This is a genomic window from Ancylobacter aquaticus, assembly GCF_004339465.1.
Lineage (GTDB): Bacteria > Pseudomonadota > Alphaproteobacteria > Rhizobiales > Xanthobacteraceae > Ancylobacter > Ancylobacter aquaticus.
In genome coordinates, this window is record NZ_SMFY01000007.1 from 1 (window position 1) to 56,354 (window position 56,354).

Annotated in this window: 50 protein-coding genes, 1 tRNA gene and 1 pseudogene (1 of these 52 running past the window's edge); 24 read left to right on the forward strand and 28 right to left on the reverse strand. The window is 67.6% G+C overall.

The genetic code is table 11. The features are described 5' to 3' along the window. From EV667_RS21745 to EV667_RS21770, 6 genes and pseudogenes are all read right to left on the reverse strand, one after another. Positions 1–152, reverse strand: a pseudogene (locus EV667_RS21745) (NAD(P)(+) transhydrogenase (Re/Si-specific) subunit alpha); the annotation flags it as partial. Positions 153–160: 8 nt separating this feature from the next. Further along, complete coding sequence (locus tag EV667_RS21750; RefSeq protein WP_131837415.1) at positions 161–454, reverse strand: aa3-type cytochrome c oxidase subunit IV; 294 nt, start codon at positions 452–454, stop codon at positions 161–163. An 87-nt stretch (positions 455–541) separates the two neighbouring features. Then, positions 542–1,906, reverse strand: coding sequence for an ABC1 kinase family protein (locus EV667_RS21755; RefSeq protein WP_131837416.1), 1,365 nt, complete (start codon positions 1,904–1,906; stop codon positions 542–544). A gap of 75 nt (positions 1,907–1,981) precedes the next feature. Further along, positions 1,982–2,479: a DUF6790 family protein gene (locus EV667_RS21760; protein ID WP_131837417.1), complete on the reverse strand. Its 498-nt coding sequence runs from the start codon at positions 2,477–2,479 to the stop codon at positions 1,982–1,984. Positions 2,480–2,508: 29 nt separating this feature from the next. Then, entirely contained in the window at positions 2,509–3,447 is a 939-nt protein-coding gene (locus tag EV667_RS21765) for a heme-dependent oxidative N-demethylase family protein (protein WP_131837418.1), read from the reverse strand. Positions 3,448–3,716: 269 nt separating this feature from the next. Next, on the reverse strand, positions 3,717–4,742 hold the full coding sequence (locus tag EV667_RS21770; protein WP_245516321.1) for an MBL fold metallo-hydrolase: 1,026 nt from the start codon (positions 4,740–4,742) through the stop codon (positions 3,717–3,719). 87 nt (positions 4,743–4,829) lie between these two features. Between EV667_RS21770 and EV667_RS21775 the strand changes: the two genes are divergently transcribed. Then, on the forward strand, positions 4,830–5,708 hold the full coding sequence (locus tag EV667_RS21775) for a helix-turn-helix domain-containing protein (protein WP_131837419.1): 879 nt from the start codon (positions 4,830–4,832) through the stop codon (positions 5,706–5,708). A gap of 3 nt (positions 5,709–5,711) precedes the next feature. Here the strand turns inward: EV667_RS21775 and EV667_RS21780 are convergent, their stop codons facing one another. Beyond that, positions 5,712–7,556, reverse strand: a complete 1,845-nt coding sequence (locus tag EV667_RS21780; protein WP_131837420.1) for a M3 family oligoendopeptidase — start codon at positions 7,554–7,556, stop codon at positions 5,712–5,714. Between the two features lie 201 nt (positions 7,557–7,757). Here EV667_RS21780 and EV667_RS21785 point away from each other — a divergent pair, with 201 nt between their 5' ends. Next, the gene (locus EV667_RS21785; RefSeq protein WP_131837421.1) at positions 7,758–8,483 is read left to right on the forward strand and encodes a histidine phosphatase family protein; all 726 of its coding nucleotides are present in this window, start codon (positions 7,758–7,760) and stop codon (positions 8,481–8,483) included. A gap of 60 nt (positions 8,484–8,543) precedes the next feature. Here EV667_RS21785 and EV667_RS21790 read toward each other — a convergent pair whose 3' ends face one another. Further along, entirely contained in the window at positions 8,544–8,822 is a 279-nt protein-coding gene (locus EV667_RS21790) for a hypothetical protein (RefSeq protein WP_245516322.1), read from the reverse strand. 198 nt (positions 8,823–9,020) lie between these two features. On the opposite strand from EV667_RS21790, the gene EV667_RS21795 reads away from it, so the two are divergent. Beyond that, the gene (locus EV667_RS21795) at positions 9,021–9,269 is read left to right on the forward strand and encodes a hypothetical protein (RefSeq protein WP_131837422.1); all 249 of its coding nucleotides are present in this window, start codon (positions 9,021–9,023) and stop codon (positions 9,267–9,269) included. Positions 9,270–9,353: 84 nt separating this feature from the next. Here EV667_RS21795 and EV667_RS21800 read toward each other — a convergent pair. Both EV667_RS21800 and cpdR read right to left on the reverse strand, forming a co-directional pair. Then, positions 9,354–9,428: transfer RNA gene (locus tag EV667_RS21800), tRNA-Val, on the reverse strand. A gap of 135 nt (positions 9,429–9,563) precedes the next feature. Continuing rightward, positions 9,564–9,923 carry a cell cycle two-component system response regulator CpdR gene (cpdR, locus tag EV667_RS21805; protein WP_018387375.1) on the reverse strand — a complete coding sequence of 120 codons (360 nt, stop codon included), beginning with the start codon at positions 9,921–9,923 and terminating at the stop codon, positions 9,564–9,566. Positions 9,924–10,185: 262 nt separating this feature from the next. On the opposite strand from cpdR, the gene EV667_RS21810 reads away from it, so the two are divergent. Next, a complete protein-coding gene (locus EV667_RS21810; RefSeq protein ID WP_131837423.1) occupies positions 10,186–11,067 on the forward strand; it encodes an N-formylglutamate amidohydrolase in 882 nt (293 codons plus the stop codon). A 1,871-nt stretch (positions 11,068–12,938) separates the two neighbouring features. Continuing rightward, the gene (gene hisN, locus EV667_RS21815) at positions 12,939–13,724 is read left to right on the forward strand and encodes a histidinol-phosphatase (protein WP_131837424.1); all 786 of its coding nucleotides are present in this window, start codon (positions 12,939–12,941) and stop codon (positions 13,722–13,724) included. Between the two features lie 38 nt (positions 13,725–13,762). Here the strand turns inward: hisN and EV667_RS21820 are convergent, their stop codons facing one another. Continuing rightward, entirely contained in the window at positions 13,763–14,722 is a 960-nt protein-coding gene (locus EV667_RS21820) for an alpha/beta fold hydrolase (RefSeq protein WP_131837425.1), read from the reverse strand. A 92-nt stretch (positions 14,723–14,814) separates the two neighbouring features. Beyond that, a complete protein-coding gene (locus EV667_RS21825) occupies positions 14,815–15,198 on the reverse strand; it encodes a hypothetical protein (protein ID WP_131837426.1) in 384 nt (127 codons plus the stop codon). 257 nt (positions 15,199–15,455) lie between these two features. Between EV667_RS21825 and EV667_RS21830 the strand changes: the two genes are divergently transcribed. After that, the gene (locus tag EV667_RS21830) at positions 15,456–15,926 is read left to right on the forward strand and encodes an Hsp20 family protein (protein ID WP_131837427.1); all 471 of its coding nucleotides are present in this window, start codon (positions 15,456–15,458) and stop codon (positions 15,924–15,926) included. 206 nt (positions 15,927–16,132) lie between these two features. On the opposite strand, the gene EV667_RS21835 is transcribed toward EV667_RS21830, so the two are convergent. Continuing rightward, complete coding sequence (locus EV667_RS21835; RefSeq protein WP_131837428.1) at positions 16,133–17,116, reverse strand: hypothetical protein; 984 nt, start codon at positions 17,114–17,116, stop codon at positions 16,133–16,135. A 411-nt stretch (positions 17,117–17,527) separates the two neighbouring features. Here EV667_RS21835 and gltB point away from each other — a divergent pair, with 411 nt between their 5' ends. The 3 genes from gltB (at position 17,528) to EV667_RS21850 (ending at position 24,410) form a co-directional block, all read left to right on the forward strand. Beyond that, on the forward strand, positions 17,528–22,264 hold the full coding sequence (gene gltB / locus EV667_RS21840) for a glutamate synthase large subunit (protein ID WP_425359054.1): 4,737 nt from the start codon (positions 17,528–17,530) through the stop codon (positions 22,262–22,264). A 248-nt stretch (positions 22,265–22,512) separates the two neighbouring features. Further along, positions 22,513–23,937: a glutamate synthase subunit beta gene (locus EV667_RS21845; protein ID WP_131837429.1), complete on the forward strand. Its 1,425-nt coding sequence runs from the start codon at positions 22,513–22,515 to the stop codon at positions 23,935–23,937. 8 nt (positions 23,938–23,945) lie between these two features. Next, a complete protein-coding gene (locus EV667_RS21850; protein WP_131837430.1) occupies positions 23,946–24,410 on the forward strand; it encodes a bleomycin resistance protein in 465 nt (154 codons plus the stop codon). Between the two features lie 57 nt (positions 24,411–24,467). Here the strand turns inward: EV667_RS21850 and EV667_RS21855 are convergent, their stop codons facing one another. Both EV667_RS21855 and EV667_RS21860 read right to left on the reverse strand, forming a co-directional pair. After that, positions 24,468–25,814, reverse strand: coding sequence for an SGNH/GDSL hydrolase family protein (locus tag EV667_RS21855; RefSeq protein WP_131837431.1), 1,347 nt, complete (start codon positions 25,812–25,814; stop codon positions 24,468–24,470). A gap of 97 nt (positions 25,815–25,911) precedes the next feature. Then, entirely contained in the window at positions 25,912–27,291 is a 1,380-nt protein-coding gene (locus tag EV667_RS21860; RefSeq protein WP_131837432.1) for a lytic murein transglycosylase, read from the reverse strand. A gap of 246 nt (positions 27,292–27,537) precedes the next feature. On the opposite strand from EV667_RS21860, the gene EV667_RS21865 reads away from it, so the two are divergent. Next, the gene (locus EV667_RS21865; protein ID WP_131837433.1) at positions 27,538–28,428 is read left to right on the forward strand and encodes a UTP--glucose-1-phosphate uridylyltransferase; all 891 of its coding nucleotides are present in this window, start codon (positions 27,538–27,540) and stop codon (positions 28,426–28,428) included. Between the two features lie 93 nt (positions 28,429–28,521). Here EV667_RS21865 and EV667_RS21870 read toward each other — a convergent pair whose 3' ends face one another. The 4 genes from EV667_RS21870 to ubiG all read right to left on the reverse strand — a co-directional run bounded on the left by EV667_RS21870 (position 28,522) and on the right by ubiG (position 33,930). After that, positions 28,522–28,941 carry a DUF2267 domain-containing protein gene (locus EV667_RS21870; RefSeq protein WP_131837434.1) on the reverse strand — a complete coding sequence of 140 codons (420 nt, stop codon included), beginning with the start codon at positions 28,939–28,941 and terminating at the stop codon, positions 28,522–28,524. Positions 28,942–29,022: 81 nt separating this feature from the next. Continuing rightward, positions 29,023–31,641: an ATP-dependent chaperone ClpB gene (gene clpB, locus EV667_RS21875; protein WP_131837435.1), complete on the reverse strand. Its 2,619-nt coding sequence runs from the start codon at positions 31,639–31,641 to the stop codon at positions 29,023–29,025. Between the two features lie 176 nt (positions 31,642–31,817). Further along, the gene (locus EV667_RS21880; RefSeq protein WP_131837436.1) at positions 31,818–33,089 is read right to left on the reverse strand and encodes an MFS transporter; all 1,272 of its coding nucleotides are present in this window, start codon (positions 33,087–33,089) and stop codon (positions 31,818–31,820) included. A gap of 91 nt (positions 33,090–33,180) precedes the next feature. Next, positions 33,181–33,930, reverse strand: coding sequence for a bifunctional 2-polyprenyl-6-hydroxyphenol methylase/3-demethylubiquinol 3-O-methyltransferase UbiG (gene ubiG, locus EV667_RS21885; protein WP_131837437.1), 750 nt, complete (start codon positions 33,928–33,930; stop codon positions 33,181–33,183). 159 nt (positions 33,931–34,089) lie between these two features. Between ubiG and EV667_RS21890 the strand changes: the two genes are divergently transcribed. The 5 genes from EV667_RS21890 to EV667_RS21910 all read left to right on the forward strand — a co-directional run bounded on the left by EV667_RS21890 (position 34,090) and on the right by EV667_RS21910 (position 41,416). Then, complete coding sequence (locus EV667_RS21890; RefSeq protein WP_131837438.1) at positions 34,090–35,340, forward strand: aspartate kinase; 1,251 nt, start codon at positions 34,090–34,092, stop codon at positions 35,338–35,340. Between the two features lie 81 nt (positions 35,341–35,421). Then, positions 35,422–37,689 carry a phosphoenolpyruvate--protein phosphotransferase gene (gene ptsP, locus EV667_RS21895; protein WP_131837439.1) on the forward strand — a complete coding sequence of 756 codons (2,268 nt, stop codon included), beginning with the start codon at positions 35,422–35,424 and terminating at the stop codon, positions 37,687–37,689. Positions 37,690–37,699: 10 nt separating this feature from the next. Then, positions 37,700–38,797, forward strand: a complete 1,098-nt coding sequence (prfA, locus tag EV667_RS21900; protein WP_131837440.1) for a peptide chain release factor 1 — start codon at positions 37,700–37,702, stop codon at positions 38,795–38,797. Further along, complete coding sequence (gene prmC / locus EV667_RS21905; protein WP_131837441.1) at positions 38,794–39,645, forward strand: peptide chain release factor N(5)-glutamine methyltransferase; 852 nt, start codon at positions 38,794–38,796, stop codon at positions 39,643–39,645. The genes prfA and prmC overlap by 4 nt, the downstream gene beginning before the upstream one ends. Before the next feature lie 586 nt (positions 39,646–40,231). After that, positions 40,232–41,416: a DUF4167 domain-containing protein gene (locus tag EV667_RS21910; protein WP_131837442.1), complete on the forward strand. Its 1,185-nt coding sequence runs from the start codon at positions 40,232–40,234 to the stop codon at positions 41,414–41,416. A gap of 84 nt (positions 41,417–41,500) precedes the next feature. On the opposite strand, the gene EV667_RS21915 is transcribed toward EV667_RS21910, so the two are convergent. Continuing rightward, positions 41,501–42,334 (reverse strand): MOSC domain-containing protein, encoded by an 834-nt coding sequence (locus tag EV667_RS21915; protein ID WP_131837443.1) that lies wholly within the window; start codon positions 42,332–42,334, stop codon positions 41,501–41,503. 170 nt (positions 42,335–42,504) lie between these two features. Here EV667_RS21915 and thpR point away from each other — a divergent pair, with 170 nt between their 5' ends. The 5 genes from thpR to EV667_RS21940 all read left to right on the forward strand — a co-directional run bounded on the left by thpR (position 42,505) and on the right by EV667_RS21940 (position 45,671). After that, entirely contained in the window at positions 42,505–43,038 is a 534-nt protein-coding gene (thpR, locus tag EV667_RS21920; protein WP_131837444.1) for an RNA 2',3'-cyclic phosphodiesterase, read from the forward strand. A gap of 80 nt (positions 43,039–43,118) precedes the next feature. Continuing rightward, entirely contained in the window at positions 43,119–43,532 is a 414-nt protein-coding gene (locus EV667_RS21925; RefSeq protein WP_131837445.1) for a YkvA family protein, read from the forward strand. Positions 43,533–43,747: 215 nt separating this feature from the next. Next, positions 43,748–44,266: an invasion associated locus B family protein gene (locus EV667_RS21930; protein ID WP_245516323.1), complete on the forward strand. Its 519-nt coding sequence runs from the start codon at positions 43,748–43,750 to the stop codon at positions 44,264–44,266. Between the two features lie 193 nt (positions 44,267–44,459). After that, positions 44,460–45,233, forward strand: a complete 774-nt coding sequence (gloB, locus tag EV667_RS21935; RefSeq protein ID WP_131837447.1) for a hydroxyacylglutathione hydrolase — start codon at positions 44,460–44,462, stop codon at positions 45,231–45,233. A gap of 3 nt (positions 45,234–45,236) precedes the next feature. Further along, on the forward strand, positions 45,237–45,671 hold the full coding sequence (locus tag EV667_RS21940) for a cupin domain-containing protein (RefSeq protein WP_131837448.1): 435 nt from the start codon (positions 45,237–45,239) through the stop codon (positions 45,669–45,671). A 4-nt stretch (positions 45,672–45,675) separates the two neighbouring features. Here the strand turns inward: EV667_RS21940 and yddG are convergent, their stop codons facing one another. Continuing rightward, on the reverse strand, positions 45,676–46,575 hold the full coding sequence (gene yddG, locus EV667_RS21945; RefSeq protein WP_131837449.1) for an aromatic amino acid exporter YddG: 900 nt from the start codon (positions 46,573–46,575) through the stop codon (positions 45,676–45,678). Positions 46,576–46,716: 141 nt separating this feature from the next. On the opposite strand from yddG, the gene EV667_RS21950 reads away from it, so the two are divergent. Beyond that, a complete protein-coding gene (locus EV667_RS21950) occupies positions 46,717–46,962 on the forward strand; it encodes a PepSY domain-containing protein (RefSeq protein ID WP_131837450.1) in 246 nt (81 codons plus the stop codon). A 59-nt stretch (positions 46,963–47,021) separates the two neighbouring features. On the opposite strand, the gene phbB is transcribed toward EV667_RS21950, so the two are convergent. Together phbB and EV667_RS21960 are read right to left on the reverse strand one after the other, a co-directional pair. Continuing rightward, positions 47,022–47,747, reverse strand: coding sequence for an acetoacetyl-CoA reductase (gene phbB, locus EV667_RS21955; RefSeq protein WP_131837451.1), 726 nt, complete (start codon positions 47,745–47,747; stop codon positions 47,022–47,024). A gap of 134 nt (positions 47,748–47,881) precedes the next feature. After that, positions 47,882–49,060 carry an acetyl-CoA C-acetyltransferase gene (locus EV667_RS21960; protein WP_131837452.1) on the reverse strand — a complete coding sequence of 393 codons (1,179 nt, stop codon included), beginning with the start codon at positions 49,058–49,060 and terminating at the stop codon, positions 47,882–47,884. A 257-nt stretch (positions 49,061–49,317) separates the two neighbouring features. Between EV667_RS21960 and phaR the strand changes: the two genes are divergently transcribed. Next, the gene (phaR, locus tag EV667_RS21965) at positions 49,318–49,902 is read left to right on the forward strand and encodes a polyhydroxyalkanoate synthesis repressor PhaR (protein WP_131837486.1); all 585 of its coding nucleotides are present in this window, start codon (positions 49,318–49,320) and stop codon (positions 49,900–49,902) included. A 121-nt stretch (positions 49,903–50,023) separates the two neighbouring features. Here the strand turns inward: phaR and EV667_RS21970 are convergent, their stop codons facing one another. From EV667_RS21970 to EV667_RS21980, 3 genes are all read right to left on the reverse strand, one after another. Next, complete coding sequence (locus tag EV667_RS21970) at positions 50,024–51,241, reverse strand: alpha/beta hydrolase (protein ID WP_131837453.1); 1,218 nt, start codon at positions 51,239–51,241, stop codon at positions 50,024–50,026. Between the two features lie 237 nt (positions 51,242–51,478). Further along, a complete protein-coding gene (gene rpmF / locus EV667_RS21975; protein WP_018387408.1) occupies positions 51,479–51,664 on the reverse strand; it encodes a 50S ribosomal protein L32 in 186 nt (61 codons plus the stop codon). Between the two features lie 156 nt (positions 51,665–51,820). Then, positions 51,821–52,498 carry a transglycosylase domain-containing protein gene (locus EV667_RS21980; RefSeq protein WP_131837454.1) on the reverse strand — a complete coding sequence of 226 codons (678 nt, stop codon included), beginning with the start codon at positions 52,496–52,498 and terminating at the stop codon, positions 51,821–51,823. A gap of 161 nt (positions 52,499–52,659) precedes the next feature. On the opposite strand from EV667_RS21980, the gene EV667_RS21985 reads away from it, so the two are divergent. Together EV667_RS21985 and EV667_RS21990 are read left to right on the forward strand one after the other, a co-directional pair. Then, complete coding sequence (locus EV667_RS21985; protein ID WP_131837455.1) at positions 52,660–53,598, forward strand: polyprenyl synthetase family protein; 939 nt, start codon at positions 52,660–52,662, stop codon at positions 53,596–53,598. Between the two features lie 97 nt (positions 53,599–53,695). Continuing rightward, positions 53,696–53,971, forward strand: a complete 276-nt coding sequence (locus EV667_RS21990) for a hypothetical protein (protein WP_131837456.1) — start codon at positions 53,696–53,698, stop codon at positions 53,969–53,971. Between the two features lie 135 nt (positions 53,972–54,106). Here EV667_RS21990 and leuB read toward each other — a convergent pair whose 3' ends face one another. Beyond that, positions 54,107–55,216, reverse strand: a complete 1,110-nt coding sequence (gene leuB, locus EV667_RS21995; protein WP_131837457.1) for a 3-isopropylmalate dehydrogenase — start codon at positions 55,214–55,216, stop codon at positions 54,107–54,109. Between the two features lie 391 nt (positions 55,217–55,607). Further along, positions 55,608–56,354: the final stretch of a GMC family oxidoreductase gene (locus EV667_RS22000; RefSeq protein ID WP_131837458.1), read on the reverse strand. The gene runs 825 nt beyond the window's last position; 747 of the gene's 1,572 nt are visible here — the last part of the coding sequence; the start codon falls outside the window, past its right edge — the gene reads right to left on this strand; the stop codon is at positions 55,608–55,610.

Below are 56,354 nucleotides of genomic sequence, written 5' to 3' on the forward strand. Positions count from 1 at the left end.
TCATACTCCCCGTCGCCAATCCCCGACGCCACACCCGCGCCCGACGCAACAAATACCGTCGCACCCAAACCGATGTAGCGCTTTACCGTGTCGGCGGACGCGGCAACCCGTGGCTCCGAACCAGAGCTCTCTTTGACAATAGCGATACGCATGGGTGCTCTCAGGAAGTGATGATCAGGGCGAGCACGAGAACGCCGAGCAGGGCGAACAGCAGCTTGGGCTTGCCATCCTGCGAGGCGAGGCCGACGGCGCAGGCCGCGATCGAGGCCAGCGTGCCGACGGTGAAGATGCCCCAGTGCCCGTTGGCGCCGCCAATGGCGAAGGCCACCATGAAGCAGCACAGAGCCAGAGTGCTGACCAGGGTCATCTTGATGAAGAAGTGATATGTGCCATTGTGCTCGGCATAGTCGTTGCCGTCCGCCTTGGCGTATTCGGTCACCCCGTGATCGGCCATGTCGACCCCCTCCCAAAGAATAATGAGCGCGCGATGCTCCGCTTTAGCGGAAGACGCCGTTTCCGGCAACGGCACGCCCCGGCCGTGTCAGCCCAGACCGGCCTGTGCCAGCGCGGCGCCTTGACGCGCCGCCACCTCCTCGGTGGAGAAATCGGCGATGGCCTCCTCAAATAGGGCGTGGAAGTTCAGCTCCGCCCTGAGGTGCAGGAACACCCCGCCGAGACCGATGGCTGCCCGGTCCATGAAGACGAATTCGCGCGGCACCCGCACCGGCCCCTGCTCCTTCAGAGCGCGATGGACGGTGAAGGCCTCGCGCCGTCCATAGTCGCCCGGTGCCACGCCGTCGGCGATCGTGCGGACCCGGTCGTCGAGCAGCGGGCCATAGATGAAGCGCGCCCAGATGTTGAGCACGTCGATCAGCTCGCGTGTGAGACCGCGAAAGCCCCAGGTCTCATAGGCATGGACGATGCGCGCCGCATCGCCCGCCTGCAGACCGCGATAGAGATCGACCACGCCGCCGACGAAGCTCGGGGGGAAGATGCGGACGCAGCCATAGTCCAGCAGGTTGATCCCCGCCGGCGCGCCCGCCTCCTCGAACACGGTGTAATTGCCGAGATGCGGGTCGCCATGGATGACGCCGAAGCGCGAAAACGGCCGCCACCACGCCGCGAACATGGCGCGGGCGATGGCGTTTCGCTGTTCCAGCGAATGGTCGACGAAATCGAGCAGCCGGCGCCCCTCCAGCCAGTCGAGGGTGAGCAGGCGCCCGGTCGAAAGGTCCGCATGGACGCGCGGCACGCGCACCGCCGGCACGTCCGCCAGCATCCCGGCGTAGAGCGCGGCATGAGCGGCTTCGCGCACATAGTCCAGTTCCTCGCGCACCCGCTCGCCGATTTCCTCGGCGATTTCAGTGGTGTCGATGACCGGGTCCATGCGCCGGTGGATGGCGAGCAGCATGCCGAGCTGCTTGAGGTCGGCCTCCACCGCCGACTGCATGTCGGGATACTGCAACTTCACTGCAAGCGCGGCGCCATCCAGCGCGCGGGCGCGGTGGACCTGGCCGAGCGAGGCGGCCGCCGCCGGCTCCTTGTCGAAGGAGAGAAAGCGCGCGGCCCAGTCCGGGCCCAGCTCCGCCATCATCCGGCGCTTGACAAAGGCCCAGCCCATGGGCGGCGCCTGGTTCTGCAGGGTGGCGAGTTCCTTGGCGTACTCCGGCGGCAGTGCGTCGGGAATGGTCGCCATCAGCTGCGCGACCTTCATGATGGGTCCCTTCAGCCCGCCAAGAGCGGCTGCAAGCGCTGCTGCATTGCCCTGCTGCTGATCCATGCCGAACAGGCGCGTGCCGGCGATGCGCGCCGCCACACCGCCGACCCTCGTTCCGACGCGGGCATAGCGCAGTGCGCGGGCGGAGAGGCGATTGGCCTCGCGGTCGGGCGAATGGGAATCGGTCAAGGAAGCCTCATGCGTTGCCCCAACATCTAGAGCGCACCGGGCCGCGCGCAAACGGCTTGGCGCGTGGCCGCGCCATCACCTTTGCGGTACGGGACCGAGCACGCGCTGGATCAGCAGCAAGCCGAGCACGGCGAGCGGGGTGAGGAAGTCGGTGTAGAAGATCGGCCCGGCATTCCCACTCGCAAGGTTCCCCGTCTCCTCGATCTGGATGGCATGGACCATGCCGGCGCCGCCGAGGAAGCCGAGCGCCACGATGCCCACAGCCGCGCGAAAGCCCGGCGAGCCGAGAAAGGCGCCGACGACCCCGGCCACGCCGATGCCGAGATTGGCCATGCCGACCTCGGCCTGGAACGGGCTCGTCGCCCAGCCGATGGCGGCCGCCGACTGCTCGGCGAAGAACACATGGCCCATGAAGGCCCAGAGCCCCTGAAGACCTACGGGCAGAAGCAGGATGTAGCGCAGCAGCTCATCGGCCAGCACGGCGAGCGAGAACGGGCGAGACCCGCGCAGCGACATCAGCACCGCGACGACGATCGCAAGCGCCCAGACGATCAACGGAACCCAGAAAACCAACGCCCCCTCCCCCGCTCTGCCGGAACACTCTACTCCCCGGTGGCGATCCGCTCCAGCGCCGCCGCCACCGCGTCGCGATGTTCGGTCAACCCCTTATAGGCGAGCTGTTCCGCGTCGAGCCCGAGGATCTGCTCGCGCAGCGAGGCAGCGAGCGCGCTTCCTTCGGGGTGGCGGCGGAAGGCCAGGAACGGGTCGACATGGATGCGGATGGTGAACAGCATGTCGCCGCTTTCGGGCAGGCGCCGCAGCGTCTGCCGCTCCACGCGCACGAAGGCCTCGGGGGCGAGATGGGCCGGGTCGTCGAACCAGTGGCGCGGGCGCTCCTTCGATTCCGGGTGGTGGCGCTCGTCGTCGGGATAGATCGACCAGTTCACCCGCCACACCGGCTGCTCGACCTTCAGATTCTCGAAGATGCGGTTCATCACCCGGGCGAGCTTGCTCTCATAGCCCGGCACCGCCTCGTGCAGCTGGTCCAGCGACTGGCCGAACTTTTCGGCCAGCGACCAGGCGGAGGGAAAGCACAGCACGGCGGCGACGAGCCGATAGCCGCCCTCTCCCTTGCGCAGCAGCACGAGATCGTCGGAGACGAGAAGGCCGGCGATGACGAGCGGCGCCTCGCCGGTGTCGTCGAGGTCGAAGGTCCGGCCGGTGGCGAGCACCGTGAGGCGCCGGCCCTCCAGCAGGTACTGCTCGGGAAAGCGGGTCGTGACATGGGCGACGATCAGCTCCAGCACCTCGCGCTGGGCCTCGCGGGTCCCCGGTTCCTCGCGCACCACAACGTCGCGGCTGTCGCGGATCAGCGCCGCGCGCTCGGTCAATGTGGCCGCCAGCCGCGGGTCCGGCTCGATCCATTCGCCGAGATCGAGCGGCGCGAGCCCAACGGCGAACGCCTTGCGCGAGCCGTCATAGGGCGTGTGGGCGAAGGGGACGTCGTCGTGCGGGACGGGTGGCGGGGCGGCGACATTCATCGGAGCATGCTCGGCTGGAAGAGCGAGGGGCAAGGTGCCCGAACCCTCCCAGCTTAGAACGTGTGCACCGTTTTCGTCAGCCCAACTTTTCGCCAGTTAAGCGACGGTCAGGCGCCATCCCAGCCGAAGGCGAAGCCGCAGAGCCGGGATCGTAATCCCAACTCGGAAGCACGATCCCGGATCGGCCTTGGGCCGCCCGGGATGACGCATCGGTCGCGGGGATGCCTCCACCCCTCGGGCGTCTCCGGCATCCGGCGCGCCGCAGGCCTTTACTCGGCCAGTTGGTAGCTGACCGGCAGCCAGCGATAGCCCTCGCCCCGCCGCTCGACATAGCCGATCGAGGGGAAGGAGGTGTGATAGGCGGCCACCGCGAGGCGGTCGGTGGCGGCCATGTCGTAGATCTTGCGCCGCGTGGCAATTCCCGCCTGCTTGTCCTGGTCAAACAAAGCGTGCCAGTCGGGGTGCGCCAGCGAAGCCAATTCGTGATGGGCGCAATCGCCCCAGACCAGCAGGCGCTTGCCTTCGCTCTCGACGTGGAAAGCGAGATGGCCGGGCGTGTGGCCATGCGCGGCCACCGCGCGGATGCCCGGAACCACCTCGCCATCGGCCGCGACAAAACTCATGCGGGCGGCGAGCGGCATCACATGGGAACGGAACATGATGGCCGAGCCATATTCATTGCTCTCCTTCGGCGCGGCGAGCGGACGGTCGCTTTTCCAGAAATCGAACTCGGTCGCGCCGATGACATAGCGCGCCTTGGCAAAGGCCGGCTTGCCACCGCTCATCAACCCGCCGACATGGTCGGGATGCGCGTGGGTCAGAACCACCACATCCACCTGCTCGGGCGCATAGCCGGCCGCCGCCAGCGAGCGGGAGAGCCAGCCACCGGCGGGGGGCGGCACGAAGCCGTTCTCGCCATTGCCGGTGTCGAACAGCACGAGCTCGCGCCCGGTATTGACCAAGGTGGGCGAAAAGCCGGGGCGAAACCGCTTTTCCGGCAGGAGGTTCGCCTGCATCAGCGCCTCGACCTCGCTGGCCGGGCGGTCTTCGCCGACGATGGGCCACGGCCCGTCGATCATGGCGCTGGCGTCGAGCAGGCTGGTGAACTCGAAGGCCCCGAGCCGAAAGCGCTGGAAGGTCTGGGTCGACGAGCCGAGTTCCGGCGCCGCCGCATGGGCGGGAAGGCCTTGCAGCACTGCCGGGGCGGCGACCAGGCCGACGGCGGCCGCCAGAATTCCACGGCGGGACGGCGCCTCGTTCCGGCACAGGCCGGAGGGCGGGAAGAGCATTTTCATGGCGTTCCTCCGGGCCCGCTTCGCGGCGCGCCCTTTTGATGGTCAACTGCGCGCGGCGTCGTGAGCGCACGGTCGAAGAGGCTATCCATGGCACCGGCTGAGCGATTGTATGAACGTGCGGCCCCCGGCCCGGCAGGCGCGGCGCTGGGGCCGCTGTGGCATCTCGACGGCGAGCGCACCTGCTTTATCGGCCCGCTCACCTACAACGCGCCGCACCAGCACGGCGCGCCGGTTTTTCTCGTGGGGCTATACGGGCGGTTCGGCCTGCGGTTGGCCGGGGGCGCGTGGCACTGGGTCCGCACGGCGATGGTTCCGGCCGGGGTGGTGCACGAACTCGATATCGGCGGCGATCCCATCGGGGTTCTCTACATCGAGCCGACCTTGGAGGGTGCGCACGCGCTGGCCGCCCTCGCCTCCCGCGCCACCGAAACGGAGGGCGTGCTGGTCGCCGGCGGCGGCCACTTCACGCTGATGCGGGAGCTTTGGGAGGATGCGGGAAGCGTGGCCTGGGCGAGCGAGGCGCTCGACGAACTGATCGGCTTCGGGGCCCGCCGCGCCCGACAGCCGCTTGATCGGCGCATCGCGCGGGTGCTCGCCCGTTTGCGCGACGGCGCCGACGACACTCCCGGCGTTGCCGCCGCCTGTGCCGGGGTGGGGCTATCGCCCCATCATTTCCAGCACCTGTTCACCCGCGAGGCGGGCGTGCCCTACCGGCGCTACCGCGCCTGGGGGCGCATGCGGCGGGCCATTGCGGCGGTCGCACAGGGCAGCAGCCTCACCCATGCCGCCCACGAGGCCGGCTTCTGCGACCAGGCGCATTTCACCCATGATTTCCGCCGCACCTTCGGCGCCCCGCCCTCGTGGAGCCTGCAGGGCGTGCGGATGTCGGGAGACCCGGCGCGGCGGAAAGCCGCCGCGCAATTGTCGCAAAGCCCGGCGCGGCGGAAACCCGCCGCACCGGTGTGAGGCTCAGGCCTCCTCCATCGCCTCAAGCTCGGCGATCATGCGCTCGATGAGGCCGAGACCCGTCTGCCAGAAGGCGGGATCGCGGGCATCGAGGCCGAAGGGCTTCAGCAGTTCCGAATGATGCTTGGTGCCGCCGGCCGCCAGCATGGCGAGATAGCGCTCGGCAAAGCCCTCGCTGGCGTTCTCGTACACCGCGTAGAGCGAGTTCACCAGGCAGTCGCCGAAGGCATAGGCATAGACGTAGAAGGGCGAATGAATGAAGTGGCCGATATAGACCCAGTAGTTCTCATAACCCGGCCCAAGATGGATCGCCTCGCCCAGGCTTTCGGACTGAACCTCCATCCAGATGGCGCAAATCTTCTCCGCCGTCAGCTCGCCATTCTTGCGCTCGGTGTGGATGCGGCGCTCGAAGGTGTAGAAGGCGACCTGCCGCACCACCGTGTTGATCATGTCCTCGACCTTCGAGGCCAGCATCGCCTTGCGCGCCTGCGCATCCGGCGCCGCCGCCAGCAGCCGGCGGAAGGTCAGCATTTCGCCGAACACCGAGGCGGTCTCGGCCAGCGTCAGCGGGGTCGGCGCCATCAGCGCGCCATTCGGCGCCGCCAGCACCTGGTGCACGCCATGGCCCAGCTCATGGGCGAGCGTCATCACGTCGCGCGGCTTGCCCATATAGTTGAGCAGCACATAGGGATGAGCGGAGGGCACGGTGGGGTGGGCGAAGGCGCCCGTCGCCTTGCCCGGGCGCACGCCAGCGTCGATCCAGCTCTTGTCGAAGAAATCGCGGGCAATGTCGGCCATGCGCGGCGAGAAGGTGGAATAAGCGCCGAGCACCGTGTCGCGCGCCTCGTCCCAGCCGATGGGGCGCGTATCCACCTTGGGCAGCGGTGCGTTGCGGTCCCAGTATTCCAGCTTTTCCTTGCCGAACCACTTGGCCTTGAGCTTGTAGTAGCGGTGCGCCAGCCGGGGATAAGCCTCATGGACGGAGGACACCAGCGCATCCACCACTTCGCGTTCGACGCGGTTGGCCAGGTGCCGGGAATCGGCGATGTCCTCGAAGCCGCGCCAGCGGTCGGAGATTTCCTTGTCCTTGGCCAGCGTGTTGGTGATGAGGGTGAACAGGCGCAGATTGTCGCCGAACACCTTGCCGAGCGCCTGCGCGCCCATGCGGCGCTTCTCCTCCTCCGGCTCGGCGAAGAAGTTCAGCGTCTGCTCCAGCGGCAGTATCTCGCCGTCGACATCGAAGCGCAGCCCGGCGATGGTTTCGTCGAACAGCCGGTTCCAGGCGCCGCGCCCGGTGACGCCCTTCTCGTGGAAGAGCTGCTCGACGCGATCATCGAGCTGGTAAGGTTTCTCCGCCCGGACATCCTCGATCCAGGGCCGGTAATGGGCGAAAGCCGGCGCATCGAGGGCGGCCTCCATTTTCGCATCGTCCAGCCGGTTCAGTTCCAGCGTGAAGAACAGCAGGTGCGTGGAGGCATCGGTCAGCTTTTCCTGCACGTCGCCATAGAATTTCGCCCGCACCGGATCGGTGGTGTCGCCGGAATAGACCAATCCAGCGAAGGAATAGAGCCGGCCCAGAAGATCCTCGATCTTCTCGTAGCGCGCGACGATGGCCGCCATCTGCTCGCCGGCATCGTCCCCGTCGAGAACGGATGCGAGCTTGCCCTTGTGGTCTTCCTCGAACTGCGCCGAGCGGGCGGCCACCGCCTCCAGATCGGCCCGCAATTCGGGCGAGTCCATCGCCGGATAAAGATCCGAGAGGTCCCATTGCGGTAGATGGCCGAAGGTGGCGGCGGCAGGCTCGGGCGAGCGGGGCACGAGGGCGAAATGATCGGAACGGCGCTGCATGTTCACTCCGGCGGACTAGGGAGGCACGGTAAGCCTGTGCTGCACTGATATCGTGCGGGGATGCGCGCTATCAACCGCCTCCTGGCTGGATGGTTGCGCGAACGCCCCCACAACAAGGCGAGGCCGGGGGCTGGCGCCGCCTACCCCCTTGCCCGGACGGCCTTCGCGCCGCATGTTACCGTTTCAACGGGGAGAATGTGGATGTTTCCGCGCGCGCTGGCCGCCGCTCTCGCCGCGGCGATGATTGCCCTTGGTGTTTCCGTCGCGGAGGCGGCGCCCAAGCGGATCGTCATCGTGCGGCATGGCGAGAAGCACACGGCGCTCACCCTGTGCGGCCTCGGCAAGGAGCGGGCGAAGGCACTGGCGGCGCAGTATCTCAGCCCCACCAGCCCGATGAGCCTCATCAGGGACGATCCGCCGGCCGCTATTCTGGCCATGACGCTGCACACGGTGGAAACCGCGCGGCCCATCGCCCGTGCCTGGAACATGAAGCTGGTGGCGCCGCCTATCGGCTATGTTCCGATCCGCAACAACCGCTTCTTCAATTCCAAGCTGAACGTGGTGAACCGGGACGTGGCGCGCGACCTGCTGGAGAATCCGCGCTGGCACGGCAAAACAGTGGTGATGGTGTGGGAGCATTTCCACATCGCCAGCGCGGCGCTGGAGAAGGAATTCGCCGGCGAGGAGGTGACACTCCGCCAGTTGCTGCATCTCGATCGGGTGAAGGGCGTGAAAGGCGGCGTGCCCGACACCTGGCCGGACAGCAATTACAATTTCTTCTGGGTCCTCACCTATGACCGGCCGCAGGACTCCGTGCCGAGCCGGTTCGAGGTGGTGAGGCAGTATTTCGCCGAGCCCTTCGCCAATCTGCCGTCGAACGGCTGGGGCAAACCTGAACCCCTCCCCGCCAACAGCGGCTGCAGCTAAAAAAAAGCGCCCGTCAGGGCGCTTGAGGCTGGTCATTAAGGGGTCGGCACGTCTCGATGGTCAGTCGAAAGCGCGCTTCATGCGCTGCCACGGCGAATCGCGGCCTTCATAGAGCGGCCCGAAGAATGCGCGCTCCTTCGATTGGCCCTGGGTCTGGCGCACCTGCTGCTTGCGGACGCGGTCATGGTCGCGCACCTGCTTGCGGTCCACCGTATCGCCGAAGCGCGGCGTGTCGCGCGGGCCGGCCGAGGTGGCACTGGCGGGGGCTGCGGCGATCATAAGGCCAGCGGCAACCAGTGCAGCAACGCCGACCGAACTCTTCACTCGTGTCTTCGTCATGATGACCTCCCAAAAGTAATCTGCTGGCGAGATAACCTTGATGACGGGAAATAGTTTCATAGAAAAAATGGAGGTATGATGTGGCACACGCGACCGAGCTTTGCCGCGATCGCCTGATCCAACTTCGGCCGGGGCCAGCACATGATGCGGAACCATTGCCGCAACGGTCCGTTTTCCGCCGACAACCCGGGAAATTCCATGATTGCGCCCCTGTCACCAACCACGCCCCACGCGTTCGATCCGCCGCTGAGCCTGACGGTCAACGGCGACAGCGTGACTGTCGCCACGCTGGACGAGGCGCTGTCCTTCGCCGAGCGGCACCCACTTCCCGAGGGCGACTATGAGGGCATGATCCGCCGCCTTCAGGGTTCGCACAGCGCCGAGGCGATGACGGAGGCGGCGAACGCCTTTCGCTGGTGGGCGCAATCGAACGGGCTGACGCGCTGACGCCTACGAATGCCGCACCCCAACGCGCCCGAAGGACGGGTAGTTCGGTGATGGAAAGACGGCGATGATCGGCAGGGAACGGAATGGTGGGCGCGACAGGGATTGAACCTGTGACCCCCTCGATGTCAACGAGGTGCTCTCCCGCTGAGCTACGCGCCCATTCCGTGGTCTCTTGCGAGCGGGGCTCCCCTATAACCAGAACCCTGCACCCGCGCAAGCGGGGAATGACGGCTGTGGATGGCGCTGTCGATCAACACGCAATCGCGCCGCGCTTTCACGCGCCGCGCGGCGTCTCTACGCCGCCAGCATCTTGCCGACCTCGTTGACCAGATCGCGCAGATGGAAGGGCTTGGAGAGCACCTTCGCGTCTTTCGGCGCCTGGCTGCCGGCATTGAGCGCCACCGCCGCGAAGCCGGTGATGAACATCACCTTTATATCAGGGTCGAGATCGGTGGCGCGGCGGGCGAGTTCGATGCCGTCCATCTCCGGCATCACGATGTCGGTGAGGAGCAGTTCAAAGGGCTCTTCGCGCAGCCGGTCATAGGCGGAGCGGCCATTGTCGAAGTCAACGACCTCGTAGCCGGCGTTCTGCAGCGCTTTCACCAGAAAGCGGCGCATGTCGTTGTCGTCTTCGGCGAGCAGGATCTTGAGCATCCCGGGCATCCTGATTGTCTTGAGGCGGCGAGATCGGCGTCGGGCAGGCCGACGCGCGCATGCCCGCCGCATGCACATTCTCCTTGGGTACTCCAGCGCCCCTTAGCACATCGTGAACGCCGCCCCCTTCCCGCACCGGCGGCCTCTCGCGGACGTGTTCACAAAAACCGCCGCGCTCGCGCCACCGCCGCATTCCGCCTTGCGGGGCGTCATGTTAGAGACGTTGAGGCCCGCGCGCGGCGGTGCCGGAAGCGGATGAGGAATGATGGCCGTCATCGCCGATCTGATCGACCCCGCCTTCGAGATCGTGCAGCCAGCCTCGCTTCGCGCCCCGTTCCTGTTCAATTCGCCCCATAGCGGGGTGGTCTATCCCCGCGACTTCGTCAGCCAGTCGCGGCTCGAACTCCCGGTGCTGCGCCGCTCCGAGGACAGTTTCGTCGACGAGTTGTTCGCCCAGGTGACGCGCTTCGGCATGGGGTTCATGCGCGCGCATTTTCCGCGCTGCTATCTCGACGTGAATCGTGAACCCTATGAGCTCGACCCGCGCATGTTTGACGGGCGGCTGCCGGCCTATGCCAACACGCGCTCCATGCGGGTTGCCGGCGGGCTCGGTACCATTGCCCGCATCGTCGGCGAGGCGCAGGAGATCTATGGCCGCCGCATTCCGGTGGACGAGGCAATTGCGCGCATCGAATCGCTGTACAAGCCCTACCACCGCTCGCTGCGGCAGTTGATGGTGCAGATGCAGCGCAGCTTTGGCGTCGCTGTGCTGGTGGATTGCCACTCGATGCCTTCGGGCTGCCAGCGCGATGCACGCATCGACATCGTGCTGGGCGACCGCTACGGCACGAGCTGCGCCGGGATCATCCCCGATACGATCGAAGCGGAACTACGCCGGCGCGGCTATTCGGTGGTGCGCAACAAGCCCTATGCCGGCGGCTTCATCACCGAGCATTACGGCAACCCGGCCTCCGGAATGCACGCCGTGCAGATCGAGATCAACCGCGCCCTCTACATGCGCGAGGCGACGTATCAACCCTCCGAAAATTTCGAAATCGTGCAGAATGACCTGCTGGAGGTGGCGCTGGCGCTCGCCGAGGTGCCCCATCTGGAGCTGGCACCGCTGCGGACCGCTGCTGAATAAACTATATTTATCAATTACTTAAGTGTCCGTGACCAAATTTTTGATGGGGTGATGTAAAAAACCTCAGGAAGAGCCTTGCATTTTAAACATGCGAGCTATACCAATTCTGCACGCTCGGTTCCGGGGCGAAATTCCACTACCGATGGATCGGTCAAAGCTGCCTGAAAGGCGGAGGGAATTCCAGTCTGCAAGGATTGGCGGGCTCTTTCGGGAGCTCACGGAACCGCAACGGGATGACCGCAAGATGGCAAAGCCACGGCAGGCATCTTCGTCCGGCGCAAAAGAAAGAGGCCGCTTACGCAGCGCGCAAGCGGCCCAAGTCTAGGGAGGAAACGCCCAAGGAGGGCTGTACGCAGCGACGCCAATCGCTGGGTACGAGTGCAAGATGTAGGTGCATTGCGGATTAATCAAGGCACCCATCGGCGGTTTCTGGCATACCAAATACGGTAGCGGGCTCGGTGTGGTATTATTGCCGCATTCGACGGTATAAAAATACTTTTCAGGAGTGCGGGTCGCCCTGACGGGCGTTGACGGGCCGACCGGGGGGTCGCGGCGCGTCAGCGCCCGCTTCCGTTAGGCTCGCCGTAGCCCGCCGCGCGAGCACGCCTCCATGCGGGCGCGCTTCAGATCGGCGTTCATATCCGGCGCTCAAAGCCGCCGCTCTCCAAAGCCCGCGAACCTGCCCCACGCTGGCCCGCCCAAATCGGCGTGCTCCAGACGGGGCTCTCCAAGCCGCGCGCTCAAAGCCACGCGCTCAAAATCCGGCGTTCCAAACCGGCATGCCGCCCCGCCGTTCCCCCTTTTGGACACAGCCGCACGCACCGGCGCGGACCCTCCCGGAGGGTTGCCTGCCCTTTCCAGGGCCGGGCCGCTTTGCCGGCAAACGCTCCCGGCTCTCCGTCTCTGGTTTCGGCCGGGATGACGGGGCCGTCGAGGGCATTCCAAACGCCCTCCCGCCCGTGCTGGCCCGCAGGCGCCTCGCTGGCGCATTCCGGTGTGGCATGCCTGACGCGTTACCGCACCGCGCGCTCTCCCAGATCAGGGGTTCCCACTGCGGACCGCACAGACGCGCGCTGGCGCCTCGTCAATGGGCGCAGGATATCAGCCGGTTGGCCTCCGGCACTGGAAGGCAGCGACGAGAGGCGCAAGAGAACGGCTTGGCCCAAAAGAAAGAGGCCGCTTACGCAGTGCGCAAGCGGCCCAAGTCTAGGGAGGAAACGCCCAAGAAGGGCGGCGACAGCGTGACGCCAATCACGCCGCCGCAACGCAATAACCATAAGCTCCCGGCGTTCGCCTGACAACCGCCAAGCGAAAGAAACGAAACTGCCAATTGGTCGCAGGCGTTCAAATGATGACAATCGCGCGTCCTACGCGCGTCCAGCCCACCGTGCCGCTGAACCGCTGGCATGGCCGGGACTAAGCGCGGGAGATATTCGTAATCCCGCGCACCGGCACGGCTGCGCGGCCGGGCGCAGACAAGGCGCCGGCGACGAAAACTGTTAAATTTCAAGAGGTTGCTGAAAAAGAAAGGGGCCGCTCACGTTGCCGGAGCGGCCCAAGTCTAGGGAGGAAACGCCCAAGGAGGGCGGCGGTAAGGCGACGCCAATCGCTCTACCGCGCTGCAATAATATGGCAGGTTCACTTCTCCGGCGCAACGACTGAATTGCCCATTTCTTGACCATGCCGGAATGGCAGCCATGCGTGGAACGCGGGGCATTTTTGACGAGCGCCCCTCATTTGGCGCGGGCCCGCCTTGCCGCAACGGCACCGGCCCCTCGTTGCTGGATGATTGCCGTGCCCGCCGCCTGTCGCTAGGAGTGGAAGCGGCGGGCGGCGGGCGCCGGCATGTGCAAGCGACAGGGGCAGGGCCGATGGGTGCGGTGGACTTCGAGATTTTCGTCGACGAACTCGCCACCGTGTCCGGCCAGGCCATCCTTCCCTTCTTCCGCACCGCGCTGGGTGTCGAGGACAAGAGCCGCGGCGCGGTGTTCGATCCGGTGACGGCCGCCGACCGCGCGGCCGAGCAGGCAATGCGCGCCCTCATCCGCCGCACCTTTCCCAGCCATGGCGTGCGCGGCGAAGAATTTCCCGACGAGGGCATCGATGCCGACTATGTCTGGGTGCTCGACCCGATCGACGGCACCAAATCGTTCATCAGCGGCATGCCGGCCTGGGGAACGTTGATCGGCCTGTGCCGGCAGGGCCAGCCGGTCTACGGCATGATGCACCAGCCCTTCATCCGCGAGCGCTTCACCGGCGACGGCCAGCAGGCGCGCTATCGCGGGCCGGCGGGCGACCGGCGGCTCACCGTGCGCCATTGCGGCGGCCTCGGTGAGGCGGTGATGATGACCACCAGTCCGCTGCTGATGGAAGAGGACAACCGCGCCCTCTATACGCAGGTGGAGAAGCGCGTGCGCCTGCCGCGCTATGGCGGCGACTGCTACGCCTATTGCATGCTCGCCGCCGGCCATGTCGATCTCGTCATCGAGACCAATCTGAACGATTTCGACATATTGCCCCTCACCCCCATCGTGCAGGGCGCCGGCGGCATCGTCACCAATTGGGAAGGCGGCACGGATCTCACCAGCGGGCGCGTCGTCGCCTCGGGCGATCGCCGGGTGCATGACGAGGCGCTGAGCGTGCTCAACCGGGGCTGACCGCCCCACCGCCGGATCAGATTACGCCCCTCAGGCGATCACGCTGCCGCGCTGCCGGGGATGAAGGCGTCGAAGGCGGCCAGCAGCGGCTCGCGGAACAGGTCGCGCTCCTGCAGCAATTCGTGGCGGGCGCCCGGAATGATGATGTGTGCGCCGGCAATGAGCCGCGTCCCGAGATGCTCGATGCTCGGCGTGCAGACGATCTTGTCCGCGCCGGCGCCCACCATCAGCAGCGGCTGGCGGATCGCACGCGCCGAAGCCGGATCGGCCAGCGTCTCCATCAGATCGAAGGCGGCCTTCACCCAGCCGATGGTCGGGGGGCCGACATCGAGCTGCGGCTGCTCCATGGAAATCGTCAGGTTGCGGGCGAAGCGGACCTCGTCGGAGGTCAGGCGATTGCCGTCGAAATGCACCTCGTGCATCGGCCGCACCCGGCGGGTCGGCACATAGGCTCGCGACAGGCCGACGAAAGACAGCGTGCGCGCCAGCCGCCGGGCGGCTACGTCGTGCTTGAGCAGCGAGAGGTCGAGCATAGGTGCGACGAGAAACATGCGCTCGAAGAACGACCCGCCACGTCGCGCATGGTCGAGCAGGATCGCCGCGCCCATCGAATGGGCAAGGGCGAAACAGGGGCCCGGCATGTCCGGCAGCACGGCCTCTTTCAGCAGCGCCTCGATATCCAGCTGGTAGTCGGCGAAGTCCCTTACATGTCCCTTCATCGGGTTTGACAACAGCCGCTGCGAGCCGCCCTGCCCGCGCCAGTCGAGCGCGGCCACCGCGAAGCCCCGCTCCAGCAGGTCGCGCACCGTCTCGAAATATTTCTCGATCTTTTCCGTCCGGCCGGGAAAGACGCAGACCGTGCCGTAGCCGCCGCCCCTCTCCGGATTCCAGCGCGCAAAGCGCAGCCGGACCCCGTCGGACGTGGTGACGAAGCCGCAAACCGCACCTTCCGGCACGGGGTTGTCCCGGGTGCTGTAGAGAATGGGGTCGGACTGCATGTGGCCGCGCGCTGGTTTCGCCCCTGCGGCTTATAGCGGAGCCCGCCCGCGCGGCAAGCGCGCAATACGGCGCAAGGGCGCAAACGCCGCCTTCAATAACGCTTGTCGCCGAAGCCGATCACCTTCATGCCGCTGATGGCGCCGGACGCCCCGTCCACCACCACCTGCACGCGCTCGCCGCGCGGCCCGTTGGCTTCAAGCAGGATGGTAGCGCCGCGCCGGCGGATCACCGAAATGTTCGAGAAGCCCCGCCCCCGGAGCATCCGCACCGCCGCGTCGGCGTCGACCGGCCCGCTCGCCCGCCCGCGCGCCGGTGGCGCGTCATAAGGCGCGTAGGGGCCGGGGCTCGGCGCATACGGGCCCGGCGGGGGACGGTAATTCTGGGCGAGCGCCTGCATCCCCCCCGGCACAGGGGGGGGAAGCGTTCCGAGCAGCAGTCCCACTGCGACGATCAGCACCGTCGATGCCCGCGCCATCACTCCACACCGTCCCTCGAATTGGCGAGTATCGAACCTCAAACCCTTAAGAACCCGGCACTGAATGTCGCCCGAGCGGGCCGTTCATCCGCCGTTCATCGGGCGCCAAGGCGCCGCCCGAGATTTGCCTCGCCGGCCCTTGCGCGCCGAAAAGCCCTTCCTATCTCGAATTGGTACCGGCCAGAAGGCGGTACGTGAACCGGGTCCGGCTCCCTCGAGAGGACCCTTCTGCATGTCGCTTTACGTGAGGATATGCCATGCGTACGTTTGATCTTACCCCCCTGCACCGTTCGACCGTCGGCTTCGATCGCCTGTTCTCGCTGCTCGATCAGGTCGGCAATGTCGACACAGGCGCGACTTACCCCCCCTACAATATCGAGCGCACGGGCGAGACTGCCTATCGCATCACCGTCGCCGTCGCCGGCTTCACCGAGGACGACCTGTCCATCGAGGTGAAGGAAAACGGCCTGTCCATCCGGGGCGATCGCAAGGCCGATGCCGGCAAGAACGCCGATGTGCTCTATCAGGGAATCGCTGCCCGCGCCTTCGAGCGCCGCTTCCAGCTCGCCGACCATGTCGAGGTGCGCGGCGCCAGCCTTGCCAACGGCCTGCTGCATGTGGAGCTGGTGCGCGAAATACCCGAGGCGATGAAGCCCCGCACCATCCCGATTTCGTCCGGCGGCACCGCCCCGCGCGTGATCGAGGCGCGGACCAGCGCGGCGGCGTGAGGCGTCGTCCCGAGGCGGGTGGATTGACCGCCCCCGCTTCGGGCACGGCCCCGACGAGGGCCTACCGGCCGGGTGAGGACCCCTCCCCCTTCTTCCATCCCGGCCTCAGCTGAACGCAAAACGGGCGCCCCGGCGGACCACCGGGGCGCCCGTTTCGATTCGGGACCGAATTCCTCGCTTGCCGTTGCGGCCTTCGCCGGCCGTGCCTATTCCTCGGCCGGCTCCGGCTTGGCCGGGGCGCCGCGCGCATAGACGGAGGCGGTGCCGGCGGGCGTGGTGCTGCCGGTGCCGACGCCGGTTCCCGTTCCGCTGCTCTCCGTCGCGGCAGCGGCGGGCGGGGGAGCGGCCGGCGGCTCAGCGGCGCTGGCATCGGCCCCGCTTCCGGGCGTCGGCATCGCGCTCGGCGGGACGGCGGTTCCGGGGATGATCCGCACCGCTCCTGTTGCCTCCGGCGCGGCCGGTGCCGATTCGTCCGTCCCGTCGGCGGGGGTAGAAGCGGCGGAGGTGGGCGCTTCCCCGGTCTCCGACTCGGCGGGAGAAGCTTCCGGCGGTGAAATGTCCGGCGAGGAAGCCGCCGGCGCGGCGGCGCCCAGCGCTTCCGCCGACGGCTCCGGCGCGGGAATGGCGGCGAGTTCCGGCGGGCGGGCCGGCGGCAGCGGCGCGATCGCCGGCAGCGCCTGACGGGTGGAGGGGGTACGCGGCGTGGCGGCCGATGCCTGGCCAATCGGGTGCATGGCGATCACCTGGCCATTATAGGCATCGATCCGCACGCGCATGCGGGCGCCCGAGCGGGCGGTGGCGTCGACCATATAAGTGGGTCCGTCGACACGCGCCCGGCCGATGCCTGTCATGCCCATGGAGCGCAGCAGCGGGCCGATATCGGCAGCGGGAAAGCGCCCCGGCGCGCGATAGTTCGACGGGGGCGGGTAATAGGCGGGAGGCGGCTCGTAATAGGCGGGCGGAGGCGGGTAATAGGCCGGCGGCGGCTCGTAATAGCGCTCGACATAGACCCCGCCATAGGGGCGGAGGAAAACCTGTGCCTGCGCCGGCAGGCTGGCGAGGGCGCACAGCCCGGCCAGCACCGGCGCGGCGACCGAGGTGAGCCGCGGTCGCACACGAACGTTCGGCACGCGAGCGTTCGGCGCCCGGGCGGTCGGCGCGGAGGCTGTCGGCGTGCTGGGCATCGGCATGGACATCTCCGAAGAGGTTTTAAACCGCCCCCAAGGGAAGCCTCAAATACGGCGTGGGAAAGACCCTTCGCGCGCCGGCTGGACCGGCGCGGTTGCGACCGAGCGGCGCAACGGCGTTGCGCGCGAGGCCCGGGCGCCTTACCGTTCCTTGCGCACGACGCCCGCCCTTCGCAAGAAGCGTGAAAAATCGCGTCGGTCTTGGCGCGCGCGGCGCTTGTGCCCGGACGCCAATTCTGGCATCTTCGCGGTTGATAGGGCAGTCATGCTGTCCTATAATTCGGATGCGCCTGCCCTTCCGGGGCGTGGCACGAAGGATGCTAGCGTCGTTCGGTGAGCGAACACGCCTTGCGGGGGAGCGCCCGGCGAGGTCCATACGTGTCGGCGCCGGGCGTTAGGACGACCCTTGAGGGAGTGACGGGAATGACAAAGGAAATGGGCGGCCATGCCGCGCGCGCGATTGGCCAGGCTTCGGCTCGCCCGGCCACGACGGACCGCGCCACTACATCCATTTCCCATATCGACCCGGGCCTGCCCGTGGCGCAGGGGCTCTATGACCCGCGCAACGAAAAGGATTCCTGCGGCGTCGGCTTCATCGCCGACATCAAGGGCCGCAAGTCGCACCAGATCGTGCAGGACGGCCTGAAGATCCTGCTGAACCTCGAGCACCGTGGCGCGGTGGGTGCCGATCCGCGCGCCGGCGACGGCGCCGGCATGCTGGTGCAGTTGCCGCACAGGTTCTTCGTCAAGGAAGCGGCCAAGCTCGGCTTCGAGCTGCCGGAGCCCGGCCATTACGCCGTCGGCCACGTTTTCATGCCGCACGACACCGAAGGGCACGAGATCATCCGCGCCACCATGGAACAGGTGGTGGCGGAAGAAGGCCAGGTGCTGCTGGGCTGGCGCGAGGTGCCGACTGACAATTCCTCGCTCGGCCACACCGTGCTGCCGACCGAGCCCAAGCACGTCCAGGTGTTCGTCGGTCGCGGCGAAGCGGTGGCCAGCGAGGACGATTTCGAGCGCCGGCTGTTCGTGCTGCGCAAGGTGATCTCCAACGCCATTTATTCCGCCAAGGACCCGCGCACGGCGGGCTATTACGTCGTGTCGCTGTCCTGCCGCACGCTCGTCTACAAGGGCATGTTCAACGCCGACCAGCTCGGCGCCTATTATGGCGACCTGCATGACGAGGATTTCGAGAGCGCGGTGGCCCTCGTCCACCAGCGCTTCTCGACCAACACCTTCCCGGCCTGGTCGCTCGCCCATCCCTACCGGATGGTCGCTCATAACGGCGAGATCAACACGCTGCGCGGCAATGTGAACTGGATGGCGGCCCGCCAGGCCTCCGTCGACAGCGAGCTGTTCGGCAACGACATCTCGAAGCTGTGGCCGATTTCCTATGAGGGCCAGTCGGACACGGCGTGCTTCGACAACGCGCTCGAATTCCTCATCCAGGGCGGCTACGAGCTGCCGCACGCCGCGATGATGCTGGTGCCCGAGGCCTGGGCCGGCAACCCGCTGATGAACGAGGAACGCCGCGCCTTCTACGAGTACCACGCCGCCATGATGGAGCCGTGGGACGGGCCGGCCGCCATCGTCGCCACCGACGGGCGCCAGATCGTCGCCATGCTCGACCGCAACGGCCTGCGGCCGGCGCGCTACATGGTGACGACCGACGACAAGATCGTGCTCGCCTCGGAAATGGGCGTGCTCACCTTCCCCGAAAGCGAGATCATCACCAAGTGGCGCCTGCAGCCGGGCCGCATGCTGCTGGTCGACCTGGAGGAAGGCCGGCTGGTGCCGGACGAGGAGATCAAGACCGCCCTCGCCCAGGCGCATCCCTACAAGGAGTGGCTGCAGCGCACCCAACTGGTGCTGGAGGAACTGCGCTCGGTGGAAGCACGCGAGGTCCGCACCGACGTGTCGCTGCTCGATCGCCAGCAGGCCTTCGGCTACACCCAGGAAGACCTCAAGATGCTCATGGCGCCGATGGCGACCACGGGCCAGGAGGCGGTCGGCTCCATGGGCTCGGACACACCCATCTCGCCGCTGTCGAAGAAGTCGAAGCCGCTCTTCACCTATTTCAAGCAGAACTTCGCGCAGGTGACGAACCCGCCGATCGACCCGATCCGGGAAGAGCTGGTGATGAGCCTCGTCTCGTTCATCGGGCCGCGGCCGAACATCTTCGACCTTGAAGGCAATTCCCGCCGCAAGCGGCTGGAAGTGCGCCAGCCGATCCTCACCAATGAGGATCTGGAGAAGATCCGCTCCATCGGCTTCATGGAAGAGCGCTTCGACACCCGCACGCTCGACATGACCTACCCCTCCGACAAGGGCGCGGCGGGCATGGGCGATGCCGTCGAGCGGCTGTGCGAGCGCGCCGAGGCGGCGGTGCATGGCGGCTACAACATCATCATCCTCTCCGACCGCCTGGTCGGGCCGGACCGCATCCCGATCCCGTCGCTGCTGGCGACGGCCTCCGTGCACCATCACCTCATCCGCAAGGGCCTGCGCACCTCCGTCGGCCTCGTGGTGGAGACCGGCGAAGCGCGCGAGGTGCACCATTTCGCCTGCCTCGCCGGCTATGGCGCCGAGGCGATCAACCCCTATCTCGCCTTCGAGACGATGATCGACATGCGCGTCGACATCCCCGAGGAGGTGTCCGAGGACGAGATCGTCAAGCGCTTCATCAAGTCGATCGACAAGGGCCTGCTCAAGGTCATGTCGAAGATGGGCATCTCGACCTATCAGTCCTATTGCGGCGCGCAGATCTTCGACGCCGTCGGCCTCAACCAGGAGGTCGTCGACCGCTATTTCTCCGGCACCGCCTCCTCCATCGGCGGCATCGGCCTCACGGAAATCTCCGAGGAAACCGCGATGCGCCATCGCGACGCCTTCGGCGACGCGCCGATCTATCGCACCGCGCTGGATGTCGGCGGCGACTACGCCTACCGCCTGCGCGGCGAGGAGCATGCCTGGGACCCCGAAACGGTCGCCGTGCTGCAGCACGCGGTGCGCGGCAATGCGCAGGACAAGTACCGCCACTTCGCCAATCTGGTGAACGACGCCGGCGCCAAGACGCTCAACATCCGCTCGCTGTTCCGCATCCGCGAGGCCGAGGAATTCGGTCGCGCGCCGGTGCCCCTCGATGAGGTCGAGCCGGTGGCCGACATCGTCAAGCGCTTCGTCACCGGCGCCATGTCGTTCGGCTCCATCTCGCGCGAGGCGCACACCACGCTCGCTATCGCGATGAACCGCATCGGCGGCAAGTCCAACACCGGCGAGGGCGGCGAGGAAGCCACCCGCTTCAAGCCGCTGCCCAATGGCGACAGCATGCGTTCGGCGATCAAGCAGGTCGCCTCGGGCCGCTTCGGCGTCACCGCGGACTACCTCGTCAACGCCGACATGATCCAGCTGAAGATGGCGCAGGGTGCCAAGCCCGGCGAAGGCGGACAGCTGCCCGGCCACAAGGTCGACGCGGTGATCGCCAAGGTGCGCCACTCCACCCCCGGCGTTGGCCTCATCTCGCCGCCGCCACACCATGACATCTACTCGATCGAGGATCTGGCGCAGCTGATCTACGACGTGAAGAACGTCAACCCGGAAGCCGATGTTTCGGTCAAGCTGGTCTCCGAGGTCGGCGTGGGCACGGTCGCGGCCGGCGTCGCCAAGGCGCGCGCCGACCACATCACCATTTCCGGCTTTGAAGGCGGCACCGGCGCCTCTCCCCTCACCGCGCTGAAGCATGCCGGCTCGCCCTGGGAGATCGGACTTGCCGAAGCGCACCAGACGCTGGTGCTTAACAATCTGCGCGGGCGCATCGCGCTGCAGGTCGATGGCGGCCTGCGCACCGGGCGCGACGTGGTGATCGGCGCCCTGCTCGGCGCCGATGACTTCGCCTTCTCGACCGCGCCGTTGATCGCGGCCGGCTGCATCATGATGCGCAAATGCCACCTCAACACCTGCCCGGTCGGCGTCGCGACGCAGGACCCGGTGCTGCGCAAGCGCTTCAAGGGCACGCCCGAGCACGTCATCAATTACTTCTTCTTCGTCGCCGAGGAAGTGCGCGAGCTGATGGCTGCCATGGGCATACGCAACTTCAACGAGCTGATCGGCCGCTCCGACTGGCTCGACCAGCGCGAGGCGATCGAGCACTGGAAGGCCAAGGGGCTCGATTTCAGCCGCATCTTCGCCAAGCCCGAGGTCGGACCGGAGGTCTCGATCTACCATACCGAGCGGCAGAACCACCCGATCCAGCACGTGCTCGACCGCACCTTGATCGCGCAGGCAATGCCGGCGCTGGAGAGCGGCGAGAAGGTGGAGATCCACAGCCAGATCAAGAGCATCAACCGCTCCGTCGGCGCCATGCTCTCGGGCGAGGTGGCCAAGCGCTATGGCGATACCGGCCTGCCGGAAGACACCATCGACATCCATCTGACCGGCACCGCCGGGCAGTCCTTCGGCGCCTTCCTCGCCACCGGCATCTCGATGACGCTGGTGGGCGAGGCTAATGACTATGTCGGCAAGGGCCTTTCCGGCGGGCGCATCGTGGTGCAGCCGGCCAAGGACTGCGCCGTCGTGCCGGAGGAGTCGATCATCGTCGGCAACACCGTGATGTACGGCGCCACCTCCGGCGAGTGCTACTTCCACGGCGTCGCCGGCGAGCGCTTCGCGGTCCGCAACTCCGGCGCCATCGCGGTGGTCGAGGGCACGGGCGACCATGGCTGCGAGTACATGACCGGCGGCATCGTCGTCGTCATCGGCCAGACCGGGCGCAACTTCGCGGCCGGCATGTCCGGCGGCGTCGCCTATGTGCTGGACGAGGACAACAGCTTCAAGAAGCGCTGCAACCTCTCCATGGTCGACCTGGAGCCGGTGGAAGAGGAAGAGGACCTTCTGGAGCGCCTGCACCACCATGGTGGCGACCTCGAGTTCAAGGGCCGCATCGACATCATGGCGGATATGGGCCACCACGACGAGGAGCGGCTGCACCAGCTCATCGCCAAGCACCTGCACTACACGGGTTCGCATCGGGCGCAGACCATCCTCGACAACTGGGCGAGCTATCGCGGCAAGTTCGTCAAGGTGATGCCCGTCGAGTATCAGCGGGCGCTGCGCGAAATGGAGAAAATGCGCGGCTTGCAGGCGGCCGAATAGCCGCCTCCGCACCGATCGCGCGTTGTCTCGGCCACACCCGCAGGGCGCCGCGCCGGGATCGCTCTCCGAAGGAGGACGATCCCGGCACCGGCCTCACGGCAGTTCCGGGATGACGGCCGGAGGTGTCGAAACCAGCAGCTTGGCGCGGCGCTCTGCCGCGCCGCCATTTTCCAACTGGCATGTTTGATGTATCTGGCACCGGAGGTGGAATGCCTCCAAGGTGGCGGTGCTCCGCGAAAGAGGGCGCAATGGGCAAGGTTACGGGCTTTCTGGAAATCGATCGGCGCGAGGCGAAGTATCAGCCGGCGTCCGACCGCATTCGTCACTTCCGCGAATTCACCCTGCCCCTGCCGGACGCCGAGGTCGCCAACCAGGCCTCGCGCTGCATGGATTGCGGCGTGCCGTTCTGCCATGGGCCCAATGGCTGCCCGATCCACAACCAGATCCCGGACTGGAACGACCTCGTCTATCACGGCAATTGGGAAGAGGCGGCGCGCAACCTCCACTCGACCAACAACTTCCCCGAATTCACAGGCCGCATCTGCCCGGCGCCGTGCGAGGAAGCCTGCACGCTTAACCTCGAAGACGTGCCCGTCGCCATCAAGACCGTCGAGCAGGCCATTGCCGACCGGGCGTGGAAGGCCGGCTGGGTCAAGCCGGAGCCCGCCGCGCACAAGACAGGACGCAAGGTCGCGGTGGTCGGCTCCGGCCCCGCGGGCATGGCGGCGGCCCAGCAACTCGCCCGCGCGGGGCATGAGGTGCATGTCTATGAGCGCGAGCCCAAGGCCGGCGGCCTGCTGCGCTACGGCATCCCCGACTTCAAGATGGAAAAGCACTATATCGACCGCCGCGTCGCCCAGATGGAAGGCGAAGGCGTCACCTTCCACTACGGCGTAAATGTTGGCGTCACCACGCCGCTCGACGAATTGCTGGAAGGCCATGACGCGGTGCTGATGTGCGGCGGCTCGGAATCCCCGCGCGACCCCGCGTTGCCGGGCCAGGAGCTGGAAGGCGTGCATTACGCCATGCCCTATCTGGTGCAGCAGAACCGCCGGGTCAGCCATGAGGACGTCTCGCGCGAAAAGCCCCTGATTGCGGCCGGCAAGCATGTGGTGGTGATCGGCGGCGGCGACACCGCCTCCGACTGTGTCGGCACGGCGTTCCGCCAAGGCGCCCTGTCGGTTCACCAGCTCGACATCCGTCCCGTTCCCCCGCTGAAGGAGGACAAGCTGGCGGTGTGGCCCTACTGGCCGACCAAGTTCCGCACCTCTTCCTCGCAGGCCGAAGGCGCCGAACGGGAATTCGCCGCCGCCACGCTTGGCATCGAGGGCAAGAAGGGCCACGTCACCTCGGTGAAATGCGCCCGCGTCGACGCCAAGCGCCAGCCCATCCCCGGCACCGAGTTCCTGATCAAGGCGGACCTCGTCTTCATCGCCCTCGGCTTCATCCACCCGCTGCGCGCGGGCATGCTGGAGCAGGAGGGCCTCGCGATCGACAAGCGCGGCAATGTCGGCGCCACCGATCTCGACTACGCCACCACCGTGCCAAAGCTGTTCGCCGCCGGAGACATGCGGCGCGGTCAGTCGTTGGTGGTGTGGGCAATCCGCGAGGGCCGCCAGGCGGCGCAGTCGATCGACGTGTTCCTGATGGGCAGTTCCGTCCTGCCGCGGTGAGAAGCGAGATGGCGGACAGCCCTGCCGGCGGAGGCCCCTCCCCCGCGCCGGATTTCGTCTGGGCGCCGCTGGTGCCCGAACTGCTGGTGGCGAACCTCGCCGCCAGCCTTGTCTTCTGGTGTGATCTCTGCGGCTTCGAGATTGCCTATCGCCGGGACGAGGATGGCTTCGCCTACCTCGCGCGCGAGGGTGCGCAGCTGATGCTAGAAGAGCGGGGCGAGGGCCGCCAGTGGATCACCGGCCCCCTCGAACAGCCCTTTGGCCGGGGCATCAATTTCCAGATCACGGTAGGTGCGGTGGAGCCGATCCTCGATGCGCTCGCCGTCGCGGGCTGGCCGCTCCACATGGCACCGGAAGACAAATGGTATCGCGCCGGCGAGGATGAGGTGGGCGTGCGCCAGTTTCTCGTTCAGGATCCGGATGGCTATCTCATCCGCTTTTCGGCCAGCCTTGGCCGGCGGCCGCTCGGCTGATCCAGACACAGGGATTTTCCCGGCCCCCGCACCCGGCTTTTCATGTCCGCCGATGGTTCAGGGCGTCGACGTGCCGGGCAGCGGTGTCTGCGGCATGGGCGGCACAAGCGGCTCGTCCGGCTGGCCCGGTGGCCAGCGGAAATCGTCGGTGCGCCCGGCCACCGCCGGCGGCGCCGTGCCCTCGACCAGCATGCGAGCGGGCTCGGGCGTGGCATCCTCTTCCATCGGCGAGCGGCGGATATCGGTTGCCGACAGCACGCCCGGCGCGCCGGCGAGGGTGCGGGCATTTCCTGCCGGCGGGCCGCCGGTCAGCATGATGATGGAGGGGCGCGCATCCGCCGGGTCGGCCGCCGTCGCCGGCAGGTCCTTCCCCGTGAGGAGATCGTCGAGCTTCTGGTCGACGAAGAAGGCCAGCTTGCGCGCGCCCGCGCGGGTAAAGCCGACGCCGTCGGCAGTGCGCAGCCGGCGTCGCTGGCCGTCCACGGCGGGGCCCGACATCATGAACTTGCCGTTCTCGTCGACGAAGCCGTCGGTCACGTCGACGAAGATGAAGCCGCTGCGCTCGACCATCTCCTTCAGCAGGGCGTTGTAGCGCGTGATCTGCTCGTTGCGCACCGCGTCTTCCACGGGCGGCAGGCCCACCACCACCACGTTTCGGCGCTGCAGCTTCAGCGCCAGCAGGAAATCCTCGACGCGGCGGGAATAGAGGTCGCGCCAGCGCTCGTCGAAGAGTTCCGCCCGGGCCCCCGTCCCGTCGGTGATCGGCTCCAGATCGTGGCTGCCGGCGAGCACGACGATGACGTTGGCCTGCTCGCTGCCCGTCGGCAATTGCCGCGCGGCGGCGATGAGGTCGACCCCCCGTCCCGGGCCGAAGCCCGCATCGGCCTCGGAGCGGGCGACGACGGCAGCGGTCTCGCGGTCGGCGGCGAAGGCATCCGCCAAGCCTTGCGCCAGCGTGCCCGCCTGCTCATCACCGAATACCAGCACAACCTCCTTCACCTCGTCGGAAGCGGCGCGTGCCTCGCTGGACGAGGCGTGGACCTTGCCGCGCGGGTCAGCCGGCTGCTGCACCACCACGGGCGGCGGAGGCGCGAATTGCGGTTCGACCGGCCGCACGCGCCGGGGCCGGTTGTCGCGGCGGCCTCCGAACAGGTCCATCAGCGGCTGAAAGGGCGACCAGGCGCGACGCGGCTCGGCAGGCGGCGGGGCGGCGCGCTGCTGGGGACGCGCCTGCTGGCGCTGCTGCGGTCGCTGCTGCTGTGTGGGGCGCGCGGAGGGCTGGCCGACGTCGCCCGGCGGGCGGAACCAGTCGCCCTGCGCCTGCGCCAGCGAGCAGCCGGCGACAAGCACGCCGGCCACCGCCAGCGCCTTCAGTCCGAGCCGGTTGCCGAGCCGCCCGCGCATGAGCCGTTTCCCGATGCCTGTATCGATGCCGATACTCCCCCGCACGGGTGGACCATTATCGCGGCTGTTTCAAGACCCCCGCCCTCGCGGCGCGGTATCAGGAACCGCTGCGCAGGCTGTCCAGCACCTCGCCGCTGGCCAAGCCATCCGGCGCCAGCCCCGCCGCGACCTGATAGTCGCGCACCGCCGCCCGCGTCTGCGCGCCGAGGGCGCCGTCATGCGGGCCGACATCATAGCCGCGCGAAGCGAGGCGCTTCTGCAGTTCCGAGCGCTCGTTGCGCGACAGGGCGCGCTGGTCCGGCCAGGGCTGGACGAAGGGTCCGCCGCCGCGCAGGCGGTCCGCCAGATGGCCGATGGCCAGCGCATAGGCGTCGGCCGGGTTGTAGCTGAGAATGGCCTTGAAATTGTCGGTCATCAGGAAGGCCGGGCCCTTGGCGCCGGCGGGCAGCAGAAGATAAGCCATCTCACCGGCCGGGGGCATCGGCCGCCCGTCGGGGCGATGAATGCCCAGCGCCGCCCATTCGCGCATCGTCTTGCGCCGGTTCTTGTCGGCGAGCAGATAGTCGAAGCGGCGCGGCAACACGACCTCATAGCCCCAGCTGCGGCCCTGCTGCCAGCCGCCACGCTTCAGCTTGTTCGCGGTCGAGCCCATGGCGTCAGCCACCGAATCCACCACGTTGCGATGGCCGTCGCCGTCAAAGTCCACCGCATCGCGCTGGAAGGCGGTGGGCATGAACTGAGTGAGGCCGAAGGCGCCGGCCCACGAGCCGCGCAGATGGCTCTCGGGAATGTCGCCGCGGTCGACGATGCGCAGGGCGGCGACGAACTCGTCGCGGAAATAGGGCTTGCGGCGGCCGACGCAGGCGAGCGTGCCGGTGGCCTCGATCACCGGGTAGGAGCCCCTCGCGCTGCCGTAATTGGTCTCTATGCCCCAGATCGCCGCGACCACATAGCGGTCGACCCCGTAAGTGCGCTCCACCTGCTCAAACACTACCGCGTTCTGCGCCATCGCCTCGCGGCCCTTGCGGATGCGGGTCTCGGAGACCAGCATCTCGACATAGTCGCCGGCCGTGCGGGTGAATTCGGGCTGGGTCTGCAGCTTGTCCATGATGCCGATGTCGGGCTTCAGCCCCGCCGTATAGCGCCGGAAGCCGGCGGCGGAGACGCCCGCCGCGCGCGCCTTCGGCTCCAGCGCGGCGATGCAGCGGCTGAAATTCGCCTCGTCGCGGGCCAGCGCGGCGGGGGCCATGTCGGGATGGGTGGAAGGCGTGGCCGTCGCAACGGAGCGGGCCGCCGGACGGGCCTGCGGGCGCGCCTGGGCTGCCGTGCCCGGCGCGCTGGCATGGACGGCCGGCGGCGCGGAAAAGGCGCCGGTGATGTCGTCGGAGCCTGCGCATCCGGCAAGGCCGAAGCAGACGATGGCGACGCCGGCAATAAGGCCGGCATGCCCCCGGTCGGAGGCCGTGCGGTGAACCATGACGCAATCCTAACGCAGAAACCGGCGATGATTAGGCCAGCTTCATGGTTGCGGGGATGTTAACGTGGAGTCACTTTCCTCTGCGGCACCGGCGGGCCGCGTGAAAGTGACCGGCGCCGGAACCTATTCCGCCACCTCCGCATTAACCCGCCGGTGCATTCACACGAGCGAAGCGTTAAGTTCGTTTCGGTACGAGTTTCGCTCTTCGGCCTGAACCTGCGTCATCAAAAGCGGCATATTCCCCCGATGGTAAAACCTATTCGCAAAGCGATCCTGCCCGTCGCCGGCCTCGGCACGCGCTTCCTGCCCGCCACCAAGGCGGTGCCGAAGGAAATGCTCACCGTGGTGGATCGTCCCGTCGTGCAGCACGTGGTGGACGAGGCGCGCGCCGCCGGCATCGAGCACATCGTGTTCGTCACCGGCCGCAACAAGGGCGTGATCGAGGATCATTTCGACCGCCAATATGAGTTGGAAGACACGCTGCACGAGCGCGGCAAGATTCATTTGCTGGAGCGGCTGCGCGAGGAGACGATGGGTCCCGGCGCCACCAGCTTCACCCGTCAGCAGCTTCCGCTCGGCCTCGGCCACGCGGTGTGGTGCGCCCGCGACATCATCGGCAACGAGCCCTTCGCGCTGCTGCTGCCGGACATGCTGCACAAGCCGGCCAACGGCAAGGGCTGCCTCGGCCAGATGGCGGAAGCCTATAAGCGCACCGGCGGCGGCAACCATCTCGCGGTGTATGAAGTGCCGCCGGAGCAAACCGACCAATACGGAATTGTCGGCCTCGGCGACCAGATGGCCGATGGCGTGCACAAGATCGCCCGCATGGTGGAGAAGCCGAACAAGGACGTCGCCCCGTCCAATCTCGCCATTTCCGGTCGCTATATCCTCCAGCCGGAAATCTTCGACCTGCTCGCCACCCAGGAGCGCGGCGCCGGCAACGAGATCCAGTTGACCGACTCCATGCTGAAACTGGCGCAGAGCCAGGATTTCTACAGCGTCACCTTTGACGGCGCGATCTATGATTGCGGCTCGAAGCTCGGCTTCCTCATGGCCAATGTCGCCTACGCGCTGGACAACCCGGAAATCTCCGGCACCTTCCGCCCGGAGCTGGACGCGCTGCTCGCCAGGGGCTGAGGACGCCGCCGGAGGGATGCCGCTGCGCGTCCCGCCCCCGCGGAGGAGATCGAGCCCGGCGCATCCCCTGCGCCGGGCTTTTCCGTGCCCCTCTCAGGCGTGCCAGAACGCCGCCGCACCTTCCGGCAGCGTCGCCAGCACCCGATCGAAGGGCTCCTTGTCGACCTGCCGGCGCAGAGCGCGGGCCACATCCGTCAGGCAACTGCCAGGCGCAAAATTATGGTGCTGGCGGAGCGCCTGAACTTCCCGCGTCAGCGTCGCCCGATCGGCAAAGGGCAGGACAGGTTCCGCAAGGTCCCAGCGGGAGACGAAGATAGCGCGCAGGATCGGCGGCAGCACATCGGCGAAGGCCAGCGCCTGCTGCGGCATCAGCCGACGGCGAAAGGTGCGCAGCACCCCCTCGACCATCGTGTAGGTCTGGTTGCGGGTCGCCAGACCCGAGCCGTCGCGGGCATCGGCGAGGAACCGCTCGAAATCGTCGGAGGCGTGCTGCAGCTCCATCGGTATCGGCATCGCCCGCTCCCCTCCCCTCATGAAAGAAGGGCCCCGCGAGAGGGCCCTTCGGTCTTCATACGTAGCGGCGGGGCGTGCCGGTCAGGCCGCCTCTTCCGCCGTGCGGGCGCGGGTGTCGAACAGCAGTTCGTTCGCCCCGCGCTCGACCTTCACCGCGTCGCCATCCTTCACCGTGCCGGCGAGGATGCGGCCGGCCAGCGGGTCCTGCAGCAGCTTCTGCATCACCCGCTTGAGCGGGCGCGCGCCATAGGCCGGGTCGTAGCCCTTCTCGGCGAGGAAGTCCCGCGCCTCGGGGGTGATCTCCAGCGCGATCTTGCGCTCTTCCAGCAGCTTCTCCAGCCTCTTCGCCTGGATGTCGACGATCGTGCCCATCTGGTCGCGGCGCAGCCGGTGGAACAGGACGATCTCGTCGACGCGGTTGAGGAATTCCGGGCGGAAGTGCGAACGCACCACGCCCATCACCTCCTCGCGCACCGCCTCGCTGTCCTCGCCATCGGGCTGGTTCACCAGATATTCGGCCCCGAGATTCGAGGTCATGATGATCAGCGTGTTGCGGAAGTCGACCGTGCGGCCTTGCCCGTCCGTCAGCCGCCCGTCGTCGAGCACCTGAAGGAGGACGTTGAACACGTCGGGGTGCGCTTTCTCGATCTCGTCGAACAGCACGACCTGATAGGGCCGGCGCCGCACCGCCTCGGTGAGCGCGCCGCCCTCCTCATAGCCGACATAGCCCGGAGGGGCGCCGATCAGCCGGGAGACCGAGTGCTTCTCCATGTATTCCGACATGTCGAGGCGCACCAGCGCGGTGTCGTCGTCGAACAGGAACGACGCCAGCGCCTTGGTCAGCTCGGTCTTGCCGACGCCCGTGGGGCCGAGGAAGATGAACGAGCCAATCGGCCGGTTGGGGTCCTGCAAGCCCGCCCGCGCACGGCGCACCGCGGTCGAGACGGCCTCCACCGCCTCCTTCTGGCCCACCACGCGCGTGGAGAGCATGTCCTCCATGCGCAGCAGCTTGTCCTTCTCGCCTTCCAGCATCTTGTCGACGGGAACGCCGGTCCAGCGCGAGACGACGCCGGCGATATGGTCGGGCGTCACCGCCTCCTCCATCATCGTGCCGGCCTGCACCTCACCGGCGGAATCCTTCGCCTCGATGGTGGCGAGTTTTTTCTCCAGCGCCGGAATGGTGCCATAGGCGAGTTCGCCCGCCTTCTGGTACTCGCCGGAGCGCTGGGCGATGGCGAGGTCGGCGCGCGCCTTCTCAAGATCGCTCTTGATCTTCTGGGCGTCGCCGAGCTTCTCCTTCTCCGCCTTCCAGCGCGAGGTGATGGACGCCGACTGCTCCTCCAGATTGGCGAGTTCCTTCTCCAGCTTCTTCAGCCGGTCCTTGGAGCCGGAATCGCTCTCCTTCTTCAGCGCCTCCTGCTCGATGCGCAGGCGCACGATCTCGCGGTCGATATTATCCAGTTCCTCGGGCTTGGAATCGACCTGCATGCGCAGGCGCGAGGCCGCCTCGTCGACCAGGTCGATCGCCTTGTCGGGCAGGAACCGGTCGGTGATGTAGCGATTGGACAGCGTCGCCGCCGCCACCAGCGCGGAGTCCGTGATCCGCACGCCGTGGTGCAGCTCGTACTTCTCCTTGATGCCGCGCAGGATCGACACTGTGTCCTCAACCGTCGGCTCGGAGACGAAGACGGGCTGGAAGCGACGGGCGAGCGCCGCGTCCTTCTCCACATGCTTGCGGTACTCGTCGAGCGTGGTGGCGCCGACGCAGTGCAGCTCGCCGCGCGCCAGCGCCGGCTTCAAGAGGTTCGACGCATCCATCGCGCCATCGGTCTTGCCGGCCCCGACAAGCGTGTGCATCTCGTCGATGAACAGGATGATGCCGCCCTCGGCCGCCTCGACTTCGGAGAGCACGCTCTTCAGCCGCTCCTCGAACTCCCCGCGATACTTCGCGCCGGCGATGAGCGAACCCATGTCGAGCGCGAGCAGGCTCTTCTCCTTCAGGCTTTCGGGCACGTCGCCATCGACGATGCGGAGCGCGAGGCCCTCGACGATCGCCGTCTTGCCGACGCCGGGCTCGCCGATGAGCACCGGGTTGTTCTTGGTGCGGCGGGACAGGACCTGGATGGTACGGCGGATTTCCTCGTCGCGGCCGATCACCGGGTCGAGCTTGCCCTCGCGCGCCGCCTCGGTGAGGTCGCGGGCGTATTTCTTCAGCGCGTCATAGGCGTTCTCCGCCGTGGCGCTGTCGGCCGTGCGGCCCTTGCGCAGCGCCTCGATGGCGGTGTTGATCTTCTGGGGCGTCGCTCCGGCCTTGAGGAGGATCTTGCCCGCCTCGCTGTCCTTCTCGAGCGCGAGCGCCAGCAGCAGCCGCTCGACGGTGACATAGCCGTCGCCGGCCTTCTTGGCTGCCTGTTCGGCGGCCTCGAAAACGCGGGCCGTGCCCGGGGCGAGATAGACCTGCCCGGCGCCGGAACCCTGCACCTTGGGCAACTTCTTCAGCACCGCCTCGGTATCGCCCAGCACGATGCGGGGATCGCCGCCGCTGCGGGTGATCAGCCCGGCGCACAGGCCTTCCGGATCGTCGAGCAGCACTTTCAGCAGGTGCTCGGGGGTGAATTGCTGGTTGCCCTCGCGCAGGGCAAGCGACTGGGCGGACTGGACGAATCCGCGCGCGCGCTCGGTATAGATTTCAAAGTTCATTTCGCGTTGCCTCCTGGCCCCCCGCCCGCCCTCTGAGGCACGAACGGTGTTGTGGGACGACGGCGCCCGTATCCCGGCCACCGTGACGGACCCCGTTGTGGCGATCCATCGGTCTTCATGTAGTGTGGCGAAACGGCAACGGAAGGGCGTTGCGGAGGATCAAAAGCGGATTTTCCTCAGGCGGCTGCGGGCTTCACGTCCGGGGCGGTGCCGGGCCGGCCGGGTTCGGTTCCGCCCGGGCATCCGCCGATCACATAGGCGCCGGCCGCCAGCAGCGCCACAGCCCCCAGCACGAGGAAGGCGGAAGAATAGCCGAGCTGCTGCGCCACCATCCCGCCGAGCAGGGTGGACAGCGAGGCGCCGATGCCCTGCGCCGTCATCGCGAAGCCGAGGCCGAGATTGAAACGGCCCGAGCCGGCGAGGATGCGCGCCACGAGGCCGGGTGTCGCCACCCCCAGCAAGCCGGCGCCGACGCCATCCAGCATCTGCACCGGAATGAGCGCCCAGAACGCCCCGTAATGCACCGCCGCCGCCGCGACCACCCCGCGAATCGGCAGTGCCGCGAGGGCGAGCAGCAGCACGAGGCGATAGCCCCGCCGCGCCCCCAGCCAGGCGGCGACCAGCGCCATCGGGATCATCGTGCCCTGCGCCACCACCACCGTGGTCGCGGTCAGCGCGCTCGGGTCCGCTCCCGCCGTGGCCACCATGGCCTGACCGAAAAGCGGCAGCATGGCCGCATTGCCGAGATGGAACAGGCCGAAGGTGATCGCCGCCGTGACCAGCGCCGGCTCGCGCAGCAGGCGGCCGATGCTCTCGCGTGCCTTGCCCTCGCCGGCCGGCGAGGCAACCGCGCCGCGCGCCGCTTCATGGTCGATGGCGTCAGCCGGAATCGCCAGCACGGAGAGCGCGCCGAGAAGCGCCATCGCGCCCAGCAGCGCGAACACCGCCGGCAGCCCGAACCACCAGCCGAGCACCCCGGCCAGCACGGCGGCGAGGATGTTGCCGGCATGGTTGAAGGCCTCGTTTCGCCCCAGCTGGTGGTCGAAGCCGCCCGGCCCGACCAGGCCGAGGGTCAGCCCGGCAATGGCTGGCAGCAGGGCGGCGGCGGCGACGCCGTTCACCGCCTGCGCCAGCGCCACCGTCGCGAAGTGGGGAATGGCGAGGATCGTCAGCGACGCCGCAAGGATGGCCGCCGAGCCGATGACGATGATCGCCCGCTTGGCGCGGCTCGCATCCACCAGCGCGCCCATCGGCATGGTCGCGGCCATGCCCACGAGCCCGCCCAGGGTCATCACGAGGCCGATCTCGGCCGGCCCCCAGCCCTTTTCCTGAAGAAACACGCCGAGAAACGGCCCAAGCCCGTCGCGCACATCGGCGAGGAAAAGGTTCAGCGCGGCGAGCGCCGCGAGTGGCGAGAGCCACGCGACCGTGGAGGGCGAAGAGCGCATGAACGGGGTTCCCGGCGGTGATATCGCACCGATAAGTCGCCGCTGCCCGCCCGGTTCCGGTCCGCTCGCGCCATTTCGCCGCGGCGTGCCGTCAGGCGGCCGCGCGGCGCTCCGCCAGCATCATGTAGTTGACCGAAAGGTCGCCCGAGCGCCGCCATTCATCGGCCAGCGGATTGAACACCACGCCCTCGCGCGCGATCACATCGAGCCCCCCCGTCTCCAGCGCCGACTGGAGTTCCTCGGGGGTGACGAAGCGGTTCCAGTCATGGGTGCCGCGCGGCAGCCAGCCGAGCACATATTCGGCGCCGACGATGGCGAGGGCAAAGGAGCGCTTGGTGCGGTTCAGCGTCGCCGCCACCATGAGGCCGCCCGGCTTCACCATCTCCGCCGCGCGGGCGAGGAACAGGTCGACATCGGCGACATGCTCCACCACCTCCATCGCCATCACCACGTCGAAACGCTCGCCCTCATCCGCCAGCGCCTCGGCGGTGGTGGCACGGTAGTCTACGGGAAGGTCGCTCTCCTGCGCGTGCAGCGCGGCGATGCGCACATTCCGCTCGGCCGGATCAATGCCGACGACGCTGGCCCCCATGCGGGCCAGCGGCTCGCTGAGCAGGCCGCCGCCGCAACCAATATCGAGCAGGCGCAGCCCCTCCAGCGGGCGCATGGCGCGCGGGTCGCGGCCGAAATGGGCGATGATCTTCTCGCGCAGAAAAGCCAGCCGGACCGGGTTGAACTTGTGCAGAACCCGCATCTTGCCGCGCGGATTCCACCACTCGGCGGCGAGGGCGGCGAAGCGCTCGACTTCCCGGGGATCGACGGTGGTGGCGGTCGCGGTCATTGGCGCCTCATCTTCGCCCGGCGGTGCCGAGAGGGATTCCAAGCTCGCGCGGCGGCGTTGCGGGCGCGGCGCGAGGTGGATATGTATACGCGCCTTTTGGGCCGGAGCCCACCTTCCTCCCGCCCGGCCCCACAGAAGAACACGGTACGGTTTCCCGCAATGGCACGTCTGGTGATGAAGTTCGGCGGCACCTCGGTCGCCAACATTGAGCGCATTCGCATTGTTGCGCGGCATGTCAAACGGGAAGTGGAGGCCGGCCACCAGGTCGCCGTCGTCGTCTCGGCCATGTCCGGCAAGACCAACGAGCTGGTGGCCTGGTGCCGCGAAGCCGCCATGCTGCACGATGCGCGCGAATATGATTCCATCGTCGCCTCCGGCGAGCAGGTGACATCCGGCCTGCTGGCCATCGTGCTGCAGGACATGGGCATTCCGGCCCGCTCCTGGCTCGGCTGGCAGTTGCCCATCTCGACCGACGACGCCCATGGCGCCGCCCGTATCCTCGACGTGAATGGCGAGGAAATCGTCGCCCGCTTCGGCCAGGGCGAGGTGGCTGTTATCGCCGGCTTCCAGGGCATCCACCTGCCAAGCGGGCGGCTCACCACGCTCGGGCGCGGCGGCTCGGACACCAGCGCCGTGGCGATCGCCGCCGGCATCAAGGCGGATCGCTGCGACATCTACACCGACGTCGACGGCGTCTACACCACCGACCCGCGGATCGTGCCCAAGGCGCGCCGGCTGGAGAAGGTCGCTTTCGAGGAAATGCTGGAAATGGCGTCGCTCGGGGCCAAGGTGCTTCAGGTGCGCTCGGTCGAGCTTGCCATGGTACACAAGGTCCGCACCTTCGTGCGCTCCAGCTTCACCGATCCGGACGCTCCGGAACTCAAGACCGCCGGCGACCCGCCCGGCACCCTGATTTGCGACGAGGAGGAAATCGTGGAGAGTGAAGTCGTCACCGGCATCGCCTTCGCCCGGGACGAAGCCCAGGTCAGCATCCGCCATGTGCCGGACCAGCCCGGCATCGCGGCAAACGTGTTCGTGCCGCTCGCGGAAGCGAACATCAATGTCGACATGATCGTCCAGAACATTTCGGCCGAGGGCTTCACCGACATCACCTTCACCGTGCCGACCGCCGATTTCGAGCGCGCCAAGGCGTCGCTCGCCGGCGTGCGCGACCAGATCGGCTTCCAGAGCATCGAGGGTGCGACGGATGTGGTGAAGGTGTCGATCATCGGCATCGGCATGCGCTCCCATGCCGGCGTCGCCGCCCGGGCCTTCAAGGCGCTTTCCGAGCGCGGGATCAACATCCGCGCCATCTCCACCTCCGAGATCAAGATCTCGGTGCTGATCGACGCCGCCTATACCGAGCTTGCCGTGCGAACGCTCCATTCGGTATACGGGCTCGACGCCTGACGTCAGGCGACGGCGCGGCGCGAGTCGCGCCGCCTTAAGTGACGCTCCGGGATAGCGGCTCCCGGAAACCGAGGACGGCCAATGCGTGGCGCGCTCGGCGGCCCGCGCGTGCTTTTGAGGCGTCTCCGCGAGGTCATGGCGGAGCCGGTGAGCGCGCAGGACCGCCTCGACAAGATCGTGGTGCTGATCGCGGCCAACATGGTGGCCGAGGTCTGCTCGGTCTATGTGCTGCGGGTCGACGGGACGCTCGAACTCTATGCCACCGAGGGCCTGAACCGCAGCGCCGTGCATCTGACGGTGATGCGGATCGACGAGGGCCTCGTCGGCACGGTCGCCCGCGAGGCCGAGCCGATCAGCCTGTCCAACGCGCAGGCGCACCCGGCCTTCTCCTACCGGCCGGAAACGGGCGAGGAAATCTACCACTCCTTCCTCGGCGTGCCGATCCTGCGCGCTGGCAACACGCTCGGCGTGCTGGTGGTGCAGAACCGCGCCCACCGCTCCTACACCGAGGAGGAGATCGAGGCGCTGCAGACCACGGCCATGGTGCTGGCCGAGATCATCGCCTCGGGCGAACTCACCGCCATGGCGCTGCCCGGCGCCGAGCCCGCCGCGCGCCGCCCGCTGCATCTCAAGGGCCTTGCCCTTTCGGAAGGCATCGGCCTCGGCCATGTGGTGCTGCACGAGCCGCGCATCGAAGTCACCAAGGTCATCGCCGACGACCTGCCGGCCGAGCTGAAGCGCCTCGACGGCGCGGTGGACACGCTGCGCGCCTCGATCGACACCATGCTGGCGGACGAGGGCGTTGCCCGTGTCGGCGAGCACCGCGAAATCCTCGAAGCCTACCGCATGTTCGCCCATGATCGCGGCTGGATTAACCGCATGCGCGAGGCCGTAATGACCGGCCTCACCGCCGAGGGCGCAGTGGAGCGGGTGCAGTCCGACACCCGCGCCCGCATGCTGCGCATGACCGATCCCTATCTGCGCGAGCGGATGCACGATCTGGACGATCTGGCCAACCGCCTGCTGCGCCAGCTGACCGGCCGCACCGCCGGCTCCGACCATGACCGGCTTCCCGACAACGCCATCATCGTCGCCCGCAACATGAGCCCGGCGGCGCTGCTGGACTATGACCGCACCCGCATCCGCGGCCTTGTGTTGGAAGAAGGCGCGGCGACCAGCCATCTGACCATCGTCGCCCGGGCGCTCGGCATTTCCGCCGTCGGGCACATGGAGAACGTGGTCGGCCAGGTCGATGCCGGCGACGCGGTGATTGTCGACGGCGTCAGCGGCGAGGTGCATATCCGCCCGCCGGCCGATGTCGAGAACGCCTATGCCGACAAGGTGCGCTTCCGGGCCAAGCGGCTGGAGCGCTACGCCGCCCTGCGCGACGTGCCGACCGTCACCAAGGACGGCACGCCGATCGAGCTGCATCTCAATGCCGGCCTGCTGGTCGACCTGCCGCATATCGAGGACACCGGCGCCACCGGCATCGGCCTGTTCCGCACCGAACTCCAGTTCATGATCGCCTCTGCCTTCCCACGCACCAATGAGCAGCTCAAGCTGTATCGCTCGGTGCTCGACGCGGCAGGCGAGCGCCCCGTGGTGTTCCGAACGCTCGATATCGGCGGCGACAAGGTGCTGCCCTATATGCGGGCGATCGAGGAGGAAAACCCGGCGCTGGGCTGGCGCGCCATCCGCCTCGGGCTCGACCGGCCCGGCCTGCTGCGCAGCCAGATCCGCGCGCTGCTGCGGGCCGCCACCGGGCGCGAGCTGCGGCTCATCTTCCCGATGGTGTCGGCGGTGGAGGAATATGACCGCGCCCACCACATCGTCGAGCGCGAGTTGACCCATCTGCGCCGGCATGGCCACGGCCTGCCCGAGCGCGTGCTGGTGGGGGTGATGCTGGAAGTGCCGGCGCTGCTGTTCCAGCTCGACCTGTTGTTCAGCCGTGTGGACTTCGCCTCCGTCGGCTCGAACGACCTCGTGCAGTTCCTTTATGCCGCCGATCGCGGCAATTCGCGCGTCGCCGACCGCTTCGACCCGCTGGCCCCGGCGGCGCTGCGGGCGCTGAAGACGATCATCGACAAGGCCGCCGAATACGGCAAGCCGGTCACGCTCTGCGGCGAACTGGCCTCGCGGCCGCTGGAGGCGCTGGCGCTGGCCGCCATCGGCTACCGCCGGCTCTCCGTCTCCCCGGCCTCCTATGGCCCGGTGAAGGCGATGCTGCTCGAACTCGACCTTCCCGCCGCTACCGCCTTTGTCGAACCGTTCCTCGGCATTCGCGGCGAGGTGGCGTCGCTGCGCCCGCAGCTCGCCGCCTTCGCCGAGAAGGCCGGCCTGCCCCTGTGAGTGCCGCCGCGTGACCGCCCTGCCCGATGCCCGGCTCGACCAGCTTCTCGCGCGCCATGCGGAGATCGAGCACGCCCTCTCCGCCAGCCCGGAGGCGGAAACCTATGTCCGCCTGTCGCGCGAATTCGCCGACCTCTCGCCGCTGGTCGAGAGCGTGAAGGCGCTGCGCCGCGCCGAGCGCCAGCTGAAGGAGGCCCGCACCCTCGCCACGGAAGCCTCCGGCGACCGCGAGATGGCAGCCATGGCGCAGGAAGAGGCCGACACGCTGGAGGAAGAGGTGGAAAGCCTTTCCCACGCCGTGCGGCTCGCTTTGCTGCCCAAGGACGCGATGGACGAGCGCGGCGTCATTCTCGAAGTGCGCGCCGGCACGGGCGGCGACGAGGCGGCGCTGTTCGCCGGCGACCTTTTCCGCATGTATGAACGCTTCGCCGCCTTGAACGGTTGGTCGGTCGAGGTGCTGTCGATGACCGAGGGTGCGGCCGGCGGCTTCAAGGAAATCGTCGCTGGCCTGCACGGCAACGGCGCCTATGCCAAGCTGAAATTCGAATCCGGCGTCCACCGCGTGCAGCGCGTGCCGGACACTGAGGGGTCGGGACGCATCCACACCTCCGCCGCCACCGTGGCCGTGCTGCCGGAAGTGGAGGAGGTCGATGTCGACATCAACGAATCCGACCTCCGCATCGACGTGTTCCGGGCGTCGGGCGCCGGCGGGCAGCACGTCAACAAGACCGAAAGCGCGGTCCGCATCACCCATATTCCTACCGGAACCGTCGTCGCGGTGCAGGACGAACGCTCGCAGCACAAGAACAAGGCCCGCGCCATGGGAATGCTGCGCGCCAAGATCTACGAGGCCGAGCGCGAGAAGCGCGACAGCGCCCGTGCCAATGAGCGCAAGGTGCAGGTGGGCTCCGGCGACCGCTCCGAGCGCATCCGCACCTATAACTTCCCGCAGGCGCGCGTCACCGACCACCGCATCGGCCTCACGCTCCACAAGCTGCCGGAGATTCTCGCCGGCGATGCGCTGGGCGAACTGGTCGACGCGCTGACCACCGAATATCAGGCCGCGCTGCTCGCCGAGGCCGAAAGCGGCGGCTGGGGCGAGCGGTGACCACCCGCACCGCCCTGCTGCGCGCCTTTGCCGCAGCCTTTGCGGAGAAGGGCCTTGAGGCGCCCGAGCGCGAGGCGCGAGCGCTGCTTCGGGCGAGCCTCGGCCTCTCCGATCTCGACCTCGTGACGCGAGGCGAGCAGCCGGTAACGGAGGAGGATACGGCCCGGCTTCGCGCCCTTGCCGACCGCCGCGCCGCAGGCGAGCCGCTGGCCCGGCTGACGGGACGACGCGAGTTCTGGAGCCTCGATTTTACCCTCGCCCCCGAGACGCTGGTGCCGCGACCGGAGACGGAAACGCTGGTCGAAGCGGCCCTCGCGCTGTACCCCGACCGGCACGCACCGCTGCGGATTCTCGACCTCGGCACGGGCAGCGGCGCACTGCTCGCGGCGTTGCTGAGCGAGTATCCCGCCGCCTTCGGGATCGGCGTCGACCTGTCATTGGGGGCCGCCCGGCAGGCGCGCGAGAACCTTGCGGCGCTTGGATTTGCGGCGCGCTCACGGGTGCTGGTGGGGCACTGGGCGCAGGCCCTCGCCGGCGGCTTCGATCTCGTGGTCTCCAATCCGCCTTATATTCCCAGCACCGATATCCCCGCGCTTGAGCGGGACGTGCGCGACCACGACCCGCGCCTGGCGCTTGACGGCGGCTCTCAGGGGCTCGACGCCTACCGTGCCCTCAGCCTCGCCCTCCCCGGCCTGCTGGTGGCCGGCGGGTATGCCGTGCTCGAACTTGGAATCGGGCAGGAGCGGGATGTGGCCGCCCTGCTCGCCGCTGCCGGGCTGCCGGCCGATGGTCCGGCGCGGTGTGATCTCGCCGGGATCGCCCGTGCCATTGTCGCCCGCAAGCCCTGATATTGCGGGAAACGCCACAAAAAAGGGCTTGGAAGGCGTTACCGAACCGATTAGTGTCGATTGCAGGAATCGTCCTGAGACATCATCTGCCTTTTGGTGATTGGAACGCCGGTCGCTCTTCGATCCGAGTAGCCGTGCTCGTCACTGGCAGTGGCATTCAGGCCCTTGCGAAAGGCCTTGATGCAACCCGTTTCATAAGGGGCGAACGCTCCAAAAGTTTATCAGCGCGGCCTTGGTTGCGCGATGAAACATGGGGTCGGCCGCAGCGCAGAGTTTGCGCGCGCCGGGTCCGGGCCGGAGAAATGCGGTCAGGACGGATCGGCGTCGGCTTGGCCGGCGGCGAAGCATCTTCGAGATGCGCTCCCATGGAAGAAGCCCGATGGTCGAGGGCGACCTGCGGCGCGACTGGGACCCCAGGGTCCCGGCCTGCGGCAGCTTTTCCCGACTGACGGCGAGATTTCCCGCCGTGCCGTTGCCGAAGGCCTAGGCCGAGGAGCGGGACTGCGGACACCGTGTGATTGACCCGCCTGTATGGCACCGAACGGGGGTTCCCCGTCCGGCTTTGTGGGGCACAGAGACCAGCTCGATGCGAAATAGTAATCAGCAGAAGCGTACGCGCGGCCGCAACAACGGCAATCGGCGCAGCCAGAATCCGCTTACGCGCGTTTATGAGTCCAACGGCCCGGATGTGAAGGTGCGTGGCACGGCGCAGCACGTCGTGGAAAAGTATCAGCAGCTTGCCCGCGATGCGCAGGCAACGGGCGACTATGTGGCGGCGGAGAACTATCTCCAGCACGCCGAGCATTACTACCGCATCATCGCCGCCGCGCAGGCCCAGTTCGGCGTGCAGGGGCAGCCCTACCAGCGCTCCGACGATGATGAATTCGACGATGACATGGACGACGGCGGGGTGGACAACCAGCCCGTCTATCAGACCCGCGAACCGTTTGCCGGTCGCGACAATGGGCAGCGGGATAGCGGCCAGCGGGATAGCGGCCAGCGCGACGGAAACCAGCGCGACAACGGCCAGCGGGACAACGGCCAGCGGGACAACGGCCCGCGGGACGGCGGCCAGCGCGACGTCTACCGCGACCGCGACAACCGCCGCGACAATCGCGAGCGTGGACAGGACCGCGGCCCCGACCGTAACCAGGAGCGCGGTCCCGACCGCAGCCAGGAACGCGGTCCCGACCGCAACCAGGAGCGCGACCGCAGCGAGCGGCCTGAGCGTGACCGGCAGGATCGCAACGAGCAGCGCGCTGAGTCGCGCAGCGAGCCGCGGGAAGGCCGCTGGGCGCGCGAGAGCCGCCCCTATCGCGACAATCGCGCCCCCCGCGAAAGTGGCGACGCCGGCTACCGCGACCCCGCTCAGCAGCCACAGCCGCGCCTCGGGCCGGATGTGGAGGCCGAGATCGGCCTGCCCGCCTTCATCACCCAGAGCGGCGGCACCGCCCCTGTGACCCCTCCGGCCACGCGCAAGAACGAAGCACCGGCGGAAGCGCCGGAGCCCAAGGCTGCACCCGCGCTCGCGGCAACTGCCGTACCGGCCACCATCGCTGATACGGCACCGGCGGAAGCGCCCGCGGCCGCTGAGGCGCCGGCGCCGAAGACCCGCACGCGCGCTGCCAAGCCGGCAGCGGCCGTGGCGCCCGAGGAAGCTCCGGCCGACGATGCCGACGGCCGCGCCCCGCGCACGCGCCGTCGCCGCTACCGCCGCAGCGACACCGAAGGTGAAGGCTCCGAGCCCGCCCCGGCGGAAGTCGCGGAGTGATCGGTTCCCCCGCTCGCACATGAAAAAGGCCCGGCTTAGCCGGGCCTTTTTTGTTGATCGGCAGAAGAAGGCCGAATCCGGACCTCAGACGGTGATCCGCACCGAATCTCCATCGGCGATGAGCCCGCCCTGCTCGATTTCGGCAAAGATGCCGCAATCGGTGTGGCCAAAGGTCCGCATCAGCGTCCCTGGCACGTCCATGTCGCGCTTGGCCGTCTCCGGGTCGACATTGGTGGCGGCGCAGCGGAAGATGCGCTGGGTGATCTTGAGCCGCACCTGGTTGCCGACCTCGATCGTATGGCCGACGAGGTCGAACTCCTCCCAGGGCTCCATGCCGTCGAGATAGAGATTGCCGCGAAAGCGCAGCGGGTCCACCGGCTGGCCGATGATCTCGCCCAGTGCCCGGCAGCTCGCCAGATTGATCAGCGACACATAGCCCTCGGTGGTGTCGACGAAGCGGAATTCAGGCGGTGCCGCCAGCACGCGCGGCGCGCCGCGCAGCTCATAGCGGGAATAGCGCTGGAAGAACGCCTCGATCGCCTCCCGCCCTTCCGCCGTGTCGAGCTTGCCGCGCGCGGCTTCCTCACCGTCGAGGCGAATCACCAGTTCCGCCGTCGCGTCGTCGAAGCGGGCTTCGAGAGCGGCCAGGCGCTCGTTGCGCATGAGCATCAGGAACTTGATCTTGGGCTGGAAGGCCGGCGCTTCGGGGATGAAGCCGGAGGGGCCGTTCTCGATCGCGAAGAGCCGGTCGCCGGGAAAATATTTCCCTGCCACCAGATCGACCAGCTCAAGCCGCTCCGGCGTCAACCCCTTCACGGGATAACGATAGATCGACTGGATGCTGGCGAAGGCAAGCGACTTCGCCGCCTCAGCAGGGGTGGTGAAAAGTTCGGCGTCTTCAGTCGATTCGCTCATCATGCCTCACCATATCGGCTCCCGAGGTTCGCGTCAGCCGCAGCGATAGTCCGGGCCCATGGCGGCTATGCGGACGGCCCGTGTTTTGCCTGTCGTATTTTTGGCTTTTCCTCGGCCTGCGAATCCGTCTCAATGAGTGGCGGGTTCCCTTGCCGGCACCATAGGAGGGGGTCATGCCTCGGCTTTTCACCGCCCTCGAAATCCCGACCGACGTCGCCGAGCATCTGTCGATGCTGCGCGGCGGACTTCCCGGCGCACGCTGGATCAGCCCGGACTTCTATCACGTCACCCTGCGCTTCATCGGCGATGTCGACCATGCGGTCGCCCGCGACGCCGCCGCCGCGCTCGACGAGATCGAACGCTTCGGCTTCGACCTCACCCTTTCAGGCGTCGACCAGTTCGGCAACCATAAGCCGCATTCGATCTTCGTCGGGGTGAAGGCCAACCAGGCGCTGAACGAGCTTCATGCCGAGCATGAGCGGGCGATGAAACGCATCGGCCTGCCGCCGGAAGGGCGCAATTTCCGCCCGCATGTCACGCTCGCCCGGCTCCGCGATGCCGCCCCCCGTCAGGTAGCGGACTATCTCGCCCTGCGCGGCTATTTCCGCAGCGCCACCTTCCAGGTCTCACGCTTCGTCCTCTACTCCTCGCGCGATTCCGTGGGCGGCGGGCCCTATCGGGTGGAAGCCGCCTATCCGCTGATGTGATGGCGGCGATGTTGCGAAAGGCGGCAATGGCAACCATCTTTCGTAGGACGGGCCTCCCCGGTACCCGTCGGGAGAGCGAGATGATCCACCGTTCCGACCCTGCTTTCGACGCCGACGCCGTTGATGTGGATGGCAATGAGGCGGAGCACCGCGAGATCCCCGGCGCCAGCCCCGGGGATGAGGCGCGGGTGCGCGCCCGCTTCTGGCCGAAGCTGGCCGGCACCCTGTCGCGCATTCCCTTCGCCGAGGACGCGGCGGCGGCCTATTACTGCGCGCTGGACAGCCAGACGCCGACTCGGGTGCGCGCCCTTCTTTTCGGCTCCCTCGCCTATTTTCTGCTGCCCGCCGATGCGGTGCCGGACATCATCGTCGGCCTCGGGTTCACCGATGACGCGGCGGTGCTGGCGACGGCGCTGAACCTGCTGGCCAGCCATATCGGCGCCGATCACCGGGCGGCGGCGCGGGCGGCAATTGCGCGGCTGCGTACGCCCTGACGATGGTCGCGACGGTGTCTTCTGGAGACAATCCACCGCAGGACCGCGCCATGCCATCAATTCGCCGTCCCCCTTCAGCCATTTGAGCCGCAAAGCCCTCCTAACGACGCGCCAAGGGTTCACAGCCGCGAAGAGCGCGGATATCCCTGAGGCGGCCGATACGGAGAATCACGCGGAGCCGCCCCGGCGGCCCGAGGATACGGAGGATGCAGACCATGGCACGACGCACCGCGCGCGCCGTACTCGCCGGCCTGGCACTGGCACTGATCGGGATCGGCGGCGCCAGCGCACAGGGTGCGCCCAAGCTCGTTACCCAGTCGGGCGATTGGGGTGTCTATCTCGACACCAGCGGCAGCGGGAAGATCTGCTATGCGCTGTCGCAGCCCAAGACCCGCATGCCGGCTGAGCTCAAGCGCGATCCGGCCTATTTCTTCATCTCCACCCGTACCGCCGAGAATGTGAAGGGCGAGGTCAGCGTCGTCATGGGCTTCGCGCTGAAGGAAGGCACCGACGCCACCCTGACCATCGGGCCGGCCAGCTTCGACCTCTACACCCGCGGCACCGGCGCCTGGGTGCGCAATGTCGCGGAGGAGACACGGCTGGTGGACGCCCTGCGCAAGGGCCGCGACGTGGTGGTGAAAAGCACCTCGGCACGCGGTAATGTCACAACAGACACCTATTCTCTCAGCGGAATCTCGGCAGCCATCGACCGTGCCGCCCAGGAATGCCGCTGACGCGCCCCGCGAGCCTGCCAGAGCCTTTTCCGCGAAAGCTGACAGACTTTCGCGACGAGGAAACGCTCCAGCGTGTTGATTGCAGGGCACTTTCTCATCGGTCAGGTGATTTCGCCTGATCGAAAAGGGTCCTAGACTGACGGCGACGGCCTTCCGCCGCGCCGTTCCCCGAGCGCCAATCTTCGAGGTCATCATGCCCGCCGAACTGCGGCTCATCCCCTGCCTCGCCGACAATTACGCGGTGCTGCTGCGCGATCCGGTGACGGAGGCCACCGCCGTCATCGACGTGCCGGAAGTGGGGCCCGTGCTGGCCGCGCTGGAGCGCGAGGACTGGACGCTCACCCATATCCTCGTCACGCACCATCACACCGATCACATTGCCGGCGTGGAGGCGCTGAAGGAACGCTTCGGCGCCACCGTCATCGGCCCCAAGGCGGAGCGCGAGACCATTCCCGGGCTCGACTTCGCGGTAGTGGATGGCGATCCGGTCGCCGTGGGCGGGCTGGTGGGGCGGGTGATGGAAACGCCCGGCCATACCAAGGGCCATATCGTGTTCCTGTTCGAGGACGAGCGGCTGCTGTTCTCCGGCGATACGCTGTTCGTCATGGGCTGCGGCCGCCCCTTCGAGTGCGACCCGCCGGTGCTGTGGGAATCGCTCGTCCGCCTGCGCGCCCTGCCCGACGACATCTCGGTCTATTGCGGGCACGAATACACCCTCTCCAATGCGCGCTTCGCTCTCAGCCTCGAACCCGACAATGCGGCGGTCGCCGCCCGGCTCGAAGAGATCGAGGCGCTGCGGGCGGCGGGCAAGCCGACCCTGCCGACCACGATCGGGGCGGAGAAGGCGACCAACCCCTTCATGCGCGCCGACGACCCGGGGCTGGCCGCCCGCATCGGCCTGTCCGGCGCCGAGCCGGGTGCGATCTTCACCGAGCTGCGCAGCCTCAAGAACAGCTTCCGGGGCTGACGCATGCGCCTCGACGGCCTTTCCGCCCGCGAGGTCATCGCCCGCCTCGCCCTCGCCCCGCACCCGGAGGGCGGGCATTACCGCGAGACGTTCCGCGATCCGCACCCGACCTCGGACGGGCGCTCCGTCTCCACCGCGATCTATTTCCTGCTGGCCGCCGGCGAGGTGTCGCACTGGCACCGGGTGGATGCCGTCGAGGCGTGGCACTGGTATGCCGGCGCGGCGCTGGAATTGCGGGTGTCGGTGGCCGATTCCGGCCCAATCATCGCGCACCGACTCGGGACCGGCGACGGCGACGAACCGCAGCGGATCGTCCCGCGCGATGCCTGGCAGTCCGCCCGTAGCCTCGGCGACTGGACGCTGGTCGGCTGCACGGTAGCGCCCGGCTTCGACTTCGCCGGCTTCGAGCTGGCCGCGCCCGGCTGGTCGCCGGGCTGACGCCCTATCGCGCTTGCCGCCGTGCCAGCAGCGTCGCCACGGCGGCACCGCCGACGATGAGGGCGCAGGCGAGGCCGAGCGACCAGCTCAGCGCGGCGAAGCCCGCCGCTACCAGCAGCAGGGTCGAGAGCACCGGCGCCGCATAGGACATGACGCCGAGCAGGCGAATGTCGCCGCGCTTCATGCCGATGTCCCAGGTGTAGAAGGCGATGCCGACCGGCCCGATGCCGAGCGCCACCACCGCCAGCCACTCCCCCGCCCCTGCGGGCCACACCGCAGGCTCGAACAGCGCGTGGCACAGCGCGGACAGAACGGCCGTGGCGAGGCAGAAACCGGCGACGACCTCGGTCGGCACGTTCGCGAAATACCGCGAGCCGACCGAGTAGACCGTCCAGATCACCGCGCAGAGCGCGGCGGCGAGATAGCCGGGCACGAATTCCGGCGCGAAGCCGAGGCTGCCTGCCCGCCCGCCCAGCAGCACCACCGTGCCGGCAAGGCCCATCAGCGCGCCGGCGATATGGGCCGGGCGCAGCCTTTCCCCCGGGAGGAAGGCGGAGAACAGCACAATCAGCAGCGGCCAGAGATAGGCGATGAGGCCCGCCTCGGCCGGCGGCGCCAGCTTCAGCGCCGAGAAATAGAAGAAGTGGTAGCCAAACAGCCCACCCACCCCGTGCAGCCACACCGGCCAGGGCTGGCGCAGCACCGAGAGGCTGACGCCGCGCGCCATCGCCGTCCCCAGCCCCACCGTGCCGCCAATGGCGAAGGTCAGCGCCGTCAGCAGAAAGGGCGGCACGGCGCCGGTGGACGAGGTCGCCAGCGCCAGCGTCGACCACAGCAGGATGGCGGTAAAGCCGATCAGCGTGGCGGTGCGGCGCGCGAGGGGGGCAGTCGCTTGGAGGGGCATGGGACACCTGGAATGGGCGCCCCTTATGGCCGGGCGGGAGGCACAAGCCAAGCGCCGGCACCCCGGCAATCGTTAGGTCGGGGGAACTGTTTGGCCGGGAGCCGCTTACCCCAACGTCACCTCAACGTTCAGGAGTACCGCATGAAATCCCTGGGTTACGCCATCGCTGCCATCGCCTTTGCCGCCCTGCCCGCCTTCGCCCAGACACCCGCCATCGGTGTCGAGGATGCGCTTCGCATCGCCCGCGACGGCGGGCTGGCGACGATCACCTCGATCGAGCTCGACGACGGTGAATGGGAAGCCGAAGGCCGCGATAGCGCCGGCAAGGAGATGGAGATCGACATCGACGCCAAGACCGGCGCCGTCATCCGTCGCGAAATCGACTGAGTTCGCCACGTCCGGCCAAGCGGCGCCCGCCGCTTGGCCCTTACGCCCTCGCCGCCCGATCAGCCGAGATATTGGCCGCCATTGGCGGAGAGTGTCGAGCCGGTGATGAAACCCGCCTCGTCGGCGGCGAGGAACACCACGCAGCGGGCGATCTCGTCAGCTTCGCCGAGGCGGCCGACCGGGATCTGCGGAATGATGCTCTTCTCCAGCACGTCCTTGGGCACGGCCAGCACCATCTCGGTGGCGATGTAGCCCGGGCAGATCGCGTTGACGGTGATGCCCTTCTTCGCGACTTCTTGCGCCAGCGCCTTGGAGAAGCCGATTTCGCCGGCCTTGGCGGCGGAATAATTGGTCTGGCCCATCTGGCCCTTCTGGCCGTTGATCGACGAGATGTTGACGATACGGCCGAAGCCACGCTCGCGCATGTCCTCGATCACGTTGCGGCACATGTTGAACACCGAGGAGAGGTTGGTGTTGATCACCGCGTGCCAGTTCTCGGGCGACATCTTGTGCAGCATGCCGTCGCGGGTGATGCCGGCATTGTTCACCAGCACCTCGACCGGGCCGAGCTTTGCCGTCACCTCGGCGATGCCCGCCTTGCACGCCGCGAAGTCGGAAACGTCCCATTTGAAGGTGGGGATGCCGGTCTCTTCGGTAAACGCAGCGGCAGCCGCGTCATTGCCGGCATAATTGGCGGCGACGGAATAGCCGGCCGCCTTCAAGGCTTTGCTGATGGCCGCGCCGATGCCGCGCGTACCCCCGGTGACCAATGCAACACGCGCCATGTCTTCCCCCTCTGGCGTCCCTTCCCCAGGGAACTCTCGACGGTTTGTACGTCGATTCTTGATGACGGCAAGGTCGCGAGCCCGCCTTGCCGTCGCGATTGGTCACAGCTTTTATCGGCCGCGCCGACGCAGGGTCAGTCGCGCTCCAGGCACATGGCGATGCCCATGCCGCCGCCGATGCACAGCGTGGCCAGTGCCTTCTTGGCGTCGCGCTTCTCCATCTCGTAGAGCAGCGTGGTCAGGATGCGCGCGCCCGAGGCGCCGATCGGGTGGCCGATGGCAATGGCGCCGCCATTCACATTCACCTTGCTCGGGTCCCAGCCGAGGTCCTTGTTGACCGCGCAGGCCTGCGCCGCGAAGGCCTCATTGGCCTCGATCAGGTCGAGATCGGCGACCGTCCAGCCGGCCTTCTCCAGCGCGCGGCGCGAGGCCGGGATCGGGCCCGAGCCCATGATCGCCGGATCGACACCCGCCTGCGCCCAGGAGACGATGCGCGCCAGCGGCTTCTTGCCCTCGCTGGCCGCACGGGAGGCCGACATCAGCACGATGGCGGCGGCACCGTCATTGATGCCCGAGGCGTTGCCCGCCGTCACCGTGCCGTCCTTGGAGAAGGCGGGGCGAAGCTTGGTCATCGACTCGATGGTCGCGCCGTGGCGGGGATATTCGTCGTCGCTGACGACGATGTCGCCCTTGCGCGAGGAAATGGTCACGGGGACGATCTCGTCCTTGAAGCGCCCGGCCTTCTGCGCCGCCTCCGCCTTGTTCTGCGAGGCGACGGCGAAGCTGTCCTGCTCGTCGCGGGTTATCTGCCACTGGCGGGCGACGTTCTCGGCGGTCGTGCCCATGTGATAGCCGTTGAAGGCGTCCCACAGACCGTCCTTGATCATGGTATCGACCATTTCAAGGTTGCCCATCTTGGTGCCGTTGCGCAGATGCGCGACATGCGGCGCCTGGCTCATCGATTCCTGGCCGCCCGCCACCACGATGTCGCTGTCGCCGTTGAGGATCGCCTGATAGCCGAGCGCCACGGCGCGCAGGCCGGAACCGCAGAGCTGGTTCACGCCCCAGGCCGGGCTTTCCACCGGGATGCCGGCCGCCACCGAGGCCTGGCGCGCCGGGTTCTGCCCCGCGCCGGCGGTGAGGATCTGCCCCATGATGGTTTCGCTCACCTCGCCCGGCGCGACGCCGGCCCGCTCCAGCGCGGCGGCGATGGCGATCTTGCCCAGTTCATGGGCGGGCAGCGAGGACAGCGCCCCGTTGAACGCGCCGACAGCCGTGCGCGCGGCGCCGACGATGACGATGCCGTCTTTCATGAATGACGTCCTCCGGTACGGTCCTGTAGTCGGGCTCGGCCCGCGGGCCTGCGCCTCACCTTCTCGATCAGGTGTGACAGCATCGTGGTAGCCACCCGTGATCCATGTCAATGGCACCCGGCTTTTCCTGACGTGAGGTCAAGAGCACCGCCCGCCCTGCCCCGCGCGCGGCGTTGAGCCGCCACAATTCCTGTAGCCGGGCGGTGGGAAACGTCCTAGAGTTTTCAATGGGAAACGATCAAGGCGACTGGATCACAATGGCAAAATCCAACGAACCCGTCACCATCAAGAAATACGCGAACCGCCGCCTGTACAATACCGGCACGAGCACCTATGTGACGCTCGAAGACCTCGCGCAGATGGTCAAGAACGGCGAAGACTTCGTCGTCTACGACGCGAAGTCATCCGATGACATAACGCACTCCGTGCTGACCCAGATCATCTTCGAGCAGGAAGGCAAGGGCCAGAACCTCCTGCCGATCAATTTCCTTCGCCAGATCATCCGTTTCTACGGCGACAGCATGCAGATGCTGGTACCGCGCTATCTCGACATGACCATCGAGAATTTCAGCAAGGAACAGAACAGCCTGCGGGAGAACTTCTCCAAGACGCTGGGCATTGGCGGCATTGGCGGTTTCGGGATTCTGGACGAGCACGTCCGCCGGAACATGGAAATGTTCGACCGTACCTTCAAGATGTTTCTGCCCGGCGGCCGCGCCGAGGACAGCGCCGCGGCACCGGCGGCCAGCCCGCAGCCCGACGATTTCGACGAACTGCGCCGGCAGGTTGCCGATATGCAGAAGCGCCTCGACAAGCTCGGCGACGGCGGCAAGAAAGAGTGAATGGCTGGCCGGGACGGCGCCTCGCGGGCGCGCTCCCGGGGGTCGGCTGCCGGAGCGAGGCTTTAACCGCGTGCGCCCCTTGTGAACGGGCTGCCGTGAGAGGGCCGCGCCGGCCCTCCCCTCACCGTCGCGCCACAGCCCCCGCCCTGACGATGGCCGCCGCCGTGTCCACGACGGGATCAGCCTCGTCGGGCTCGCCCGCACTCGTCTCCGACGCCTCCGGCAGGCCAGCCGCGACCTGCGCGGCCCGCATCCGGTCGATGCCCGAGAACTGGATGCCGGACACTTCAACGCTAGAGGCGCCGCTGGCCCCGGCCGCCCGCGCCAGCATGCCGCGCAGTTGCGGGGCCATTTCGGCCAGCTGGGCGAACTTGGCGTGGTTGAAGCCGTCGGTCGATTTCACATTGGACATGTCGACGACGACGGCGCCCAGTTCCACCAGTTCCGTGTCGTGCGTGTAGGCGCCGAGGCGAGGCTTGTCGCCGGCGATGAAGTCGGAAAAGGCCAGCGCCTTGTCGTCGCGCGAGACGATGACGATGAACGGCTTGGGCGGCTTGCCCAGCCGCTTGAGCTGGCTCTTGAACACGTCCACGTCGATATCGGGCGCAGCCAGCACGATGTTGCCGAGCTTGCTCATCGGCAAAGGGTTGCCGGAAATCTTGATCTGCCGAAGCGCCTCAACCGTGACCCAGTTGCCCATGGAATGGGCCACAATCGTCACCTGATCGGCGCCGCTGTTGAAGACCAGCCGGATCGTCTCTTCCAGCCGGTCGCGCGCGGCCGTGGCGCTGTTGTTGTCATAGACATAATCGGCGATTTCGCCGCGCGAGGCCCAGGTAAACAGCACCGGCACGCCCGGCGCCTTGGAATCCTCCGCCATCTGGGTGAGGCGGTAGAGCGCCTCCGAGAACAGCGTGTTGTAGCCGTGCACGAAGATCACCGCCTGCCGCTTGCCGGCCGGGTACTTTGAGAGCTCGCTCTTGAGGTCGGCGTTGAACTGCGTCGGCGTGTCCCGATACACCGCCTCGCGCACCACCATGTCGGTAGCCGGGTTGGGCGGCGATTTCTGCGGCGATTCCACCATGCCCGGCTTGTGTGTCGGGGGAACGCTGATCTCCACCTTGGCGAAGCTCAGCTCCGGCGTCCGCTCGCCATTGTAGAACACGCCGGGCCGGGGGTCGCGCTCGCGCGAGGAGGCCACCAGGATCGTGTGGGTGCTGGTGCTGACCGTGTCGACGTCGATGACCGAGAGCGCGTCGTCCCCGGGACGGGAAGCACAGCCGGCCAGGATTGGCGCGCAAAGGGCCCCGACGACCAGCCAGGCGAACCGGCGGCGCATTCCACGACTTGCATCACGCAACACGGCACGCTCCAAGGTTCAGGGGGCGGAAGGTACCATCGTTCCGGTGCAACAGTAAGGCGCGCGGGGGTGCTCGCGCCCGTCATCCGCCGCCATGGCTTCCGGATCGTTACCGACGATGAGGAGGCATCCCGTCGCGCGACGCCGCCCAACGCAGAAAAGCCGGCCCTCGGGGCCGGCTTCAGCAATGCGGGCAGACAGCCCGGCAGAAGGCGATCAGGCCTCGGCCTTGACCTTCAGCACCTGACGGCCCTTGTACATGCCGGTCTTCAGGTCGAGGTGATGGGGACGGCGAAGCTCGCCGGAATCCTTGTCCTCGATATAGGTCGGCTTGGCGAGGGCGTCGGCGGAACGGCGCATGCCGCGACGCGACGGGCTGGTCTTCTTCTTCGGAACTGCCATTGTCGTCTCCTGTCCCGGCCTGGCTCACGCCCAGTCGGAAGGGCCGGCGCCGGATGGTGCGTAATTCGAGTGGCGGCTTATACAGACTCATGCGCGCGAGCGAAAGAGGCAGACGCAAATCTGTCGCACGCCTTTGAGGGAGCGCGCTCGCCCGTTTCACGCCCCCGCGAGGCAGGCGGTCAGCTCGGCGCCCTCGCGCGGAATGCGGGCCTGCAGGTTTCCGGCGAGCCGCGTCAGCCCGCGCCCGGGCTTGCCGGCATCGCGCCGGTGCGGATTGGGCAGCATGACCGCGAGCAGCGCCGCCTGCCGCGCGGTCAGGTCGCGGGCGGAGCGCCCGAAGGCCCGCTGCGCGCCCGCCTCGACGCCAAACTGGCCACCCGGCCCCCACTCGGCGATGTTGAGGTAGATTTCAAGCTGCCGCTGTTTGGACATCACCACGTTGAGATACAGCGCGAGCGGCAGTTCCAGACCCTTGCGGATCACGCTGCGGCCGTTCCACAGAAAAAGGTTCTTGGCGAGCTGCATGGTGATGGTGGAGGCCCCGCGCGGGGCGTTGAGCCCGTCCGATTCGTCGATCACCCCCTGCAGTTCCACCATGTCGACGCCCGAATGGGAACAGAAGCGCGCATCCTCGGAGGCCAGCACCGAGCGGACAAGATTCGGCGAGATGTTGTCGAACGGCAGCCAGACGCGCTCGACCGGCTGCCCGCTCACCCAGCGCGCCAGCATCAGCGTCGAGGGCGCGGGCGCCACATTATAGAGCAGCCCGAGCAGCAGCGGCGTGGCCACCACCACCAGCGCGATCTTCCAGGCCCAACGCCAAAAAACACCCATGCTCACTCCCCGGCGAAACCACTCTAGAACACGTGACCAGCGGAGGGCACAGCAATCTCGTCGCCTGACGCACAGCGGCGGCCAACGGTCCGCTTGACCCCACCGCCCGGCTCGGGCACGGAACGGAAAATTCCGGCTGCGACAACCCTTGCGGACCCGTCATGCCCACTTCCGAAAGCCGCCCGCCTTTGGCCCTCGCGCTTGCCCGCACCGCCGAAGCCGTCACCGCCTATATCGAAGGCGCGATTGCCCGCAGCGGCGCGCCGGGCGAGCGGCTGGCGGGCGCGATTCGGCACGCCACGCTGGCGGGGGGAAAACGGCTGAGGCCGTTCCTCGTGGTCGAATCGGCGGCGCTGTTCGGCGTCTGCGCCGACCGCGCGATGCCGGCCGCGGCAGCGCTGGAGTGCATTCACTGTTACTCGCTGGTCCATGACGACCTGCCGGCCATGGACAATGACGACCTGCGGCGCGGCCGACCGACCGTCCACCGCGCCTATGACGAGGCCACCGCCATCCTCGCCGGCGACGGGCTGCTGACCCTCGCCTTCGAGATTCTCGCCGGCGAGGAGGATGACACGGACCCGGCGGTGCGCCTTGCCCTCATCGCCAGCCTCGCGCGTGCGGCGGGCGTGGCCGGCATGATCGGCGGGCAGATGCTGGACCTCGCGGCGGAGGGCCGATTCGCGCAAGGGGCGCTCCACCGCGCGCCGCTCGACCTGTCGGCGGAGGCCATCATCCAGCTTCAGGCGATGAAGACCGGCGCCTTGCTGCGCCAGGCCTGCGAGGCCGGCGCCCTGCTCGGGCAGGCGAGCCCGGCGGAACGGGCGAGCCTCGATCGCTACGCCCGCGCTGTCGGCCGCGCCTTCCAGATCGCCGACGACTTGCTCGATGTCGAGGGTGAGGCGAGCCTCGTGGGCAAGGCGGTGGGCAAGGACGCCGCCGCCGGAAAGGCGACGCTGGTCGGCACGCTCGGCATCGAGGGCGCGCGCGCGGAGCTCACCCGGCTGACCGGCGAGGCAGAAGCGGCGCTCGCCAGCTTCGGCAGCGCGGCCACACTTCTCGTGGAAGCGGCATATTTCGTCGCCGATCGACGCAATTAGGGCTTTCCTCATCTCGACGGAACGATAAGTTCCGGGCAATGTTGTTTGTGACGGGAATGTGCGCGCCGCGCGACGTGACCGTTATCTGGAGGTTGAGATGCGTGTCGCCCTGTTCGCCCTTGCCGCTCTGGTCGCCGGCACAGCCGTCATTGCCACCGCGCCTGCCGACGCGCAGGAATCCAACCGCATCATCATCCGCAAGCTGCCGCCGCGCTCCTATCTCGATCCCGGCCCGGTGGTGAAGCCCGGCACCTCGCGCGACCTCAATTATGTCTACGTCGCCCACCCGCTCTACCCGCAATATGGCGACGACAGCGGCATCACCGGCATCCGTTGGCCGCTGCCGAGCCGTTTCGACCTGCCGGGTTACTGATTCGCCCCTGCGGCATCCAGCTGAAGACCTCAAAGCCCGGCCCGCGCCGGGCTTTTTCGTGAGTCGTTGACCGGCGCGCCAACAAAAAGCCCGGCCGAAGCCGGGCTTTTCTCGTCCGAGGGTCGCGATGACGGCTCAGGCCGCCTTGTCGAGCTCAGCGAGGATGGCGTCGCCCATGCCGGAGGTTCCGACGCGGGTCTTGCCCTCGGAATAGATGTCCGCCGTGCGGACGCCGCCGTCCAGCACGCCGGCGATAGCCGCCTCAAGCCGGTCGGCCGCCTCCAGTTCGCCGAAGGAATAGCGCAGCGCCATGGCGAGCGAGCCGACCATGGCGATCGGGTTGGCCAGTCCCTTGCCCGCGATATCGGGAGCCGCGCCGTGCACGGGCTCATAAAGCGCGCGACGACGGCCGGACACTTCCTCGATGCCGCCCAGCGAGGCGGAGGGGAGCATGCCGAGCGAGCCGGTGAGCATCGCCGCCACGTCGGACAGGATATCGCCGAAAAGGTTGTCGGTGACGATGACGTCGAACTGCTTGGGCGCGCGCACCAGCTGCATGCCGCACGAATCGGCCAGCTGGTGCTCCAGTTCCACGTCCTCGTAATTGGCGCCGTGCACTTCGCTCACCACCTGCTTCCACAGCAGGCCGGTCTTCATCACATTGTGCTTCTCGGTGGAAACCACCTTGTTGCGACGGGTGCGGGCGAGTTCGAAGGCGACGCGGGCGATGCGCTCGATCTCATAGGATTCGTAGATCTGCGTGTCGATGGCGCGCTTCTGGCCGTCGCTGAGATCGGTGATGGTTTTGGGCTCGCCGAAATAGACGCCGCCGGTCAGCTCACGCACGATCAGCACGTCCAGACCCTCGACCAGCTCGCGCTTGAGGCTGGAGGCATCCGCAAGCGCCGGGTAGCAGACCGCCGGACGCAGATTAGCGAAGAGCTGCAGGTCCTTGCGCAGGCGCAGCAGGCCCGCCTCCGGACGGGATTCATAGTGAACATTCGCCCATTTGGTGCCGCCCACGGCGCCGAGCAGGATAGCATCCGCGGCGAACGCCTTGGCCATCGCCTCCTCGGAGATTGGCTGGCCGCAGGAATCATAGGCGGCCCCGCCGACAAGGTCTTCCTCGATGGCGAAGGAGGCAATGCCGCGCCGGTCGAGCCAGTCGATCACCCGTTTTACCTCAGCCATCACTTCGGGGCCGATGCCGTCGCCGGGGAGAAGAAGAAGCTTGTGGGTCGCCATCAGGTCCCTCGCTTGCGCCATTGAGGAAGCGTCACTGCCGGGCGAACAGCCGGCGTGCGAGTGCTAAAGGCAGATGATTGCGGTGGCAAGACGTGCTGGGTGCGAAGACGCACTGGAAGCGGGGGCCTGCCAGAAGCGGGGCCCGCCAGAAGCCGATGCCGCAAAAGGAAACCGCCGGCAGCGCGCCGGCGGGGGAAGGTGGGGAGGATCGCAGGCTCTCATCCCGGCCGGAGCGAGGCCGGTGCCGCACGTCGCGTTTGATCTTTCCCGGCCGACGGTCATTTCCCTCATGGCCGGGCGTGACCCGGCCACCCCACCCCCGGTTGTCGTCGAGAAAGAGCCGGGTCCCCGGGACACGCCCGGGGATGAGGGCGGCAAGCGGCCCGCCGGGTCAGATCGTCTTGCGCGTCATCTCGCCGGCGATGAAATCGGCCTGCCGCAGCGCCAGCGCCACGATGGTCAGCGTCGGGTTCTCGGCGCCGCCGGTGGTGAACTGGCTGCCGTCGGCAATGAACAGGTTCGGGATGTCGTGGGTTTGCCCGTGCTTGTTCACCACGCCGTCGCGCGGCTTCTCGCTCATCCGGTTGGTGCCGAGATTATGCGTGGAAGGGTAAGGCGGCGTCGGCAAGGTGCGCGTCGCCCCGACCGAATCATAGATCGCCGCCCCTTGGGCGTAGGCGTGGTTGCGCATGGCGACGTCATTGGGATGATCGTCGAAATGCACATTGGCCACCGGCATTCCGTACGCGTCCTTCACATCGGTGTTGAGGGTGACGCGGTTGGTCTCCTGCGGCATGTCCTCGCCGACGATCCAAAGCCCGGCCATGTTCACATAGCCGTCCATGGCGGAGGCGAAGGAGCGGCCCCAGCCGCCCGGATCGAGGAAGGCGGCCATGAAGGGCACGCCGATGGAGAGCGTCTCCAGCTCATAGCCGCCGGCAAAGCCGCGCTTGGTGTCGTTCACCGCCTCGTCCCGCACGATGCCGGCCATGGTGGTGCCGCGATACATGTGCACCGGCTTCTCGAAGATGGCGTAGACCGAGCCGGTCATGTGGCGCATGTAGTTGCGTCCCACCTGCCCCGAGGAGTTGGCGAGCCCGTCCGGGAACATGCTGCTGGCGGAGTTGAGCAGCAGGCG

Bases quoted from the DNA above. Each gene is read 5' to 3' on its own strand.
- EV667_RS21750 (WP_131837415.1), bottom strand. From the start codon at position 454: ATGGCCGATCACGGGGTGACCGAATACGCCAAGGCGGACGGCAACGAC.
- EV667_RS21765 (WP_131837418.1), bottom strand. From the start codon at position 3,447: ATGAATGTCGCCGCCCCGCCACCCGTCCCGCACGACGACGTCCCCTTC.
- EV667_RS21770 (WP_245516321.1), bottom strand. From the start codon at position 4,742: ATGAAAATGCTCTTCCCGCCCTCCGGCCTGTGCCGGAACGAGGCGCCG.
- EV667_RS21775 (WP_131837419.1), top strand. From the start codon at position 4,830: ATGGCACCGGCTGAGCGATTGTATGAACGTGCGGCCCCCGGCCCGGCA.
- EV667_RS21780 (WP_131837420.1), bottom strand. From the start codon at position 7,556: ATGCAGCGCCGTTCCGATCATTTCGCCCTCGTGCCCCGCTCGCCCGAG.
- EV667_RS21785 (WP_131837421.1), top strand. From the start codon at position 7,758: ATGTTTCCGCGCGCGCTGGCCGCCGCTCTCGCCGCGGCGATGATTGCC.
- EV667_RS21790 (WP_245516322.1), bottom strand. From the start codon at position 8,822: ATGACGAAGACACGAGTGAAGAGTTCGGTCGGCGTTGCTGCACTGGTT.
- EV667_RS21795 (WP_131837422.1), top strand. From the start codon at position 9,021: ATGATTGCGCCCCTGTCACCAACCACGCCCCACGCGTTCGATCCGCCG.
- cpdR (WP_018387375.1), bottom strand. From the start codon at position 9,923: ATGCTCAAGATCCTGCTCGCCGAAGACGACAACGACATGCGCCGCTTT.
- EV667_RS21810 (WP_131837423.1), top strand. From the start codon at position 10,186: ATGATGGCCGTCATCGCCGATCTGATCGACCCCGCCTTCGAGATCGTG.
- hisN (WP_131837424.1), top strand. From the start codon at position 12,939: ATGGGTGCGGTGGACTTCGAGATTTTCGTCGACGAACTCGCCACCGTG.
- EV667_RS21820 (WP_131837425.1), bottom strand. From the start codon at position 14,722: ATGCAGTCCGACCCCATTCTCTACAGCACCCGGGACAACCCCGTGCCG.
- EV667_RS21825 (WP_131837426.1), bottom strand. From the start codon at position 15,198: ATGGCGCGGGCATCGACGGTGCTGATCGTCGCAGTGGGACTGCTGCTC.
- EV667_RS21830 (WP_131837427.1), top strand. From the start codon at position 15,456: ATGCGTACGTTTGATCTTACCCCCCTGCACCGTTCGACCGTCGGCTTC.
- EV667_RS21835 (WP_131837428.1), bottom strand. From the start codon at position 17,116: ATGCCGATGCCCAGCACGCCGACAGCCTCCGCGCCGACCGCCCGGGCG.
- EV667_RS21845 (WP_131837429.1), top strand. From the start codon at position 22,513: ATGGGCAAGGTTACGGGCTTTCTGGAAATCGATCGGCGCGAGGCGAAG.
- EV667_RS21850 (WP_131837430.1), top strand. From the start codon at position 23,946: ATGGCGGACAGCCCTGCCGGCGGAGGCCCCTCCCCCGCGCCGGATTTC.
- EV667_RS21855 (WP_131837431.1), bottom strand. From the start codon at position 25,814: ATGCGCGGGCGGCTCGGCAACCGGCTCGGACTGAAGGCGCTGGCGGTG.
- EV667_RS21860 (WP_131837432.1), bottom strand. From the start codon at position 27,291: ATGGTTCACCGCACGGCCTCCGACCGGGGGCATGCCGGCCTTATTGCC.
- EV667_RS21865 (WP_131837433.1), top strand. From the start codon at position 27,538: ATGGTAAAACCTATTCGCAAAGCGATCCTGCCCGTCGCCGGCCTCGGC.
- EV667_RS21870 (WP_131837434.1), bottom strand. From the start codon at position 28,941: ATGCCGATACCGATGGAGCTGCAGCACGCCTCCGACGATTTCGAGCGG.
- clpB (WP_131837435.1), bottom strand. From the start codon at position 31,641: ATGAACTTTGAAATCTATACCGAGCGCGCGCGCGGATTCGTCCAGTCC.
- EV667_RS21880 (WP_131837436.1), bottom strand. From the start codon at position 33,089: ATGCGCTCTTCGCCCTCCACGGTCGCGTGGCTCTCGCCACTCGCGGCG.
- ubiG (WP_131837437.1), bottom strand. From the start codon at position 33,930: ATGACCGCGACCGCCACCACCGTCGATCCCCGGGAAGTCGAGCGCTTC.
- EV667_RS21890 (WP_131837438.1), top strand. From the start codon at position 34,090: ATGGCACGTCTGGTGATGAAGTTCGGCGGCACCTCGGTCGCCAACATT.
- ptsP (WP_131837439.1), top strand. From the start codon at position 35,422: ATGCGTGGCGCGCTCGGCGGCCCGCGCGTGCTTTTGAGGCGTCTCCGC.
- EV667_RS21910 (WP_131837442.1), top strand. From the start codon at position 40,232: ATGCGAAATAGTAATCAGCAGAAGCGTACGCGCGGCCGCAACAACGGC.
- EV667_RS21915 (WP_131837443.1), bottom strand. From the start codon at position 42,334: ATGATGAGCGAATCGACTGAAGACGCCGAACTTTTCACCACCCCTGCT.
- thpR (WP_131837444.1), top strand. From the start codon at position 42,505: ATGCCTCGGCTTTTCACCGCCCTCGAAATCCCGACCGACGTCGCCGAG.
- EV667_RS21925 (WP_131837445.1), top strand. From the start codon at position 43,119: ATGATCCACCGTTCCGACCCTGCTTTCGACGCCGACGCCGTTGATGTG.
- EV667_RS21930 (WP_245516323.1), top strand. From the start codon at position 43,748: ATGGCACGACGCACCGCGCGCGCCGTACTCGCCGGCCTGGCACTGGCA.
- gloB (WP_131837447.1), top strand. From the start codon at position 44,460: ATGCCCGCCGAACTGCGGCTCATCCCCTGCCTCGCCGACAATTACGCG.
- EV667_RS21940 (WP_131837448.1), top strand. From the start codon at position 45,237: ATGCGCCTCGACGGCCTTTCCGCCCGCGAGGTCATCGCCCGCCTCGCC.
- yddG (WP_131837449.1), bottom strand. From the start codon at position 46,575: ATGCCCCTCCAAGCGACTGCCCCCCTCGCGCGCCGCACCGCCACGCTG.
- EV667_RS21950 (WP_131837450.1), top strand. From the start codon at position 46,717: ATGAAATCCCTGGGTTACGCCATCGCTGCCATCGCCTTTGCCGCCCTG.
- phbB (WP_131837451.1), bottom strand. From the start codon at position 47,747: ATGGCGCGTGTTGCATTGGTCACCGGGGGTACGCGCGGCATCGGCGCG.
- EV667_RS21960 (WP_131837452.1), bottom strand. From the start codon at position 49,060: ATGAAAGACGGCATCGTCATCGTCGGCGCCGCGCGCACGGCTGTCGGC.
- phaR (WP_131837486.1), top strand. From the start codon at position 49,318: ATGGCAAAATCCAACGAACCCGTCACCATCAAGAAATACGCGAACCGC.
- EV667_RS21970 (WP_131837453.1), bottom strand. From the start codon at position 51,241: ATGCGCCGCCGGTTCGCCTGGCTGGTCGTCGGGGCCCTTTGCGCGCCA.
- rpmF (WP_018387408.1), bottom strand. From the start codon at position 51,664: ATGGCAGTTCCGAAGAAGAAGACCAGCCCGTCGCGTCGCGGCATGCGC.
- EV667_RS21980 (WP_131837454.1), bottom strand. From the start codon at position 52,498: ATGGGTGTTTTTTGGCGTTGGGCCTGGAAGATCGCGCTGGTGGTGGTG.
- EV667_RS21985 (WP_131837455.1), top strand. From the start codon at position 52,660: ATGCCCACTTCCGAAAGCCGCCCGCCTTTGGCCCTCGCGCTTGCCCGC.
- EV667_RS21990 (WP_131837456.1), top strand. From the start codon at position 53,696: ATGCGTGTCGCCCTGTTCGCCCTTGCCGCTCTGGTCGCCGGCACAGCC.
- leuB (WP_131837457.1), bottom strand. From the start codon at position 55,216: ATGGCGACCCACAAGCTTCTTCTTCTCCCCGGCGACGGCATCGGCCCC.